This is a genomic window from Streptomyces sp. NPDC057302 (genome assembly GCF_042667685.1).
Taxonomy (GTDB): domain Bacteria; phylum Actinomycetota; class Actinomycetes; order Streptomycetales; family Streptomycetaceae; genus Streptomyces.
Genome location: NZ_JBHUZJ010000006.1, coordinates 1 through 57,164, shown reverse-complemented (window position 1 = coordinate 57,164; position 57,164 = coordinate 1). Strand labels below are relative to the sequence as shown.

At 70.1% G+C, this 57,164-nt stretch carries 50 protein-coding genes (1 of these 50 running past the window's edge); 32 read left to right on the top strand and 18 right to left on the bottom strand.

Annotation, left to right across the window (positions count from 1 at the left end):
• From dnaJ to ACFUPX_RS06800, 14 genes are all read left to right on the top strand, one after another.
• Positions 1-744 carry the 3' portion of a molecular chaperone DnaJ gene (gene dnaJ / locus ACFUPX_RS06865; protein ID WP_361828118.1) on the top strand. It extends 393 nt beyond the left edge of the window, so 744 of the gene's 1,137 nt are visible here — the last part of the coding sequence; its start codon lies beyond the left edge, outside the window; its stop codon occupies positions 742-744.
• 182 nt (positions 745-926) lie between these two features.
• The gene (locus ACFUPX_RS06860; protein ID WP_383317182.1) at positions 927-2,024 is read left to right on the top strand and encodes a nitronate monooxygenase; all 1,098 of its coding nucleotides are present in this window, start codon (positions 927-929) and stop codon (positions 2,022-2,024) included.
• Positions 2,021-2,779 (top strand): 16S rRNA (uracil(1498)-N(3))-methyltransferase, encoded by a 759-nt coding sequence (locus ACFUPX_RS06855; RefSeq protein WP_383317179.1) that lies wholly within the window; start codon positions 2,021-2,023, stop codon positions 2,777-2,779. The genes ACFUPX_RS06860 and ACFUPX_RS06855 overlap by 4 nt, the downstream gene beginning before the upstream one ends.
• Before the next feature lie 27 nt (positions 2,780-2,806).
• Positions 2,807-3,199, top strand: coding sequence for a VOC family protein (locus ACFUPX_RS06850; RefSeq protein ID WP_383317177.1), 393 nt, complete (start codon positions 2,807-2,809; stop codon positions 3,197-3,199).
• A 176-nt stretch (positions 3,200-3,375) separates the two neighbouring features.
• On the top strand, positions 3,376-3,957 hold the full coding sequence (locus ACFUPX_RS06845; RefSeq protein WP_383317175.1) for a hypothetical protein: 582 nt from the start codon (positions 3,376-3,378) through the stop codon (positions 3,955-3,957).
• 45 nt (positions 3,958-4,002) lie between these two features.
• On the top strand, positions 4,003-7,233 hold the full coding sequence (locus tag ACFUPX_RS06840) for a S41 family peptidase (RefSeq protein ID WP_383317173.1): 3,231 nt from the start codon (positions 4,003-4,005) through the stop codon (positions 7,231-7,233).
• A 486-nt stretch (positions 7,234-7,719) separates the two neighbouring features.
• Positions 7,720-8,073, top strand: coding sequence for a histidine triad nucleotide-binding protein (locus ACFUPX_RS06835; protein WP_383317170.1), 354 nt, complete (start codon positions 7,720-7,722; stop codon positions 8,071-8,073).
• A gap of 15 nt (positions 8,074-8,088) precedes the next feature.
• Entirely contained in the window at positions 8,089-8,997 is a 909-nt protein-coding gene (locus tag ACFUPX_RS06830) for a ribonuclease Z (RefSeq protein ID WP_383317167.1), read from the top strand.
• A gap of 13 nt (positions 8,998-9,010) precedes the next feature.
• Positions 9,011-10,012 carry an adenosine deaminase gene (locus tag ACFUPX_RS06825; RefSeq protein WP_383317164.1) on the top strand — a complete coding sequence of 334 codons (1,002 nt, stop codon included), beginning with the start codon at positions 9,011-9,013 and terminating at the stop codon, positions 10,010-10,012.
• Positions 10,013-10,092: 80 nt separating this feature from the next.
• Positions 10,093-11,196, top strand: a complete 1,104-nt coding sequence (locus ACFUPX_RS06820) for a carbohydrate kinase family protein (RefSeq protein WP_383317161.1) — start codon at positions 10,093-10,095, stop codon at positions 11,194-11,196.
• Between the two features lie 170 nt (positions 11,197-11,366).
• Positions 11,367-12,401, top strand: coding sequence for a PhoH family protein (locus tag ACFUPX_RS06815; protein WP_383317158.1), 1,035 nt, complete (start codon positions 11,367-11,369; stop codon positions 12,399-12,401).
• Positions 12,402-12,414: 13 nt separating this feature from the next.
• On the top strand, positions 12,415-12,912 hold the full coding sequence (ybeY, locus tag ACFUPX_RS06810; RefSeq protein ID WP_383317156.1) for an rRNA maturation RNase YbeY: 498 nt from the start codon (positions 12,415-12,417) through the stop codon (positions 12,910-12,912).
• Positions 12,913-12,916: 4 nt separating this feature from the next.
• Complete coding sequence (locus tag ACFUPX_RS06805; protein WP_383317152.1) at positions 12,917-14,218, top strand: hemolysin family protein; 1,302 nt, start codon at positions 12,917-12,919, stop codon at positions 14,216-14,218.
• Positions 14,215-14,571, top strand: a complete 357-nt coding sequence (locus ACFUPX_RS06800; RefSeq protein WP_383317148.1) for an MmcQ/YjbR family DNA-binding protein — start codon at positions 14,215-14,217, stop codon at positions 14,569-14,571. The genes ACFUPX_RS06805 and ACFUPX_RS06800 overlap by 4 nt, the downstream gene beginning before the upstream one ends.
• On the opposite strand, the gene ACFUPX_RS06795 is transcribed toward ACFUPX_RS06800, so the two are convergent.
• The gene (locus tag ACFUPX_RS06795) at positions 14,568-15,995 is read right to left on the bottom strand and encodes an MFS transporter (RefSeq protein WP_383317144.1); all 1,428 of its coding nucleotides are present in this window, start codon (positions 15,993-15,995) and stop codon (positions 14,568-14,570) included. The genes ACFUPX_RS06800 and ACFUPX_RS06795 overlap by 4 nt on opposite strands.
• Positions 15,996-16,082: 87 nt before the next feature.
• Between ACFUPX_RS06795 and ACFUPX_RS06790 the strand changes: the two genes are divergently transcribed.
• Together ACFUPX_RS06790 and ACFUPX_RS06785 are read left to right on the top strand one after the other, a co-directional pair.
• Complete coding sequence (locus ACFUPX_RS06790; RefSeq protein ID WP_383317141.1) at positions 16,083-16,991, top strand: helix-turn-helix transcriptional regulator; 909 nt, start codon at positions 16,083-16,085, stop codon at positions 16,989-16,991.
• A gap of 26 nt (positions 16,992-17,017) precedes the next feature.
• Complete coding sequence (locus ACFUPX_RS06785; protein ID WP_383317138.1) at positions 17,018-17,371, top strand: cytidine deaminase; 354 nt, start codon at positions 17,018-17,020, stop codon at positions 17,369-17,371.
• A gap of 210 nt (positions 17,372-17,581) precedes the next feature.
• On the opposite strand, the gene ACFUPX_RS06780 is transcribed toward ACFUPX_RS06785, so the two are convergent.
• Both ACFUPX_RS06780 and ACFUPX_RS06775 read right to left on the bottom strand, forming a co-directional pair.
• Complete coding sequence (locus tag ACFUPX_RS06780) at positions 17,582-17,920, bottom strand: P-II family nitrogen regulator (protein WP_383317134.1); 339 nt, start codon at positions 17,918-17,920, stop codon at positions 17,582-17,584.
• Positions 17,917-19,260, bottom strand: a complete 1,344-nt coding sequence (locus tag ACFUPX_RS06775; protein ID WP_383317130.1) for an ammonium transporter — start codon at positions 19,258-19,260, stop codon at positions 17,917-17,919. Before ACFUPX_RS06775 ends, ACFUPX_RS06780 begins: the two co-directional genes overlap by 4 nt.
• A gap of 200 nt (positions 19,261-19,460) precedes the next feature.
• On the opposite strand from ACFUPX_RS06775, the gene era reads away from it, so the two are divergent.
• On the top strand, positions 19,461-20,411 hold the full coding sequence (era, locus tag ACFUPX_RS06770) for a GTPase Era (RefSeq protein ID WP_351160389.1): 951 nt from the start codon (positions 19,461-19,463) through the stop codon (positions 20,409-20,411).
• 28 nt (positions 20,412-20,439) lie between these two features.
• On the opposite strand, the gene ACFUPX_RS06765 is transcribed toward era, so the two are convergent.
• From ACFUPX_RS06765 to ACFUPX_RS06750, 4 genes are all read right to left on the bottom strand, one after another.
• Positions 20,440-21,678, bottom strand: a complete 1,239-nt coding sequence (locus ACFUPX_RS06765; RefSeq protein WP_383317125.1) for an MFS transporter — start codon at positions 21,676-21,678, stop codon at positions 20,440-20,442.
• Entirely contained in the window at positions 21,675-23,036 is a 1,362-nt protein-coding gene (locus ACFUPX_RS06760) for a GH1 family beta-glucosidase (RefSeq protein WP_383317122.1), read from the bottom strand. Before ACFUPX_RS06760 ends, ACFUPX_RS06765 begins: the two co-directional genes overlap by 4 nt.
• A 74-nt stretch (positions 23,037-23,110) precedes the next feature.
• The gene (locus ACFUPX_RS06755) at positions 23,111-23,377 is read right to left on the bottom strand and encodes a protealysin inhibitor emfourin (protein ID WP_383317119.1); all 267 of its coding nucleotides are present in this window, start codon (positions 23,375-23,377) and stop codon (positions 23,111-23,113) included.
• 44 nt (positions 23,378-23,421) lie between these two features.
• Positions 23,422-24,495: a M4 family metallopeptidase gene (locus ACFUPX_RS06750; protein ID WP_383317116.1), complete on the bottom strand. Its 1,074-nt coding sequence runs from the start codon at positions 24,493-24,495 to the stop codon at positions 23,422-23,424.
• 297 nt (positions 24,496-24,792) lie between these two features.
• Here ACFUPX_RS06750 and leuA point away from each other — a divergent pair, with 297 nt between their 5' ends.
• From leuA to ACFUPX_RS06725, 5 genes are all read left to right on the top strand, one after another.
• Complete coding sequence (gene leuA, locus ACFUPX_RS06745) at positions 24,793-26,520, top strand: 2-isopropylmalate synthase (protein ID WP_383317113.1); 1,728 nt, start codon at positions 24,793-24,795, stop codon at positions 26,518-26,520.
• Positions 26,521-26,716: 196 nt separating this feature from the next.
• Positions 26,717-27,451, top strand: a complete 735-nt coding sequence (locus ACFUPX_RS06740; RefSeq protein WP_383317109.1) for a TerB family tellurite resistance protein — start codon at positions 26,717-26,719, stop codon at positions 27,449-27,451.
• Between the two features lie 160 nt (positions 27,452-27,611).
• Positions 27,612-29,699: an MMPL family transporter gene (locus ACFUPX_RS06735; protein WP_383317106.1), complete on the top strand. Its 2,088-nt coding sequence runs from the start codon at positions 27,612-27,614 to the stop codon at positions 29,697-29,699.
• A 74-nt stretch (positions 29,700-29,773) separates the two neighbouring features.
• A complete protein-coding gene (locus tag ACFUPX_RS06730; RefSeq protein WP_383317103.1) occupies positions 29,774-31,012 on the top strand; it encodes a sensor histidine kinase in 1,239 nt (412 codons plus the stop codon).
• Entirely contained in the window at positions 31,009-31,686 is a 678-nt protein-coding gene (locus tag ACFUPX_RS06725) for a response regulator (protein ID WP_383317101.1), read from the top strand. The genes ACFUPX_RS06730 and ACFUPX_RS06725 overlap by 4 nt, the downstream gene beginning before the upstream one ends.
• 148 nt (positions 31,687-31,834) lie before the next feature.
• On the opposite strand, the gene ACFUPX_RS06720 is transcribed toward ACFUPX_RS06725, so the two are convergent.
• From ACFUPX_RS06720 to ACFUPX_RS06700, 5 genes are read right to left on the bottom strand one after another with little or no spacing between them, the layout of a single operon-like run.
• On the bottom strand, positions 31,835-32,770 hold the full coding sequence (locus ACFUPX_RS06720; protein WP_383317098.1) for a dihydrodipicolinate synthase family protein: 936 nt from the start codon (positions 32,768-32,770) through the stop codon (positions 31,835-31,837).
• Positions 32,767-33,816 (bottom strand): oligopeptide/dipeptide ABC transporter ATP-binding protein, encoded by a 1,050-nt coding sequence (locus ACFUPX_RS06715; RefSeq protein ID WP_383317095.1) that lies wholly within the window; start codon positions 33,814-33,816, stop codon positions 32,767-32,769. Before ACFUPX_RS06715 ends, ACFUPX_RS06720 begins: the two co-directional genes overlap by 4 nt.
• Positions 33,813-35,837, bottom strand: a complete 2,025-nt coding sequence (locus ACFUPX_RS06710) for a dipeptide/oligopeptide/nickel ABC transporter permease/ATP-binding protein (RefSeq protein ID WP_383317092.1) — start codon at positions 35,835-35,837, stop codon at positions 33,813-33,815. The genes ACFUPX_RS06715 and ACFUPX_RS06710 overlap by 4 nt, the downstream gene beginning before the upstream one ends.
• Positions 35,837-36,796, bottom strand: coding sequence for an ABC transporter permease (locus tag ACFUPX_RS06705; RefSeq protein WP_383317089.1), 960 nt, complete (start codon positions 36,794-36,796; stop codon positions 35,837-35,839). Before ACFUPX_RS06705 ends, ACFUPX_RS06710 begins: the two co-directional genes overlap by 1 nt.
• A gap of 34 nt (positions 36,797-36,830) precedes the next feature.
• On the bottom strand, positions 36,831-38,489 hold the full coding sequence (locus tag ACFUPX_RS06700) for an ABC transporter substrate-binding protein (RefSeq protein ID WP_383317086.1): 1,659 nt from the start codon (positions 38,487-38,489) through the stop codon (positions 36,831-36,833).
• A 254-nt stretch (positions 38,490-38,743) separates the two neighbouring features.
• Between ACFUPX_RS06700 and ACFUPX_RS06695 the strand changes: the two genes are divergently transcribed.
• Both ACFUPX_RS06695 and ACFUPX_RS06690 read left to right on the top strand, forming a co-directional pair.
• Entirely contained in the window at positions 38,744-39,433 is a 690-nt protein-coding gene (locus ACFUPX_RS06695; RefSeq protein WP_383317083.1) for a FadR/GntR family transcriptional regulator, read from the top strand.
• Positions 39,430-41,310, top strand: a complete 1,881-nt coding sequence (locus ACFUPX_RS06690; protein ID WP_383317079.1) for a beta-galactosidase — start codon at positions 39,430-39,432, stop codon at positions 41,308-41,310. The genes ACFUPX_RS06695 and ACFUPX_RS06690 overlap by 4 nt, the downstream gene beginning before the upstream one ends.
• Before the next feature lie 29 nt (positions 41,311-41,339).
• On the opposite strand, the gene ACFUPX_RS06685 is transcribed toward ACFUPX_RS06690, so the two are convergent.
• From ACFUPX_RS06685 to ACFUPX_RS06670, 4 genes are read right to left on the bottom strand one after another with little or no spacing between them, the layout of a single operon-like run.
• Positions 41,340-41,768 (bottom strand): contact-dependent growth inhibition system immunity protein, encoded by a 429-nt coding sequence (locus tag ACFUPX_RS06685; protein ID WP_383317076.1) that lies wholly within the window; start codon positions 41,766-41,768, stop codon positions 41,340-41,342.
• A 38-nt stretch (positions 41,769-41,806) separates the two neighbouring features.
• Complete coding sequence (locus tag ACFUPX_RS06680; RefSeq protein WP_383317074.1) at positions 41,807-42,391, bottom strand: hypothetical protein; 585 nt, start codon at positions 42,389-42,391, stop codon at positions 41,807-41,809.
• 44 nt (positions 42,392-42,435) lie between these two features.
• Complete coding sequence (locus ACFUPX_RS06675) at positions 42,436-46,848, bottom strand: DUF6531 domain-containing protein (RefSeq protein WP_383317071.1); 4,413 nt, start codon at positions 46,846-46,848, stop codon at positions 42,436-42,438.
• A 4-nt stretch (positions 46,849-46,852) separates the two neighbouring features.
• Positions 46,853-47,167, bottom strand: coding sequence for a hypothetical protein (locus ACFUPX_RS06670; protein WP_383317068.1), 315 nt, complete (start codon positions 47,165-47,167; stop codon positions 46,853-46,855).
• Between the two features lie 198 nt (positions 47,168-47,365).
• On the opposite strand from ACFUPX_RS06670, the gene ACFUPX_RS06665 reads away from it, so the two are divergent.
• The 4 genes from ACFUPX_RS06665 (at position 47,366) to ACFUPX_RS06650 (ending at position 50,880) form a co-directional block, all read left to right on the top strand.
• Entirely contained in the window at positions 47,366-47,884 is a 519-nt protein-coding gene (locus tag ACFUPX_RS06665) for a GNAT family N-acetyltransferase (protein WP_383317065.1), read from the top strand.
• 1,910 nt (positions 47,885-49,794) lie between these two features.
• The gene (locus ACFUPX_RS06660; protein ID WP_383317062.1) at positions 49,795-50,010 is read left to right on the top strand and encodes a hypothetical protein; all 216 of its coding nucleotides are present in this window, start codon (positions 49,795-49,797) and stop codon (positions 50,008-50,010) included.
• 8 nt (positions 50,011-50,018) lie between these two features.
• The gene (locus ACFUPX_RS06655; protein WP_383317505.1) at positions 50,019-50,240 is read left to right on the top strand and encodes a hypothetical protein; all 222 of its coding nucleotides are present in this window, start codon (positions 50,019-50,021) and stop codon (positions 50,238-50,240) included.
• Between the two features lie 16 nt (positions 50,241-50,256).
• The gene (locus ACFUPX_RS06650; RefSeq protein ID WP_383317059.1) at positions 50,257-50,880 is read left to right on the top strand and encodes a DUF1266 domain-containing protein; all 624 of its coding nucleotides are present in this window, start codon (positions 50,257-50,259) and stop codon (positions 50,878-50,880) included.
• A 31-nt stretch (positions 50,881-50,911) separates the two neighbouring features.
• Here ACFUPX_RS06650 and sigJ read toward each other — a convergent pair whose 3' ends face one another.
• Entirely contained in the window at positions 50,912-51,850 is a 939-nt protein-coding gene (gene sigJ, locus ACFUPX_RS06645) for an RNA polymerase sigma factor SigJ (RefSeq protein WP_383317056.1), read from the bottom strand.
• A gap of 164 nt (positions 51,851-52,014) precedes the next feature.
• Between sigJ and ACFUPX_RS06640 the strand changes: the two genes are divergently transcribed.
• Entirely contained in the window at positions 52,015-53,115 is a 1,101-nt protein-coding gene (locus tag ACFUPX_RS06640; protein WP_383317054.1) for a nuclear transport factor 2 family protein, read from the top strand.
• Positions 53,116-53,142: 27 nt separating this feature from the next.
• Here the strand turns inward: ACFUPX_RS06640 and ACFUPX_RS06635 are convergent, their stop codons facing one another.
• On the bottom strand, positions 53,143-53,820 hold the full coding sequence (locus tag ACFUPX_RS06635) for an AIM24 family protein (protein WP_383317051.1): 678 nt from the start codon (positions 53,818-53,820) through the stop codon (positions 53,143-53,145).
• A gap of 115 nt (positions 53,821-53,935) precedes the next feature.
• Here ACFUPX_RS06635 and ACFUPX_RS06630 point away from each other — a divergent pair, with 115 nt between their 5' ends.
• The 3 genes from ACFUPX_RS06630 (at position 53,936) to ACFUPX_RS06620 (ending at position 57,089) form a co-directional block, all read left to right on the top strand.
• Complete coding sequence (locus ACFUPX_RS06630; RefSeq protein ID WP_383317048.1) at positions 53,936-55,408, top strand: membrane-associated oxidoreductase; 1,473 nt, start codon at positions 53,936-53,938, stop codon at positions 55,406-55,408.
• A 63-nt stretch (positions 55,409-55,471) separates the two neighbouring features.
• Positions 55,472-56,224, top strand: coding sequence for a DNA repair protein RecO (recO, locus tag ACFUPX_RS06625; RefSeq protein ID WP_383317045.1), 753 nt, complete (start codon positions 55,472-55,474; stop codon positions 56,222-56,224).
• A 43-nt stretch (positions 56,225-56,267) separates the two neighbouring features.
• Positions 56,268-57,089 carry an isoprenyl transferase gene (locus ACFUPX_RS06620; RefSeq protein WP_383317042.1) on the top strand — a complete coding sequence of 274 codons (822 nt, stop codon included), beginning with the start codon at positions 56,268-56,270 and terminating at the stop codon, positions 57,087-57,089.
• Positions 57,090-57,164 lie beyond the last annotated feature (75 nt).

Here is a 57,164-nt window from a genome sequence, read left to right as displayed (position 1 = left end):
ACCAAGGACATACAGGTCGACACGGCGGTCGTCTGTACGACCTGCAGCGGTGAAGGTGCCGCGCCGGGGACATCCGCTCAAACGTGTGACATGTGCCGCGGTCGCGGCGAGGTGTCGCAGGTCACGCGGTCCTTCCTCGGTCAGGTCATGACGTCGCGCCCGTGCCCGCAGTGCCAGGGTTTCGGCACGGTCGTGCCCACCCCCTGCCCGGAGTGCGCCGGCGACGGCCGCATCCGGTCGCGGCGGACGCTCACCGTGAAGATCCCCGCGGGTGTCGACAACGGCACGCGGATCCAGCTCGCGGGCGAAGGCGAGGTCGGCCCCGGCGGCGGCCCCGCCGGCGACCTGTACGTGGAGATCCACGAGCTGCCGCACGCCGTGTTCCAGCGGCGCGGGGACGATCTGCACTGCACGGTCACCATCCCGATGACGGCAGCGGCCCTGGGCACGAAGGTGCCCCTGGAGACGCTGGACGGCCTGGAAGAGGTCGACATCCGTCCGGGCACGCAGTCCGGCCAGTCGGTTCCGCTGCACGGCAGGGGCATCACGCACCTGCGGGGCGGCGGGCGAGGCGACCTCATCGTGCACGTCGAGGTCCTCACGCCGAGCAAGCTGGACGCGGAGCAGGAGCGGGTCCTGCGGGAGCTCGCGGTGCTGCGCGGCGAGGAGCGGCCCACGGGGCAGTTCCAGCCGGGACAGCAGGGTCTGTTCTCGCGTCTGAAGGACGCGTTCAACGGGCGGTAGCGCCTTGAGCAGTGCCTCTTTGCGCCCCCGGCAGCGGATACCCGCGCCGGGGGCGCTCTGCCGTCTTCGTCCGCCGGTCGCCGGTGGTTGCTCGCGCGGTTCCCCGCGCCCCCTCACGGGGCCCCGAGGGCCCTCGCGAGGCGCGATTCGGCCCCCCGCCCAGGGCATGGCACGATGCGTTCATGTCCACCGCACTGACCGATCTCTGCCGCCTACCGATCGTGCAGGCCCCCATGGCGGGCGGCGCCTCGTGCCCCCAGCTCGCCGCGGCCGTCTCCGAGGCAGGGGGGCTCGGATATCTCGCAGCCGGGTACAAAACCGCCGACGGGATGTACCAGGAGATCAAACAGCTGCGGGGGCTCACGAGCCGCCCGTTCGGCGTGAACCTCTTCATGCCGCAGCCCGAGTACGCGGACGCCGCCGCCGTCGACGTCTACCGCAACCAGCTCGCCGGTGAGGCCGCCTGGTACGAGACGCAGCTCGGCGACCCGGACAGCGGCCGTGACGACGGCTACGACGCCAAGCTCGCGATCCTCGTCGAGGACCCGGTGCCGCTGGTGTCGTTCACCTTCGGATGCCCCACCCGCGACGTCTTCGACGCCTTCGCCCGGGTCGGCACGATCACCGTGGCGACGGTCACCACGCCCGAAGAGGCGCAGACCGCCCAGTGGTCCGGCGCCGACGCCGTGTGCGTGCAGGGCATCGAGGCGGGCGGCCACCAGGGCACGCACCGCGACAACCCCGAGACGGACGGCGCCGGGCTCGGCCTCCTCTCGCTCATCGCGCAGGTGCGCGACACCGTGCAGATCCCGATCGTCGCGGCGGGCGGCCTGATGCGCGGCTCGCAGATCGCCGCGGTGCTCGCGGCGGGCGCCGACGCCGCGCAGCTCGGCACGGCCTTCCTGGTCTGCCCCGAGTCGGGCGCGAACGTCCTGCACAAGCAGGCCATGACCAACCCGCTGTTCACCCGCACCGAACTGACCCGCGCCTTCTCCGGCCGCCCCGCGCGGGGCCTGGTCAACCGCTTCATGCGCGAGCACGGTCCGTACGCCCCCGCCGCCTATCCCCAGATCCACCACCTCACCAGCGGCCTGCGCAAGGCCGCCGCCAAGGCCGGTGACGCGCAGGGCATGGCGCTGTGGGCGGGCCAGGGACACCGCATGTCGCGGGAGCTTCCCGCCGGGCAGCTCGTGGAGGTCCTCGCGGCCGAACTGGCCGACGCCAAGGCCGCGCTGGCGGCCGAAGGACAGCAGGGGACCCAGCCCGGGAGCCAGGCGTGACCGCACCCGTCTTCGTCGTCGAGACCTTCGAGACCTTCGAGAAGACCGCCGCGGGCGGCGCGGGACGCTACGTGCTCGACGGTCCCGAAGGGCGCCACGCCGTCTCCGTGAAGCGGCTGCACGCCGGTGAGGACGTCGTCCTGACCGACGGGGCCGGGCGCTGGGCCGACTGCGTGGTCCTGGACACCGAGGGCAAGGACCGGCTGATCCTGCGGATGGACTCCGTACGGGAAGAGACGCCCCAGGAGCCCCGGATCACCGTCGTGCAGGCGCTGCCCAAGGGCGACCGCGGCGAACTCGCCGTCGAGACCATGACGGAGACCGGCGTCGACGCGATCGTGCCCTGGTCCGCGTCGCGCTGCATCACGCAGTGGAAGGGCGAGCGCGGGCTCAAGGCACTCGGCAAGTGGCGTGCCACGGCGCGCGAGGCGGGCAAGCAGTCCCGCCGGGTGCGCTTCCCCGAGGTCGCGGAGGCCGCGTCCACCAAGCAGGTCGCCGCGCTGCTCGCCGAGGCCGACTTCGCCGCCGTCCTGCACGAGGAGGGCAGCGAGCCGCTGGCCACCGCCGAGCTTCCCGCCGCCGGGCACATCGTCCTCGTCGTCGGCCCCGAAGGCGGCGTTTCCCCGGACGAGCTCGCGGCGTTCGCGGGCAGCGGCGCCAAGCCGTACCGCCTGGGGCGTAGCGTGTTGCGTACGTCGACCGCGGGGACGGCGGCGGCCGCACTGCTCCTCGGGCGCACCGGCCGCTGGTCCTGAACCCCCGCGCCGGGTAAGGGGGATGCCGTGGAACTGGCCCAAGTGCGGCTGCTCGTATCGGACTTCAGCGCCTGCTATCACTTCTACGCCGGAATCCTCGGCCTCAAGCCGCAGTCCGGGGCGGTGGACGGACCGTACGAGAAATTCAGTCCGTCGACCGGCTCCGCGGGCATCGCGCTCCAGGACCGTTCGATGATGGCCCAACTCCTCGACGAACTGGAGGAGTCGGCGACCGGACACCGCTCACTGGTGGTACTGCGGGTCGACGACCTCGACGCGTACTGCGAGAAGATCGTCGAGCGGGGCGGGACCATCGCGCAGGGCCCGGCCCCGCTGACCGGCCGTATGCGGGTCGCCCATCTCAAGGACCCGGAGGGGAACTTGGTGGAGCTGCAGGAGTGGCTGCTGCTGCGGGGCTGAGGGTGCCGCCGCTTCGGCGGACGGGCGGACGGCTCAAGGCTCGTAGCGGTTGAGCCACTTCTGGCCGTACGGCGACAAGCCGCGCCCGGAGTGGACGCAAAGGGGACTACCGTCAGGCGGCTCGCAGTGGCACTCTGCCGCCTATGGGGGCTTTGAGGCGCTTACGTGATCGTGCGGTGGACGTACGCGGACGGCGCCGACGGGTGCTGTACGCCGTCGGGTTCGCGGGGGCGGCGGTGATCGGGGCCGCCGCGTGCGATCCGGTCGACGGGGGCATGAACGCCGCGGCCATCGCGATCACCACGGACGAGATGGCGACGAAGGAGCTGGAGAGCCAGCACCTCGACGTCCTGTGGATCAGCTGTACCGCCCGCTTCGCCGGCCGGGTCACCCCCTCCAGCGGTTCGCCGGACCGCGACGCCGTCGCCACCGTCGACTGCCAGGGGCAGGCCGAGGGCAAGGGCTCGGACGACACCAGCGACATCACCGTCAAGGGCAAGGTGTGGTCGGTCGTCGACGGGCACTGCGTACGCGGGAATCTGACCGCCAAGGTCGACGGCAAGGAGTGGTTCCGGGTGGACGTGCTCGGCGACTGTTCCGGGGGCGACGACGGGAGCGGCGGCGGCGACGACCCCGGCGGCGACCGGCCGACCCAGCCGCCGGACCAGCAGCCCGGACCGACGGTCACGGTGACCGTCACGCCCGATCCGCCGCCGCGGACACCCGACCCGACCTGCTCGTGCATCAGGGGCAAGTGATCCAAAACCCTGTCCGGGGCCGCCGCGGCTGCCTAGGCTGGCTTGGTGACACTGACTGGACACCCTGCGTATCTTCGGTTTCCGCATCTGCACGGCGAGTTGGTCGCCTTCACCGCTGAGGACGACGTCTGGGTCGCTCCTCTCGACGGCGGCCGGGCATGGCGCGTCAGCGCCGACAACATGCCCGTGAACCACCCCCGCATCTCCCCGGACGGCACGACCGTCGCCTGGACGTCCACGCGTGACGGCGCCCCCGAGGTGCATGTCGCGCCGGTCGACGGCGGCTCATCCAAGCGCCTCACGCACTGGGGCAGTTCACGCACGGCGGTGCGCGGCTGGACCCCGGACGGGCGGGTCCTCGCGATCAGCACGGCCGGGCAGGCCTCGCTGCGGCGCAGCTGGGCGCGGGCCGTTCCGCTGGACGGCGGGCCCGCGGACACGCTGCCGTTCGGCATCGTGGGCGACGTGGCGCACGGGCCCGATGACGGCCAAGTCCTGCTGCTCTCCGCCCCGATGGGCCGTGAGGCCGCCTGGTGGAAGCGGTACCGCGGCGGCACGGCGGGCAAGCTCTGGATCCGGCGCGGGGAAGACGAGGACGGCGGCGAGGAGCGCTTCGTACGCGTCCATGAAGAGCTCGACGGGAACATCGAGTACCCGCTGTGGGTGGGAGAGCGCATCGCCTTCCTCTCCGACCACGAAGGCGTCGGCGCCGTCTACTCCTCGCTGGCCGACGGTTTTGATCTGCGGCGGCACACGGGTGTCGACGGCTTCTACGCCCGGCACGCCGCCACCGACGGCGTGCGCGTCGTGTACGCGTCGGCCGGTGAACTCTGGGTCCTGGACGATCTGGCGGAGGCGGAGCCACGCCGTCTCGACGTACGCCTCGGCGGTCAGCGCACCGACCTCCAGCCGTTCCCCGTCACCGCGGCGCGCTGGTTCGGCGCCGCCGCGCCCGACCACACGGGCCGGGGCAGCGCCGTCTCCGTGCGCGGCGGCGTGCACTGGGTGACCCACCGGGAGGGGCCCGCCCGCGCGCTCGCCGCCGAGCACGGGGTGCGGGCGCGGCTGCCGCGGACGTTCCGCGTCGACGGCGAGGAGCACGTGGTCTGGGTGACGGACGCGGAGGGCGACGACGCGCTCCAGTTCGCACCGGCCACGGGGCTCGCGCCGGGGGCGACGCCGCGCAGGATCGCCGGCGGGCAGCTGGGCAGGGTGCTCGGGCTCGCCGTCGCGCCCGACGGCAGCAGGGCCGCCGTCGCCTCGCACGACGGGCGGGTGCTCCTCGTGGAGCGGGAGAGCGGCGAGGTGCGCGAGGTCGACCGGGGGGAGCACGGGGACGCCACCGGGCTCGTCTTCTCGCCGGACTCGGCCTGGCTCGCCTGGTCGCACGCGGGGCCGAGTCCGCTGCGGCAGCTGAAGCTGGCGAACACGGCCGACCTGTCCGTCTCCGAGGCGACGCCGCTGCGGTTCCGTGACTACGCGCCCGCGTTCACCCTGGACGGCAAGCACCTGGCGTTCCTGTCCGCGCGGGCCTTCGACCCCGTCTACGACGAGCACGTCTTCGACCTCGCCTTCGTCGGCGGATCGCGGCCGTACCTGATCACGCTGGCGGCCACCACGCCCTCGCCCTTCGGGCCGCAGCGGCACGGGCGGCCCTTCGAGGCGCCCGACAAGGACGAGACCCCCGACAGCGAGGGCTCGCCCGTCACCCGCATCGACCTCGACGGGCTCGCGGACCGCATCGTGCCGTTCCCCGTCGAGGCGGCCCGCTACTCGACCCTGCGGGCCGCCAAGGACGGCGTCCTGTGGCTGCGGCACCCCGTGCGGGGCGTCCTCGGCGCGTCCCGTGCCACCCCGTCGGACCCCGATCCGCGGACCGAGCTCGAACGCTACGACCTCGTGCAGCAGCGCATCGAGGAACTGGCCTCGGACGCCGACCACTTCGCCGTCAGCGGTGACGGCAAGCGGGTGCTGCTGTGGGCCGACGGAAAGCTGAAGGTCGTGCCGAGCGACCGGCGGGCCTCCGGCGACGAGACCTCCGACTCGAACATCACCGTCGACCTCACACGGGTCCGCCAGACCGTCGATCCGGCCGCCGAGTGGCGGCAGATGTACGACGAGGCCGGGCGGCTGATGCGGGACAACTTCTGGCGGCCCGACCTGGGGGGTGTCGACTGGGACGGGGTGCTCGACCGCTACCGGCCGGTCCTTGACCGGGTGGCCACGCACGACGACCTCGTGGACCTGCTGTGGGAGGTCGCGGGGGAGCTCGGGACGTCGCACGCGTACGTCATGGGGGGCGGGGCCTGGGGGAGTTCGGCGGTGCGGCAGGGGCTGCTCGGGGCGGACGTCTCGCGGGGCGCGGACGGTGCGTGGCGGATCGACCGGATCCTGCCCTCCGAGACGTCGGACCCCGCCGCCCGGTCGCCGCTTGCCGCGCCCGGGGTCGCGGTGCGGGCCGGTGACGCGCTGCTGGCCGTGGCGGGGCGTCCTGTCGATCCGGTGGCGGGTCCCGGGCCGCTGCTCGTGGGTACGGCGGGCAAGCCGGTGGAGCTGACGGTGTCGCCCGCGGGCGGGGGCGATCCGCGCCACGCGGTGGTGATCCCGGTCGACGACGAGGAGCCGTTGCGCTACCACGCGTGGGTGGCGGACCGGCGTGCGTACGTCCACGGGGCTTCCGGGGGGCGGCTGGGGTATCTGCACGTGCCGGACATGCAGGCGCCCGGGTGGGCGCAGATCCACCGGGACCTGCGGGTGGAGGTGGCTCGGGACGGGCTCGTGGTGGACGTCCGTGAGAACCGTGGCGGGCACACGTCGCAACTGGTGGTGGAGAAGCTGGCCCGCAAGATCGTGGGCTGGGACCTGCCGCGGGGTTCGCAGCCCTACAGCTACCCGGCGGACGCGCCGCGCGGGCCCGTCGTCGCCGTCGCCAACGAGTTCTCCGGATCCGACGGGGACATCGTGAACGCGGCGATCAAGGCGTTGGGGATCGGGCCCGTGGTGGGGACGCGGACGTGGGGCGGGGTGATCGGCATCGACAGCCGGTACCGCTTGGTGGACGGGACGCTGGTGACGCAGCCGAAGTACGCGTACTGGCTGGAGGGGTATGGGTGGGGCGTCGAGAACTACGGGGTGGACCCGGACGTGGAGGTGGTGACGACCCCGGAGGACTACGCGGCGGGCCGGGACCCGCAACTGGACGAGGCGATCCGCCTGGCCCTGACGTCCCTGGAGACGACGCCTCCCAAGACGGCGCCGGAGTTGCCGGGGGCCTGAGGTCGCGGTGGGGCGGTGCGGTGCCGCGCCGCGAACCGTGCTCCGGGCGGACATACCGGCACGTCCCCTCGGGTTCGGTTTCGACTGCGGGCGTGCGGTGCTGGTCCGTTGGTGGGGCGGTGCCGCGCCGGTATGTCCGTCCTCGCCATCGTCCGGTGGCCGCTCTGCTACTTCGGCTGGGGAGTGCCGCGAACCGTGCTCCGGGCGGAAATACCGGCACGTCCCCTCACGAGCGCTCCCGACTGCGGGGTACCGGGTGGGCGGGTGGGAAAGCTCGTTCGTCCGGGGGCGGATGCGGGGCAATCGGGCGGGTGGGCGGGAAAGGCCTGTTCGTGCAGGGGCGGATGCGGGGTGAACGGGCGGGTGGGTGGGAGAGGCCTGTCCGGAGGGCGCGCGCCGCCGGGGGCCGAGGAGGGGGCCAGGCGTGGGCGCAGCCCGGATAGCATGCGGGGGGCACAGTGAAACTGCGAGAGGCGGAGGCGAAACATGGCGGGAGAACCGCAGGCAGACTGCTTGTTCTGCAAGATCGTCGCGGGTGACGTACCCGCGACCGTCGTCCGGGAGACAGAGACGACCGTGGCCTTCCGGGACATCAACCCGCAGGCCCCGAGCCACGTCCTGATCATCCCCAAGGCGCACTACCCGGACGCCGCCTCCCTCGCCGCCGCCGAACCCACCATCGCCGCCGACGTCCTGCGCGAGGCCGGCGAGGTCGCCCTGGAGGAGAAGGCGGAGAGCTACCGCATCGTCTTCAACACGGGCTCCGGCGCGGGCCAGACCGTCTTCCACGCGCACGCCCACGTCCTGGGCGGACGCGGCCTCCAGTGGCCTCCCGGATAACGGGGACCACTCGCCTTGTCCGTACGTGAACTGGTGGTCCTCGGCACCGCCAGCCAGGTCCCCACCCGGCACCGCAACCACAACGGGTACGTCCTGCTCTGGGACGGGCAGGGCATCCTCTTCGACCCCGGCGAGGGCACGCAGCGCCAGATGCTGCGTGCCGGGGTCGCCGCGCACGACCTGCACCGGATCTGTGTCACGCACTTCCACGGCGACCACTCGCTCGGACTGCCGGGCGTCATCCAGCGGATCAACCTGGACCGGGTCCCGCACGACGTGACCGTCCACTTTCCGCGCTCCGGCCAGCACTTCTTCGACCGGCTGCGGTACGCCACCGCCTATCGGGAGACCGTCTCGATCGTCGAGGAACCCGTCGTCGGCGACGGGCCGCTGGCCGTCACCCCCTCCTTCGCGCTCGACGCCCTCAAGCTCTCCCACCCCGTCGAGTCCTTCGGCTACCGCATCACCGAGCCCGACGGCCGGCGGATACTCCCGGAGCTGCTCGCCGCGCGCGGCATCACCGGGCCCGACGTGGGACGCCTCCAGCGGGAGGGCGTGCTGGGGGACGTCACGCTCGACGAGGTGAGCGCGGTCCGGCGGGGGCAGCGGTTCGCCTTCGTGATGGACACCCGGCTGTGCGACGGCGTCCACGCCCTCGCCGAAGGCTGCGACATGCTCGTCATCGAGTCCACCTTCCTGGACGAAGACGAGCAACTCGCCGTCGATCATGGTCACTTGACCGTGGGACAGGCCGCCCGGGTCGCCGTGGACGCCGGCGTCCGGCATCTCGTACTGACCCACTTCAGCCAGCGCTACCCCGACCCCGGCGTATTCGAGCAGCAGGCCCGGGACGCGGGATTCGACGGTGAACTGACCGTCGCCCAAGACCTGTTGCGTGTACCTCTGCCCAAACGAACCACCTGAGTGAGCCGCCGCCATGCCCCTTCCCAAAGCCGAACTCCACCTCCACATCGAGGGGACGCTCGAACCCGAGCTGGCCTTCGCCCTCGCCGCCCGCAACGGCGTCACCCTCCCGTACGCGGACACCGAAGAGCTGCGCAAGGCCTATCTCTTCGATGACCTGCAGTCCTTCCTGGATCTGTACTACGGGCTGATGGCCGTTCTGCTCACCGAGGACGACTTCGAAGAGCTCGCCGACGCCTATCTGGCGCGCGCCGCTCAGCAGGGCGTCCGGCACGCCGAGATCTTCTTCGACCCGCAGGCGCACATGGCGCGCGGCGTCGGCATCGCCACCGTGCTGGAGGGGCTCGGGCGCGCCCTGGAGCGCAGCGAGGAGCGGCACGGGATCTCGACCCGGCTGATCATGTGCTTCCTGCGGGACCAGTCCGCCGAGTCGGCCCTGGAGACCCTGGAGGCCGCCAAGCCCCATCTGCACCGCATCATCGGCGTTGGGCTCGACTCCGCCGAGGTCGGACACCCGCCCGCCAAGTTCCGCGAGGTGTACGAGGCGGCCGCCGCGCTCGGTCTGCGCCGGGTCGCGCACGCGGGCGAGGAGGGGCCGCCCGCGTACATCACCGAGGCCCTGGACGTCCTGGGCGTCGAGCGCATCGACCACGGCCTGCGCTGCATGGAGGACCCGCAGCTGGTGGAACGCCTGGTCCGCGACCGGGTGCCGCTCACCCTGTGCCCGCTCTCCAACGTCCGGCTGCGCGCCATCGACGTACTCGAAGAGCACCCGCTCGCGCGGATGATGGACGCCGGGCTGCTGTGCACGGTCAACTCCGACGACCCCGCGTACTTCGGCGGCTACGTCGACGACACCTTCCACGCCGTACGCGAAGCGCTGGCGCTCGACCAGGAGCGGCTGCGCGAGCTGGCGCGCAACTCGTTCGAGGCGTCCTTCCTCGACGGGAGCGCGCAGGACGAGGCGCTGCGGGCGCGCTACCTCGCCGAGGTCGCGGATTACACGTTCGACTAAGCGCGCCGCGGGGTGGAGTCACGGCCCGGCCAGGGGGGCTGAAACCTGCCCCTTTGGCGTCCGTCCGTTACGGTCCCTGCATGGTCGTACCCTTCAAACCCAGCATCGACCCGCTCAAGGGAGCCCGCAGAGCAGGTGATCCGCCCTGTGACGTCTTCCTGACCGGGACGGTCTTCCTCGACATCATCTTCACCGGGCTCGACTCCGCGCCCGTGCGCGGCACCGAGTCCTGGGCGCGCGGGATGGGGTCGAGCCCCGGTGGCGTGGCGAACATGGCGACCGCGCTCGCCCGGCTCGGCCTGCGCACCTCCCTCGCGGCGGCCTTCGGGGACGACCACTACGGGGAGTACTGCTGGGACGCGCTCGAACAGGGCGAGGGCATCGACCTCACGACGTCGCGCACCGTGCCCGGCTGGCACTCCCCGGTGACCGTCTCCATGGCGTACGAGGGCGAGCGGACCATGGTCAGCCACGGGCACGAGCCGCCGCCCGACGCCCAGTCCCCGGACGGCGGCACCCCGGAATGCCCGCCACGCGCGCGTGCCGCCGTGGCCTCCCTGACGCCCGGCGCGCGGGCCCCGTGGATCGCCGAGGCCGCCCGCACCGGCACGCGGATCTTCGCCGACGTGGGCTGGGACGACACCGGGCGCTGGGATCTGGCGGGACTCGCCGACCTGGCGCACTGCGAGGCGTTCCTGCCGAACGCGGAGGAGGCCATGCGCTACACGCGCACCCAGTGCCCCCGGGCCGCCGCGCGGGCGCTGACCGAACACGTACCGCTCGCCGTGGTGACACTCGGTGCCGAAGGGGCGTACGCGGTGGACGGCAGGACCGGCGAGACCGCCGAGGTTCCGGCCATCGCGGTCGAGGCCCTCGATCCCACCGGGGCCGGTGATGTCTTCGTGGCGGGCTTCGTGACCGGCACCCTCGCCGGGTGGCCCCTCGCGGACCGGCTCGCCTTCGCCGGGCTCACCGCGGCGCTCTCGGTGCAGGAGTTCGGGGGATCCCTGTCGGCGCCCGGCTGGGCGGAGATCGCCGCGTGGTGGCGGACCGTGCGGGAGGTCGACGACCAGGACCCGGTGGCACTGCGCCGCTACGGCTTCCTGGAGGGCCTGCTTCCGGAGGCCACCCGCCCGTGGCCGCTGCGACGCGCGGTGCCGACGATCGGGTTCAGGTCGGCGTAGACCGGCATAGACCGGCGTGGACCGGCGCCCGCGTTCACACGGTCGTACGTGGCCGGAGTGGAAAAGCCCTACGGCGGTGACAGTGGTGCGTCGTACTCTTGGCAGTGCAAGGCTGTCGAGCGGCCACCAAGCCCCGCATGAGGAGGATGAGCAGGCCTAAGTGCCGGCCCATGACTCAGACACCCACAGCTCGTACCCCCGCCCAGGGTCAGGCCCGAGCACACTTCACCGTCCCGGCGAACCACCCGATGGTGACGGTGCTCGGCTCCGGAGACGCCCTGTTGCGCGTGATCGAGAAGGCTTTCCCGGCGGCCGACATCCATGTCCGGGGCAATGAGATCAGCGCTGTCGGTGACGCCCATGAAGTCACCCTCATCCAGCGCCTTTTCGACCAGATGATGCTGGTGCTCCGCACCGGTCAGCCGATGACGGAGGACGCCGTGGAACGCTCGATCGCCATGCTCAGGGCGGACGAGGCGGGAGAGGGCGACGGCCCGGAGACCCCGGCCGAGGTCCTCACCCAGAACATCCTCTCGTCCCGAGGCCGCACGATCCGCCCCAAGACGCTCAACCAGAAGCGCTATGTCGACGCCATCGACAAGAACACGATCGTCTTCGGCATCGGCCCCGCCGGCACCGGCAAGACGTACCTCGCCATGGCCAAGGCCGTGCAGGCGCTGCAGGCCAAGCAGGTCAACCGCATCATCCTGACCCGCCCCGCCGTCGAGGCCGGCGAGCGCCTCGGCTTCCTGCCCGGCACGCTCTACGAGAAGATCGACCCGTACCTGCGCCCGCTGTACGACGCGCTGCACGACATGCTCGACCCGGACTCGATCCCGCGCCTGATGGCCGCGGGCACCATCGAGGTCGCGCCGCTCGCGTACATGCGGGGCCGCACGCTGAACGACGCGTTCATCATCCTGGACGAGGCGCAGAACACCAGCGTCGAGCAGATGAAGATGTTCCTCACCCGCCTCGGCTTCGAATCGAAGATCGTGATCACGGGCGACGTCACGCAGGTCGACCTGCCGAACGGCACCAAGTCCGGTCTGCGCCAGGTCCAGGACATCCTGGAGGGCATCGACGACGTGCACTTCTCGCGGCTCACGTCCCACGATGTCGTACGGCACAAGCTGGTCGGCCGTATCGTCGACGCGTACGAGAAGTACGACGACAGTCAGCAGAACAAGAAAAACGGGAAGTAGCGGAAGCCGCACCATGTCGATCGACGTCAACAACGAATCCGGAACCGAGGTCGACGAGCAGGCGATCCTCGACATCGCCCGCTACGCCCTCGCGAGGATGCGCATCCACCCGCTCTCCGAGCTCTCGGTGATCGTCGTGGACACCGACGCCATGGAGCAGCTGCACATGCAGTGGATGGACCTGCCGGGCCCCACTGATGTCATGTCGTTCCCGATGGACGAGCTGCGCCCGCCCGCCAAGGACGAGGAGGAGGCCCCGCAGGGCCTCCTCGGCGACATCGTGCTCTGCCCGGAGGTCGCGCTCAAGCAGGGCAAGGAAGCGGAGACGGAGCACTCCATGAACGAGGAGCTCCAGCTCCTCACCGTCCACGGAGTGCTCCACCTGCTCGGGTACGACCATGAGGAACCGGACGAGAAGGCCGAGATGTTCGGCCTCCAGGCGGCCATCGTCGACGGCTGGCGCGCCGAGAACGGCCTGACCGGGCCGTCTCCGGCGCCCACCGTCTCGTAACGCGATGAGCTTCCAGCTGATCGCGGGCGCCGTCGCCCTGGTCGTCGTCGCCTGGCTCGCGGCCTGCGCCGAGGCGGGCATCGCCCGCACCTCCAGCTTCCGGGCGGAGGAGGCGGTCCGCTCCGGGCGGCGCGGCAGCGCGAAGCTCGCGCAGGTCGCCGCCGACCCCACCCGCTATCTGAACGTGGCGCTGCTCGTGCGCGTCGCGTGCGAGATGGCCGCGGCGTCCCTGGTGACGTTCGCGTGCCTGAACGAATTCGACGAGACCTGGCAGGCGCTCGCCGTCGCCATCGCCGTGATGGTCCTCGTGTCGTACGTGGCCGTGGGCGTCTCGCCGCGCACCATCGGGCGCCAGCACCCGCTCAACACGGCGACCGCCGCCGCGTACGTCCTGCTGCCGCTGGCCCGCGTCATGGGCCCGATCCCGCCGCTCCTGATCCTCATCGGCAACGCGCTCACGCCCGGCAAGGGCTTCAGGCGCGGCCCGTTCGCCTCCGAGGCCGAGCTGCGGGCGATGGTCGACCTCGCCGAGAAGGAATCGCTCATCGAGGACGACGAGCGCCGCATGGTGCACTCCGTCTTCGAGCTCGGCGACACCCTCGTACGCGAAGTCATGGTGCCCCGCACGGACTTGGTCGCCATCGAGCGCTTCAAGACCATCCGCCAGGCGCTCACCCTCGCGCTGCGCTCCGGCTTCTCCCGCATCCCCGTCACGGGCGAGAGCGAGGACGACGTCGTCGGCATGGTGTATCTCAAGGACCTCGCCCGCAAGACGCACATCAACCGCGACAGCGAGTCCGACCTGGTGTCGACGGCGATGCGCCCCGCGACGTTCGTGCCCGACACGAAGAACGCGGGGGACCTGCTGCGCGAGATGCAGCAGGAGCGCAACCACGTCGCCGTCGTCATCGACGAGTACGGCGGCACGGCCGGCATCGTCACCATCGAGGACATCCTCGAAGAGATCGTCGGCGAGATCACCGACGAGTACGACCGTGAACTGCCGCCCGTCGAGCAGCTCGACGACGGCTGCTACCGCGTCACCGCGCGCCTGGACATCGGAGACCTCGGCGAGCTCTTCGGGCTCGACGAGTTCGACGACGAGGACGTCGAGACGGTCGGCGGACTGCTCGCCAAGGCGCTCGGCCGGGTGCCGATCGCCGGTGCGTCGGCGCTCGTGCCACTGCCGGACGGCCGCGAGCTGCGACTGACCGCGGAATCCGCGGCCGGGCGGCGGAACAAGATCGTGACGGTGCTCGTGGAGCCGGTCGCGCCGCAGGGCGCACAGAAGGAGAAGTCCGCGTGAACCCGCAGGAGCTGCGCGCGTTCTGCCTGTCGTTCAACGACGTGGTGGAGGAGTTCCCGTTCGGGCCCGAAGCCTCGGTCTTCAAGGTCGCGGGCAAGATGTTCGCGCTGAGCTCCCTGGACGCGAAGCCGCTCACGGTGAACCTGAAGTGCGACCCCGACATGGCGGTCCAGCTGCGTGGCGCGCACCCCGAGATCGTGCCGGGGTGGCACATGAACAAGCGGCACTGGAACACGGTCACGGTCGACGCGAAGCTCCCGGACCAGCAGGTCCGGGAGCTCGTGGAGGACTCGTACGACCTGGTGGTCGCCGGTCTTCCGAAGGCGGTTCGACTGCGGCTCGACCGGCCCTAGGCGCTGCGCCGGGTGCGCAGGCCCACGGCCACCAGGGCCGCCGCCACGAGCACCACCGCCGAGTCGGTCAGAAGCACCGTCCGCGTCCCCGCCAGAAGATCCGTGCCGGTGGTCGCGAGGGCCCCCAGGAGTGGGATGCCGATCGTGATGCCCACCTGCTGGGTGGACGTCACCAGGCCGGTGGCCAGGCCCTGCTCCTCGTCGGGGACACCCGACGTGACGGTCACGCCGTACGAGATGATCGCGCCCAGGTGGAACATGCTCGCCACCGATACGCCCGCCGTGGCGAGCCAGACCGACCGGGCGCCGTCGTCGATGCCGAGCAGCGCCGCGATGAACAGGCCCTGGCCCAGGAGCGAGACGACGAGGGTGCGGTGCGCCCCGAAGCGGCTGATGACCTTGGGCGCGTAGATCCCGGCGACCACGGAGAGCGCGCCCTGTACGCCGAAGACGAGGCCGGTCCGGAAGGCGGAGAGGTCCAGGATCTCCTGGAGGTAGAGCGTGAGGACGAAGATGACCGCCGACATCATCGAGAAGGTGACCAGGCCGCCCAGGTTGCCCCACGCCACCGTCCGCCGCCGCAGCATCGGCAGCGAGACGAGGGGGGAGGCGGCGCGCGACTCGATGCGGCCGAAGGCCGCGAGCAGCAGCACCCCCGCGACGAGCGTGACGATGACGTCCGTGCCGCCGAAGCCGCGTTCGGCGGCCGTGGAGAGCGCGTAGATCAGGGCGAGCAGACCGCCGGTGACGGTGATCGCGCCGGGAACGTCCAGGCGGGGGCGGTCCGGGGTGCGTGACTCGGGCAGCAGGCGCGGCGCGAGCGGCAGCACGAGCAGCGCGAAGAGGGTCAGCAGTCCCATCGTGGAGCGCCAGCCGAGCGTGTCGGTGAGTACGCCGCCCAGGACCATGCCGATCGTGAAGCCGAGCGAGAGCAGCGTCCCGGAGATGCCCAGGGCCCGGTCGCGCTGCGGGCCCTCGGGGAAGGTCGTGGTCAGCAGGGACATGCCGGTCGGCACGATGGCCGCCGCGCCCACACCTTGCAGCGCGCGCCCGGCGAGGAACGACGCCGGGTCCCAGGCGAAGGTCGCGAGCAGCGAGGCGAGGCCGAAGAGGGCGAGCCCGCCGAGGAACAGCCTGCGCCGCCCGAACAGGTCGCCTGCACGGCCGAAGAGCAGCAGGAAACCGCCGGAGGGAAGGGCGAACGCGGTCACCGCCCACTGCAGCGTGGACTGGCTCATGCCCAGGTCGGCGCCGAGGACGGGCAGCGCCACGTTCAGCACGGAGAAGTCGAGCGCGACCATGAACTGGGCGGCGCAGAGCACGAAGAGGACGAGCTTGTCGCGGGGGGAGAGCTTGGGGGCCTGCGGTGCGGGGAGTGTGGGGCGTGGGGTGGACGGGGGCGCGGTGGTGGAGTCGATCGCCATGGCAATGAGCTTCGGGCTTCCGGAATACGCGTGGGGAGCGGGAACTTATGCTGGTGGTCGTAACACCAGGCAGAGGGGGAGCTGCGCATGGCAGGGACGAGTGGGGCGGCGGCCGCGCGACCGCTGGACGAATCGAAGGCACGGCGGCTCGGTGAACTGCGCGAGTTCCTGATGAACCGCCGGGCCCGGGTCAGCCCCGCGGAGGCGGGACTTCCGGACGGCGGGGCGCGGCGGCGGACGCCGGGGCTGCGCCGCGAGGAGGTGGCCGTGCTCGCCGGGGTGGGCGCCTCCTGGTACCAGTGGCTTGAGCAGGGCCGCGACATCTCGGTGTCGCCGCAGGTCCTGGACTCCGTGGGCCGCGTCCTGAAGCTGTCGAGCGCCGAGCGGCGGCATCTGTACGTCCTCGCCGGGCTCAACCCGCCCGCGCCCGAGGTCGAGCAGGCCGACCAGGGCATGTGCGAGGGGTTGCAGCGGCTCATCGACACCTGGATGCCGTACCCGGCGCACATCATGGACCGCTACTACAACTGCGTCCTCTACAACAGCGCGGCCGGGATGGTCTTCGGGATGCGTCCCGAGATCACCCAGAACTGCATCGTGGACTTCTTCACCGACCCCATCTACCGCTCCCGGAGCGTGAGTTGGGAGAAGAACGCGGAGAACGTCGTCGCGCAGTTCCGGGCGTCGTGCTCGGAGACCCCGGACGACGAGGGGCTCCAGGAGGTCCTCGCCGAGCTGCGGGAATCGGCGGGCGAGGAGTTCACCGAGCTGTGGGAGCGACAGGACGTACGGCCCGCGGGAGTGGTCCACAAGGAGCTCATGCATCCACTGGTGGGGGCGCTGCACGTGGAGTCGACGGCGCTGCGGGTGCCGGCGCGGCCCGACCTGACGATCGTGCTGCACACGCCGCTGGCGGAGGCGGAGACCGCGGCGAAACTGGAGTGGCTCGCCTCGCCCGAGGGGCGGCGGGGGTCCATGTACCCGGTGGCGGTTTAGCTGCCTCTGCTCCGTATGCTCGGCGTATGACCGAGAGTGCTGCGCTTGACGCTGAGGACCGGAAGATCGTTACGCTGGCTCGTTCGGCGCGGGCGCGCAATGGGGTGGCTGAGGGGGCCGCCGTGCGGGACGAGACCGGGCGGACGTATGTCGCCGGGACCGTTTCCCTCGACTCCCTGAAGCTTTCCGCGCTGCGGACCGCGGTGGCGATGGCTGTCGCTTCGGGGGCGGAGTCCCTGGAGGCGGCGGCGGTCGTCTCCTCCGGGGAGGCGCTGTCCTCCGAGGACCTTTCCGCTGTGGCGGACCTTGGGGGAGCCGGGACGCCGGTGTTCCTGGCGGGGCCTGATGGTGAGGTCCGGGTGCGGGCTCAAGCGAACTGATTCCTTCCCCAACCCCGCCCCTTCCCACAAACCCGCTCTGGCGCGGGGGCCTTGGTGGCGGTTGATCACCGGCTTCGCCGAGTTCGTCCTCAATCGCCGGACGGGCTGGAATCCAGCCCATCCGGCGATCGAGGACAAAGGCCCCCGCGCCGAGCGGCCCGCGGCGGAGCCGCAAATGTCACAGCCGGGAAGGGGCAGGGCTGGGGGAAATTACACCGCGTCCGGGCCCCGCTCACCCGTCCGCACCCGCACCACCGTCTCCACCGGCACGGCCCACACCTTCCCGTCACCGATCTTCCCCGTGGCCGCCGCGCGCACGATCCCGTCGATCACCGCGTCGGCGTCCGCGTCGTCCACCACGACCTCGATCCGCACCTTCGGCACCAGGTCCACCTGGTACTCCGCCCCCCGGTACACCTCCGTGTGCCCCCGCTGGCGCCCGTACCCGCTCGCCTCGGTGACGGTGAGGCCCTGTACGCCCAGTTCCTGCAGCGCCGTCTTCACCTCGTCCAGGCGGAACGGCTTGATGACCGCGGTCACGAGCTTCATGTGAGAGTGCTCCCCTTCGGGTGGTGCGACACGGTGCTGCCCTTCAAGGGGCCGCCGACCAGGACGCCGTGATCGTAGGCCGTCTCCGCGTGGTGCGTCTGGTCGAGGCCCGTCAGTTCGTCCTCGGCGGACGCACGGAAGCCCATGAGCTTGTCGATCGCCTTGCCGATGCCGAACGTCACGGCGAACGTGTACGCCGCCACGACGAGCACCGCCACCGTCTGCTTGCCCAGCTGGGCGAGCCCGCCCCCGTAGAAGAGGCCCTCCGCGCCCTCCGTCATCGTGGCCGTCGCGAACAGGCCGATCAGGAGCGTGCCGACCACGCCGCCGACCAGGTGGACGCCCACGACGTCCAGCGAGTCGTCGTAGTCGAAGCGGAACTTCCACGCCACGGCGTACGAGCAGACCACGCCCGCCGCGAGACCGACCACCGCGGCGCCGAGCACCCCCACGACCCCGCACGCGGGGGTGATGGCGACCAGGCCCGCCACCGCGCCCGACGCGGCGCCGAACGTCGTCGGGTGGCCGTCGCGCCGCTGCTCCACGAAGAGCCAGCCCAGCAGGCCCGTGCACCCGGCGAGCAGGGTGTTCAGGAGGGAGGCCGCCGCGAGGCCGTTCGCGCCGAGGGCCGAGCCGCCGTTGAAGCCGAGCCAGCCGAACCAGAGCAGCCCCGCGCCCATCAGGACCATCGGCAGGTTGTGCGGGCGCATCGCGTCCTTCTTGAAGCCGATGCGCGGGCCGAGGACCAGGACGAGCGCCAGGCCGGACGCGCCGGAGGCGATCTCGACGACCAGGCCGCCCGCGAAGTCCAGGGCGCCGAGCGACGAGGAGATCCAGCCGTCCGGGCCCCAGACCCAGTGCGCCACGGGAACGTATACGAGCAGCGCCCACAGGGGCACGAAGACCAGCCACGCCGCGAACTTCGTGCGGTCCGCGATCGCGCCGCTGATCAGCGCCGTGGTGAGGATCGCGAAGGTCAGCTGGAAGGTGGTGAAGAGGAGGGTGGGGACCGTCCCCGTCAGCGTGCTCGGGCCGATGCCCGCCATGCCGAGGTGGTCGACGCCGCCGATCAGGCCCGCGAACGTGTCGTCGCCGAACGCGAGCGAGTAGCCGGCGAGCAGCCACACCACGGTGACCAGGGCGATCGACACGAAACTCATGAGGAGCATGTTGAGGACGCTCTTCGTGCGGACCATGCCGCCGTAGAAGAGCGCCAGGCCCGGCGTCATGAGGAGGACCAGGGCGGTGGCCGCGAGCAGCCAGGCGGTGTCGCCGGTGTCGGGGCCCTCGGCCGCGGCAAGGGTGGTCGTGAGTGAATACGACGCGTACGCGCTCTGCACGGGGAATCTCTCCTCCGGGTGGGGGCAGAGGGGAAGCGTCACCGCCCAGCATTTCTAAACGGGCACCCCGGCGTTTCCGCCGTGTTTCGTGTTGCCGGTGAGTTTCCGGGAGCTCACCGATGCCGTGCCGGTGCCTCATCGGTGCCCGATCGGTGCCTCGGCGTGCTGCGGCCCTCCGTCGATCAGGGAGAATGGGCGCCATGAGCGTTCGTACCGAGTCATCCGAGCCGTCCGCGGCACCCCACCGCGCCGGCTTCGCCTGCTTCGTGGGCCGCCCCAACGCGGGCAAGTCCACCCTCACGAATGCTCTGGTCGGCCAGAAGGTGGCGATCACCGCTAACCAGCCGCAGACCACGCGGCACACGGTCCGCGGCATCGTGCACCGGCCGGACGCCCAGCTGATCCTGGTGGACACCCCCGGGCTCCACAAGCCGCGCACACTGCTCGGCGAGCGGCTCAACGACGTCGTCCGTACGACGTGGGCCGAGGTCGACGTCATCGGGTTCTGCCTGCCTGCGAACGAGAAGCTCGGCCCCGGCGACCGGTTCATCGCCAAGGAACTGGCCACGATCAAGAAGACGCCGAAGATCGCGGTCGTCACCAAGACCGACCTCGTCGACAGCAAGACGCTCGCCGAGCAGCTCATCGCCATCGACCAGCTCGGCAAGGAGCTCGGCTTCGAGTGGGCGCAGATCGTGCCGGTGTCGGCGGTCGGCGACAAGCAGGTCAAGCTGCTCGCCGATCTGATCGTCCCGATGCTTCCCGAGAGCCCGCCGCTCTACCCCGAGGGTGACCTCACGGACGAGCCCGAGCAGGTCATGGTCGCCGAGCTGATCCGCGAGGCCGCGCTCGAAGGCGTACGGGACGAGCTGCCGCACTCCATCGCCGTGGTGGTGGAGGAGATGCTGCCGCGCGAGGACCGGCCCGCGGACAAGCCGATGCTCGACATCCACGCGAACGTCTACATCGAGCGCCCCAGCCAGAAGGGCATCATCATCGGCCCGAAGGGCAAGCGCCTCAAGGAGGTCGGGATCAAGTCCCGCCAGCAGATCGAGGCTCTCCTTGGGACCCCGGTCTTCCTGGACCTGCACGTGAAGGTCGCCAAGGACTGGCAGCGCGACCCCAAGCAGCTGCGCAAGCTCGGCTTCTGAGGGGCGCCGAGCCCCCGCGGGCCCCCGGCTACTCCACGCCCCTGATCCGCGTCACGAGCACCGCCCCCGCAAGCCCGATCGCGGCCGCCACCAGGTACAGCACCCGGTAGCCGCCCAGGTGCGTCACGATCGGGGCGGCGAGGGCCGGGGCGGCGACCTGGGGCAGGGAGTTGGCGATGTTGATGACGCCCATGTCCTTGCCCCGGTCCATGGCCTTGGGGAGTACGTCCGTCATCAGGGCGAAGTCCACCGACGTGAAGACGCCGAAGCCCACCCCCAGCACCGCCGCCGCGACGATCGCGCCCGGCCACGTCTGCCAGCCGGACAGCACGGCCGTCGCCACCGCCATCAGGACGCCCGACCAGAGCACGAACGGCTTGCGGCGGCCCACGCGGTCCGACCAGACGCCGCCCACGACCACCGTCGCGAGCAGCGTCACGCCGTTCACCGCCGTGAGGATCAGTACGCCCTGGTCCGGGTCGGGGTGGTCGAGGCGGTCCCGCAGGTAGTAGAGGAGATAGAGCAGGACCAGGGCGTTGCTGAGGTTGATCAGAAAGCGGGTCAGCCAGGCCCAGCCCAGGTCCGGGTGGCGGCGCGGGCTCAGCCAGAACGAGGTGGCGAACGAGCGCCACGCGAACGGCGGCCTGTCCCGCGGCGCGAGGCGCAGGTCCCGGTGGCGCAGGACGTACGGCATGACCCCCACCAGCGTGAACACCGCGCACGCCGCGTATCCCGCGCCCACGCCCCCGGCGGCCGTCGCCAGGCCCGTCCCCACCACCACGCCCAGGATCTGCGCCGCCCCGAGCCAGCCGCCCACCGCGCCCCGCTGGAGCCTCGGCACCCGGTCGGGCACCGCCGCCGTGACCGCGGCGAACGCGGCGTTCAGGGTGAGCTGGACCAGGCACCAGCCCGCCGCCATCCACCACACGGACCCCGCGGCCGAAAGCAGCAGGAGCGAGGCCGCGCCGCCCGCCGCGCCCGCCACGATCCACGGCGTGCGCCGCCCGAAGCGCGACACCGTCCGGTCCGAGAGGGCGCCGAAGAGCGGGTTCGACGCGAGGGACACCACGGCCCCCGCGCCCGCCACCCACGCGAGGACCGTCTCCTTCGACGTACCGGCCGGGGCGAGGTCCTCCGCCTGGAGGGCGAGCAGGATCTGCAGCGGGCCGTACCAGCCCACCCAGATCGCGCCGTTGGCGAGCGAGAGCGCGGACGTCCAGCTCCGCCCGACCCGCTCGGTCGGCTCCCGCAGGGCGGTGGCGGTCATGCCCGCTGCGCCCGCAGCGTCTCGCGCAGCCACGCGTACGACGCCTTCGGGGTGCGCTCAAGGGTGGTGTAGTCGACGTGGACGAGGCCGAAGCGCTGCCGGTAGCCCTCCGCCCACTCGAAGTTGTCCATCAGGGACCAGACGAAGTACCCGCGCACGTCGACGCCCTGCTCCAACGCCCGGTGCAGCGCGCGGAGATGGCCGTCGAGGTAGTCGATCCGCCGCTGGTCGTCGAGCCCCTCGTACGAGCAGCCGTTCTCGGTGATCACCAGCGGCGGCAGCCGGTCGCCGTACCGCTCGCGGAAGCCAAGCAGCAGTTCGGTGAGCGATTCCGGGACCACCGGCCAGCCGAAGTCCGTCACGGGACGCCCCTCGATCTCCCTGGGTGAGAAAGGGAGTTCGGGCGGCAGCGTCAGGCCGGAGAACTCCGTCGGCGCCGCCGCCGGGAGCGGGGCGCCCACCTTCGTCGGCTGGTAGAAGTTGATCCCGTACCAGTCGATCGGCTCCGCGATGACCTTCAGGTCCGCCTCGATGTCACCGCCCGGCATCAACTCGGCGATGCCTTCGGGGTAGTGGCCCAGGATCAGCGGGTCGGCGAAGAGGCGGTTCAGGAGTACGTCGTAGAAGTCCGCCGCCTCCGTGTCCTGTGCCGATGCCGACGCGGGCCAGGTCGGGCCGTGCGAATTGGCGATCCCGATGTCCGTGACACCGGCGGCCCGCAGCGCCCGTACCGCGAGGCCGTGCGCGAGGAGCTGGTGGTGCGCCACCGGCAGCGCGTCGAACATGAGCTGCTCGCCGGGAGCGTGCTGGCCCAGGGCGTGGCCGAGGAGGGTGTGCTCGGCGGGTTCGTTGAGGGTGATCCACTTCTTGGCGCGGTCACCGATGCGGGCGGCCACCACGGCCGCGTACTCGGCGAAGCGCTCGGCCGTGTCCCGCCGCAGCCAGCCGCCGTCGGAGGCGAGCGCGAGCGGGGTGTCCCAGTGGAAGAGCGTGGGGACGGGGCTCACCCCGGCCGCGCACAGCTCGTCGACGAGGCGGTCGTAGAAGTCCAGGCCCGCGGCGCTCACCTGACCCGCGCCGTCCGGCAGGACGCGCGGCCACGACACCGAGAAGCGGTAGCCGCCCACCCCCAACTCCCGGATGAGCGCGACGTCTTCGCGGTAGCGGTGGTAGTGGTCGCAGGCCACGGCGGCCGTCGAGGCGTCCTTCACCCGGCCCGGCACCGCGGTGAACGCGTCCCAGACCGAGGGGCCGCGCTCGTCGACGGCGCCCTCGATCTGATGAGCCGATGTGGACACCCCCCACAGGAAGCCGCGGGGGAACTGAGGTAGTGGTTCGCGCGCATCGCTCGCTGCCATGGGCGCGATCTTCCGTACGGCCGCGCACGGAAGTCAATGGGCGTACCTCAGAAAAGGTGAACACTTATCACGTTCTACGCCCCCTCCTTGAGGACGCGGGTGATCAGCCTGCGCTGCGGATCGGTCAGGCGTGGATCCGAGCAGTACACCGTGTGCCCGTCGACGGTGAGCTGGTAGTTGAAGCCGTCCGGCACCCCTATCGGCGGGGTGCTCCGGCCCTCGGCCACGGCCTCCTGGGCCAGGGCCTGCCACTCGTGGGCATCGGGCAGTGCCGAGGTGTCGATCTCGGCGTGCCGCTCGATGCCCGCGAATCCTCCCGTGCGCTTCACCTGGATACGCATGGATCCTGTCTACTCCACTGGGTGGCCTGCCGGTAGCGCATCCGTCAGTCGGTGGCCGGCACCTTGACCGTGGACCACGCGTCGATGACGGCCTTGTGCTCGTCGCCGTCGCCGTACTTGGCGCGCGCCGCGGCCACCGTCAGCTTCGCGAAGTCCACGAAGGACGCGTCCTGCGCGAGCTCGCCGCCGGTCAGGACGGCGTACCAGATCTGCCCCGCCCGCTCCCAGGCGTTGCCGCCGAGCGCCTCGGCGACCAGGTAGAAGGCGCGGTTGGGGATGCCGGAGTTGATGTGCACGCCGCCGTTGTCGCGGCCCGTGCGGACGTAGTGGTCCATGTCGGCGGGCTGCGGGTCCTTGCCGAGCACGTCGTCGTCGTACGCCGTGCCGGGCTCCTTCATGGAGCGCAGCGCCTTGCCCGTCACGCGCGGGGCGAGCAGTCCGGCGCCGATCAGCCAGTCGGCCTCGGAGGCGCTCTGGCCGAGCGTGTACTGCTTGATCAGCGAGCCGAAGACGTCGGCGCACGATTCGTTCAGGGCGCCGGGCTGGCCGAAGTACGTGAGGTTCGCCGTGTACTGCACGACGCCGTGCGTCAGCTCGTGGCCGATCACGTCCACCGGGATGGTGAAGTCGAGGAAGATCTCGCCGTCACCGTCGCCGAACACCATCTGCTCGCCGTTCCAGAAGGCGTTCCCGTAGTTCTCGCCGTAGTGGACCGTCGCGTTCAGCGGCAGACCGCTGCCGTCGATGGAGTTGCGCTGGTACGTCTTGAGGTACAGGTCGAAGGTCGCGCCGAGGCCCGCGTACGCGCGGTTGACGGTCGCGTCCTTGCCGGGCTTCTCGCCCTCGCCGCGGACCTTGCGGCCCGGCAGCTCGGTCTTGTGCCTGGCGTCGTAGATCGTCCGGTGCGGTTTGCTCTCCGCGGCTTCCTTGGGCAGGGAGACGGACGGGGCGCCGATGACCGTGGTCAGACGGCGGTGGGTGCGCTCGATGGAGTCCCGTTCCAGGGTGCGACGGGCGGGTCCTGCGAGGGCGGCGTCGTCACTCTGGGCCAGAGTGTCGAGCACGTGGGGCGGGATGATGGTGCAGAAGACAGGCTCGAAGCCTGGATTGGCGGTCATGGCGGCAATGTGGCACTGGGTCATGCCACTGTCACTACCTGCGACCATGATTAGTGAAATAGAGGTATTGATCACCTCTTGGCCGTAACCTGTCGGCGATCCCGCATACTGATACGGATCCGCGCGTACAGCGCGGCTGGGCTAGGCTGCGGAGCATCATGCGTTACGGGCTGCTTCTCCTTAGCTGCCGCGGCGAGGGCCTGTAGTCGAGGCCGACTCCCTCCCCGCGGAGTTCGGTGTTGCTCGCGAAGCGACCGTCGGCCGTCCTTAAGGACACTCCCGAGGAGCCCCCGCATCATGGCGATCAAGCCTAATCTGCAGCGTGCCACGTCCATGCCGGTCCACAAGTACGGCCAGTACGACCAGGTCGACATCCCCGACCGCACGTGGCCGGACAACCGGATCACCGTCGCTCCCCGCTGGCTCTCCACGGACCTGCGTGACGGCAACCAAGCGCTGATCGACCCGATGTCCCCCGCGCGCAAGCGCGAGATGTTCGACCTGCTGGTCCGCATGGGCTACAAGGAGATCGAGGTCGGCTTCCCCTCGTCGGGCCAGACGGACTTCGACTTCGTACGGTCGATCATCGAGGACGGCGCGATCCCGGACGACGTCACGATCTCCGTCCTGACGCAGGCCCGCGAAGAGCTGATCTCCCGCACCGTCGAGTCGCTGGTCGGCGCCAAACGCGCCACCGTCCACCTGTACAACGCGACCGCGCCCGTCTGGCGCGAGGTCGTCTTCCGCGGCTCGAAGGACGCGGTCAAGCAGATCGCCGTCGACGGCACCCGCCTGGTCATGGAGTACGCGGAGAAGCTGCTGGGCCCCGAGACGGTCTTCGGCTACCAGTACAGCCCCGAGATCTTCACGGACACCGAGCTGGACTTCGCCCTGGAGGTCTGCGAGGCCGTCTGCGACGTGTGGCAGCCCGCGGAGGGCCGCGAGATCATCCTCAACCTGCCCGCCACGGTGGAGCGTTCGACGCCCTCCACCCACGCGGACCGCTTCGAGTGGATGTCGCGCAACCTGAGCCGCCGCGAGCACGTCTGCCTGTCCGTCCACCCGCACAACGACCGGGGCACCGCCGTCGCCGCCGCCGAGCTGGCCATCATGGCCGGCGCCGACCGCATCGAGGGCTGCCTGTTCGGCCAGGGCGAGCGCACCGGCAACGTCGACCTGGTCACGCTGGGCATGAACCTGTTCTCACAGGGCGTCGACCCGCAGATCGACTTCTCCGACATCGACGAGATCCGCCGCACCGCCGAGTACTGCAACCAGATGGAGGTCCACCCGCGCCACCCGTACGCGGGCGACCTCGTCTACACCGCCTTCTCCGGCTCCCACCAGGACGCCATCAAGAAGGGCTTCGAGGCTATGGGCATCCGGGCCGAGCAGCAGGGCAAGACGGTCGACGACATCGAGTGGGCCGTCCCGTACCTGCCCATCGACCCCAAGGACGTCGGCCGTTCGTACGAGGCCGTGATCCGCGTCAACTCGCAGTCCGGCAAGGGCGGCATCGCCTACGTCCTGCAGAACGACCACAAGCTGGACCTGCCGCGCCGCATGCAGGTCGAGTTCTCCAAGATCATCCAGACGAAGACCGACACCGACGGCGGCGAGGTCACGCCGGACGCGATCTGGGGCATCTTCCAGGACGAGTACCTGCCCAACCCCGAGAACCCGTGGGGCCGCATCCAGGTCAAGAACGGCCAGACCACCACCGACAAGGACGGCACGGACACGCTGACCGTCGAGGCGACCGTCGACGGCGCCGACACGGTCCTGACCGGCACCGGCAACGGCCCGATCTCGGCCTTCTTCCACGCACTGCAGGGCATCGGCATCGACGTACGCCTCCTGGACTACCAGGAGCACACGATGAGCGAGGGAGCCTCCGCGCAGGCCGCTTCGTACATCGAGTGCGCGATCGGCGACCAGGTCCTGTGGGGCATCGGCATCGACGCGAATACGACACGTGCCTCGCTGAAGGCCGCGGTTTCCGCGGTGAACCGCGCGGCTCGCTGACCAGCGCCGCACGCCTCCACGCAGTGATCGGCAAGCGCCGGACGGGCTCGAATGGGCCCGTTCGGCGCTTTTGCGTGCGACCGTGTCCAGGACGTCTACCGGCCATCTCTCGTGCAGGGTGCTGACGCCACATCAACAATGTGGCTAACATCACGCCCAACGCGGCAATGATGCCGGGGCGTTACGGAGGTGCGTGGTGCTGCCAGATCGGGGACGAAACGGCCGGGAATCCCGCATCTTCGCCACGCCCGTTTCGCGGGGGCGTGTCCTGCGCAGGCGAGTGATCGGCGTGCATACGGCCTGGACCACCGTCGGCGACGGCGAGTTCTTCTGCCCCGGCTGCGGCGGTGACCGCAACTACCAGCGCCGCACCGGCCGTCGCCGCTTCGTCCTCCTCGGCCTCCCGGTCCTGCCGCGCGGCTCCGCGGGCCCCATCGTCGAGTGCGCCGCCTGCGGCGACCACTTCGCCACGGACGTCCTGGACCACCCCACGACCACCCGCCTGTCGGCCATGGTGCGTGACGCCGTGCACACCGTCGTCCTGGCGATCCTCGCCGCGGGCGGCACCTCGTCGCGCACGACGCTCGACGCGGCCGTCGGCGCGCTGCGCGGCGCGGGGTACGACGACGCCTGCGAGGAACAGCTCCTCGCCCTCGTCGAGGCGCTCGCCGCGGACACCGGCCGCGCCACCGCGGCGGACTGCGCACCCGGTCTGGCCATAGAACTCCACGAGGCGCTCGGCCCGTTGGCCCCGCACCTCGCCCCCGCCGGGCGCGAGGCCCTGCTGATCCAGGGCGCGCGGATCGCCCTCGCCGACGGCCCGTACACCCCCGCCGAACGCGAGGTGCTCGCCACGGCGGGCGGCGCGCTGACCATCGGCGCGGACGAGGTGACACGGCTGATGGTGGCGGCGCGGACGACGCACTTCTGACGCCTCAGGGAGGCGGCTGCCGTACTCCCGCGGGAGTAACGCGGCTTCGTCGCCTCCCCACGCCGTACGCTCCAACTCGCCCTCGCGCCCGACGGATTGTCCAGTCCACTCCGGAAGGGTTGGCACCCAACCTGCCAATCCTGCCGGAAGGAGGCCCGTCATGCGGGCCGAACAGACCACCGCACGACGGCGACGAGCCGTGCCCTGGGCGCTCCTCGGGCTGTGGGTCGCCGTCATGGCGCTCGCCGGGCCTTTCGCGTCGAAGCTCGCCGACGTCCAGCAGGACCGCATCGTCGACTACCTCCCCGCGAGCGCCGACTCCACCGAAGTGGCGAAGATCCAGGACCAGTTGCCCGGGGGCGAGGCCACCGAACTGGTGCTCGTCTACCACCGTGACGGCGGCCTGACCGCCGCCGACCGCAAGGAGGCGGGCAGCCAGGTCGCCGAGGTCGCCAAAGCGCACGAACTGACCGGCACCCCCCGCGCCGTACCGTCCGACGACGGCACCACGCTGATGTACCCCGTGGCGAGCACCGAACCGGGTCAGGACGAGGAGGCCAGGGACGCGCTCGTCGAAGACGTACGCGACATCGCGCACGGCGAGGCCGGACTCAGCGTCGACGTGGGCGGTTCGGGGGCGCTCGACACCGACACGGGCAAGGTCTACGAGTCCCTCGGCGGACCCCTGCTCTACACCACCGCCGGAGTCGTCGCGCTGCTCCTGATCCTCATCTACCGCAGCCCGCTCCTGTGGCTCGTGCCGCTCGCCGTGGCGGGCGTCGCGGACTACCTGGCGATGGGCGTCGCATACGGCCTGCACGAAGGCTTCGGGATGTCCGTCACCGGCCAGAGCAGTTCCATGATGACGATCCTCGTCCTTGGCGCGGGCACGGACTACGCGCTGCTCATCGTCTCCCGCTACCGCGAGGAACTCCGCAGGATCGAGCGACCCTACGACGCCATGGTCGCCGCGCTTCGGGGCTGCGGTCCTGCGGTGATCGCCTCGTCGGGAACGGTCGCCGTGGGGCTGCTCTGCCTGCTCGCCGCCGACCTCAACAGCAGCCGGGGCATGGGCCCGCTCGGCGCGGTCGGTGTGCTGTGCGCGCTCGTCGCCATGCTGACCCTGCTCCCCGCGGTGCTCGTCCTGCTCGGGCGGCGGGTGTTCTGGCCGCTGATCCCGGCCTTCGGCAGCCGTCCCAAGGAGAGGCGCAGCATCTTCACCATGATGGGGAGTTCGGCCGGACGCAGGCCGCTCACCGTGCTCGCGGGCGGCGCCGTGCTGCTCGGCGCACTCGCCCTGGGGGCGCTGAACCTGCCCGGCGCGATGAAGCAGGAGGACTCCTTCACCAAGACTCCCGAGTCGGTCACCGCGATGCAGACCCTGGCAGGCGCCTACCCCGAACACGGCAGCCAGCCCATCAGCGTCATGACCCCGGCGGACAGCGCCACGGCGACCCTCGCCGACATCACGGGCATGAAGGGCGTGGACAGCGCGGAGAAGGGACGTACGGCCAAGGGCTGGACGGAGATCTCCGTGATCGCGACCGCCGCGCCCGAGTCGGCGGGGGAGACGGCGACGATCAAGGAGCTACGGGCCGATCTCGACGGCTCGTACGTGGGCGGATCCAGCGCCCAGCAGCTGGACCTGAAGGAGACGAACGACCGCGACACCCTGGTCATCGTCCCGCTGGTCCTCCTGGCGGTGCTGCTGATCCTGGTGGCCCTGCTGCGGTCCCTCGTCGCGCCGTTGCTGCTGCTCGTCGCCGTGATCGCGGTGTGGGGGGCCTCGCTGGGTATCGCGGGCCTCGTCTTCGAGCCGCTGTTCGGCTTCGAGGGCACGGACCCGGGACTCGGGCTGATCTCCTTCGTCTTCCTGGTCGCCTTGGGCGTCGACTACGGCATCTTCCTGATGCACCGCATGCGCGAGGAGTCCCTCGCGGGGGCGGAACCGGGGGACGCCGCGCTGACCGCGCTGCGGACGACGGGCGGCGTCATCGCGTCGGCGGGAATCGTGCTCGCGGCGACGTTCGCGGTGCTCACCAACATGCCGCTGGTCCAGCTGGTCGAGATGGGCTTCGTGATCTCGGTCGGGGTTCTGCTCGACACGTTCCTGGTACGGACGTACCTGGTCACGAGTGCGAGCGTGGCGCTGGGCCGGAAGGTGTGGTGGCCGGGCAAGCTGTCGCGTCCCGCGCAGGCCGCCGGTCCTGCACTGGAACCCGAGCCCGAACGGGCCACCGCACCCTGACCGTTGACCACATCGGACGCCCCTCGCACTGCCGGAGGGGCGTCCTCGTACGGGAGGATGGAGCTGTGGTGGACATGACGCGGGTGCAGAGGGATCAGGAGATTCACGAGAGTTCGCCGGCGCCGCGTGGTGTGCTGGCCCTCACGGGGGCCGTGCCCGGCAGCCGGCGTGCCCTGCGCCACGACGCGCTGCTCGCCGCGGGGCTCGCGGTGCTGGCCGCCGTGCTCGCCGCGTTCGTCGAGGACGGGCGGCGGCCCGATCTCCTGGGATGGGGCCTGCTGCTCTGCGGCCACGTGCCGCTGGTGTGGCGGCGGAGCCGCCCGCTGCCCGTGCTCCTCGCCGTACTCGCCTTCATCGGCCCGTACCACGGCATCGACTACACGCATCTGGCCGCCGTCCCGGTCGGCATGGTCGCGCTCTACACCGTCGCGGTGTCGGGGCGCCCGCGCCGCGCCCTGATCACCGGCAGCATCATCGTCGGCGTGATGGTGGGCGGCAACGTGAGAGTGTCCCCGCACCAAGTGGCGGAAGTGCTGCGGATGTCCGGCTGGATCGTCGCCGTACTGCTGCTCGGTGTGTACGTGCGCATCCACCGCCAGTACGTCGTCTCTGCGCTGGAGCGTGCCGAGCGGGCGGAGCGTACGCGCGAGGAAGAGGCGCGGCGGCGGGTCGCCGAGGAGAGACTGCGGGTCGCCCGCGACCTGCACGACCTGCTCGCGCACAGCATCACCCTGGTCGGTGTCCAGACGTCCGTCGCGGCGCACGTCCTTGCCGCCGATCCCGAACGCCTGGACCGGGCGGCGGTGGCGAAGGCGCTGGATGACATCGCCGATACCTGCCGCTCCGCGCGGAGTGAACTCCGAGCCACGCTGGAGGTGTTGAGGGACGTCGGGCCGGACGAGACGAGGGGCCCGCTGCCGGGGCTCGACGGGTTGGCCGATCTGGCGGCGGCCGCGCGCACCTCGGGCGCGGAGGTCGATCTGGCGCTGCGCGAGGCTCAGGCGCCGCCGGCCGTGGGCGCCGCGGCCTATCGGATCGTGCAGGAGGCGCTGACGAACGCGGTGCGGCACGGCGGACCCGGGCTCACGATCCGGGTGGGGATTCGGAGCGAAGGGGCGGCGCTGCGGGTGACCGTCACGGATGATGGGGCTGCCGCCGCCCCTGACCCGTCCCACACCCCCGGATTCGGCCTCGTCGGAATGCGGGAGCGGGCCCGGAGCGTGGGCGGCACGTTGGAGGCGGGGCCTCGGGAAAGCGGGGGGTTCGCTGTGTCGGCCGTGCTGCCCCTGGTGTCCGTGGGAGGACTTCGATGAAGATCCGCGTACTGCTCGCCGACGACCAGACCCTGGTGCGGGCGGCCTTCGCGATGCTGGTCGAGTCCGCCCCGGACATGGAGGTGGTGGGGCAGGCGGGGACGGGACGGGCCGCGGTCGAGCTTGCCCGGTCGGATCGGGCCGATCTCATCGTCATGGACATCCGGATGCCCGATCTGAACGGGATCGAGGCGACGCGGCTGCTCGCCGACGACGAGGACCTGGCGGGGGTGAAGGTGTTGATGCTGACGACGTACGACACGGACGAGCACGTCTTCGAGGCATTGCGGGCGGGGGCGTCCGGGTTCCTGGTGAAGGACACCAAGCCTGGCGAACTGCTCGAGGCCATCCGTACGGTGGCGGCCGGGGATTCGCTGCTCTCCCCTGGACCTACGTCGAGGCTGATCGAGAGAGTTCTGCGGGCGCCGGAGCCGCCGGTCGCGGGACCGGGAGGTCCCGAGGGCCTTTCGGATCGGGAGTGCCAGGTGCTCGCCCTGGTGGCGCGGGGCCTCAACAACACGGAGATCGCGGAGACGCTGGGTCTGAGCCCCCTGACGGCGAAGACCCATGTCAGCCGGATCATGGGCAAGCTGGGAGTGCGGGACCGGGCGCAGCTGGTGATCGTGGCGTATGAGTCGGGGCTGGTGCGGCCGGGGGTGGCGGGGGAGCCGTAGGGGGCCCGAGTGGGGCTGGACGGGCTGCATCTCAGCCCGTCCGGCGTTTGAGGACGAACTCGGCGAAGCCGGTGATCCACGGCAACCAAGGCCCCTGCGCCGAGTGGGTTTGCGGGAAGGGGCGGGGTGGGGGAGAGAAAAGGCCCGCCTACAACAACCCCGCCCCCGCCAAGAACTTCCCCACCCGCTCAACTTCCCCCGCCGACAGGGGGACCTGCGGCTCCGCAGTAACCGGACAAGAAATCACCCCCCGCAAATACAGCGCCGCCTTGAACGCACCCAGCGCCGACGAACCACCCCCCATCCGCCCGGAATCCCCCACCCGCACCATCCCGAACAGCCCGCACAACCTCTCCTGCTCCCCCCGAGCCCGCACCCAGTCCCCCTCCCGGCAGTACCGGTACAGCCGCGCATACCCCCCGGGGTCCACATTCCCGAGCCCCGGCACCACCCCGTCCGCCCCCATCGCCAACGCCGCGTCCACCGTCGTCTCCGACCCCGTCAGCACGCTGAAGCCGGACACATCGGCCCGTCCCCGCGCCCCCAGCACCACCTCCCGGAAGTTCCCCTCCTCCCCGCTGGAGTCCTTCAGCCCGGCGAGCACCCCCTCCGCGGCCAGCTCAAGGACCAACTCCGCGTCCAGCTTGGAGTGGACCGCCACGGGAAGGTCGTACGCGAAGACCGGCACCGCAGATCCCGCCGCCACCAGGCGGAAGTGACGTGCCGCCTCGGCCGGGTGCGTGCGCGTGTAGAAGGGAGCCGTCACCACCACACCGTCCGCCCCTGCCGCCGTCACCGACCTGACGTGGTCCAGGACCCTCGGCGTCGCCATGTCGATCGCCCCAGCCAGGACCGGCAGTTGACCCCCGACATGCCCCGCCACCGTCTCGATCACGAGCCTGCGCTGAGCATCCGTCAGGAACGCCGCCTCCGACGACGAGCCCAGGACGAAGAGACCGTCGACGCCACCGGCCACCAGGTGGTCGACCAGCCTGATCAGGGAGGGGACGTCCACCTCGTGGTCCGGCGTCAGAGGGGTGCAGACGGGCGGTACGACACCGGTCAGCGGGGTGGGCATGGTCATGGAGTCTCCCTGGGGCTCGCGTCCGTGGCGGCGGACTGGATCACTAGCTCGTGCGTGGACTGGCCGTCCCGTACGGGATGGTGGCAGCGGTAGCGGTGTCCCGACCCCTCCGTCGCAGCGAAGTCCGGCATGGCGGCGGCGCAGGCCTCGTCCGCCTTCCAGCACCGCGTACGGAACGGGCATCCGCTCGGCGGTCGCGTGGCCGACGGCACCGGGCCGACGAGCGGGATCGGGTCGATGGGGTCGAGAAGGCCGGGCGTCGCGGAGAAGAGAGCCCGGGTGTACGGGTGGCGCGCTCGGTCCAGGATCTCCCGCGCCGGCGACTCCTCCACGATCCTGCCCAAGTACATGGTGATGACCCGGTCGCTCATCCTGCGCACCGTCTGGATGTCGTGCGACACGAAGACCAGGGCCAGACCGAGCCGCTCCTTCAGGTCCAGGAGGAGGTTGAGGATCTGGGCGCGCACGGAGACGTCGAGCGCGCTCGTCGGCTCGTCCGCCACCACCAGCTCGGGTTCCAGCGCCAGTGCGCGCGCGATCGCCACGCGCTGGCGCTGCCCGCCGGAGAGCTGACCGGGCAGCCCGTCCGCAAGGACCTTGGGCAGGCCGACCAGTGACATCAACTCCCGCACCCGTACGTCACGTTGCGCGGCCGTCCCCACCCTGTGGACATCCAGCGGATCGCGGAGGATCTGGCGCACCGTCAGCCTGCGGTTCAGGGCGGTCGACGGGTCCTGGAAGATCATCCCGGTGTTCCGGCCGATCGCGGCCCGCCGCTCGGCGGGCTTCATCGTCCACAGGTCCTGCCCCCGGAAGGACACCGTGCCCGCCGTGGGCGGCTGCACCCCCACGAGCACCTTGGCGAGCGTCGACTTGCCGCACCCCGACTCACCCACCACGCCCACCGTCTCGCCGGGCGCGATGGCCAGATCGGCGCCGGTCAGGGCGTACACACGATCCCGCGAGAACAGTCCGCCCGAGCGCGCCCGGTGCACGACGTGCGCGTCGGCGAGGGTGATCAGGTCTTCGGGCCTTCGGGTGGTCACTTGAGGGCCCCGCTTCCGCTGGACTCCGGCACTCTCGGCGGCTGCTGCGCCGGGTGGTGGCAGGCGATGGAGTGCCGGGTCCCGCCCACGAGTCGAGGCGCCGTGCTGCGGCACACCTCGCTCGCCAGCGGGCACCGGTCCGCGAACCGGCAGCCCGCGGGGAAATCGGCGGGCGAAGGGACCACGCCCTTGATCTGGGTCAGGCGTTCCGCCGCCGATTCGAGCGAGAGCACCGAGCCCAGCAGGCCGCGCGTGTAGTGGTGCGACGGCGTCTCGACGAGGTCCGCCGTCACGCCCGTCTCGACGATCTGGCCCCCGTACATGACCACCACCCGGTCGGTGACGTCCGCGACGAGCGCCAGGTCGTGCGAGACGAGGATCAGCGCGAAGCCGAGCTCCTCGCGCAGGCGCAGGAGGAGTTGAATCACCTGGGCCTGGACGGTGACGTCCAGGGCCGTCGTCGGCTCGTCCGCGACGATCAACTTCGGGTCGCGGGAGAGCGCCATGGCGATCAGTACGCGCTGCCGCTGGCCCCCCGACAGTTCGTGCGGGTAGCTGCGCAGGGTGCGGTCCGGGTCCAGGCCGACCAGTTCGAGGAGCTCGACCGCCGTGCGGCGCCCCCCTCTTCGTACGACCTGCTTGAGCTGGGAGCGGACCGTCATCGCGGGGTTCAGCGACGACAGCGCGTCCTGGTAGATCATCGCCATGTCGTGGCCGAGCAGCCGCCTGCGGACCCGCATCGGCATGCCGATCAACTGCTCGCCGTCGAACGTCACTTGACCGCCGACGCGGGCACCCTTCGGCTCCAGGCCCATGACGGTCAGCGCGGTGAGCGACTTGCCGCAGCCCGACTCGCCCACCAGGCCCAGTACTTCACCCGGACGTACGTGGAAACTGATGCCGTCGACGATGTCCACGCCGCCGTGCCGGGCATCGAAGCCGATCGCGAGGTCGGAGACCGTCAGGACCGGTGTCCCCTCGGGGAGCGGTCGTGCGCGTGCGCGCAGCCGCTGGGCCGCTTCCGTAAGTCCCGGCAGCTCCAGGACCCTGCCGCTGCCCGGCTCGGGAGCTTCGAGGCGGTCCTCCTGGTCCTCCCGATCCCCCTCCCCGTCCTCCTCGCGGGCCGCGCCCGGCAGCACGTCGCGCGTCGCGGGCGCCGCCCACGCGTCCGATACGCCCTCGGAGAGGATGTTCAGGGCCAGGACCGTGATCAGCATCAGGAGGCCGGGGAAGACCGTCGCCCACCAGCCGCCGATCAGCACCATGTTCTTGCCGTCCGCGATGACGCTGCCCCAGGACGGGTCCGGAGGCCGTACGCCCGCTCCGATGAAGGACAGCGAGGCCTCGAAGACGATGGCCTCGGCGACCTGCACCGTGCAGAACACCAGGATGGGCGCCGCGCAGTTGATGGCCACGTGCCTGACGAGGATGTGCGGGGTGCGGGCGCCGACGATGCGTTCGGCGACGACGTAGTCCTCGCCGTACTGATCCATCACGTTCGCGCGCACGACCCGGGCGATCGGCGGGGTGAACAGGAACGCGATGGCGCAGATCAGGACGGTGATGCCGCCGCCGAAGACCGCCACGAGCACGGCCGCGAGCGCGATCCCCGGAAACGCCATCACGATGTCCAGGCACCGCATCAGCGTCTCGTCGACCGCCTTGCGCGAGGTCGCCGCGATCGCGCCGAGCACCGCGCCGACGAGCAGGGCGAGCAGCGTCGCCCCGAGCCCGATCGCCAGGGACCAGCGGGCCCCGTACATCAGCCTGCTGAGAATGTCCCGGCCCAGGCTGTCCTGCCCCATCCAGTGGTCGGCCGACGGGTGTCCCGTGCCGTCGACCTGCGGCTGCTGGTCGAGCGGGTCGTGCGGCGCGATCAGCGGCGCGAAGAGCGCCACGAGGACGACCACCCCGACGACGCCCACCGCGACACGGGAGAGGACGGGAAGGCGGCGAAGTGACCGCAGGCGGATCCCGGGCCGCGAGAGCCGCTCCGTCAGAGCCTTGCGCGACATGATCATCAGGCACTGCCCCTCAGGCGCGGATTGACCAGCAGATGGAGGATGTCGAGGACCAGGTTGACGACCACGAAGCCGACGGCGGTCGTGATGACGACCCCCTGCACGACGGCCGGGTCGCCGTTCTTCACGGCGTCGATCATCAGCTTCCCCATGCCGGGCAGCGAGAAGATCGTCTCGATGACGACCGCGCCGCCGAGCAGATAGCCGACGCGCAGGCCGAGCACGGTCAGCGGGTTGATGAGGGCGTTGCGCAGGACGTTGCGGCCGACGACCACGACCGGCGGCAGACCGCTGCCGATCGCCGTCCGTACGTAGTCCTTGTCGAGCTCCTCGACCACGGCCGTACGGATGATGCGGGTGAGCCCGGCGGCCACCGGCAGGGAGAGCGCGAGGGCCGGCAGCGTCATCGACTTGAGCCAGCCGGTGAAGGAGTCGGCGGGGTTGACGTATCCACCGGTCGGGAACCAGCCCGCCTCCACCGCCAGATACTGGATCATCAGCAGCGCGAGCCAGAAGCCGGGCGCCGCCACACCGGTCAGCGAGAGGACCCGGATGAGCTGGTCGGGCAGCCGGTCGCGGTAGATCGCGGCGGTCACGCCGAGCAGAGCTGAGATGACCACCGCGATGCCGAGCCCCATGAAGGTGAGCTGCATGGTGAGCGGAAGCGCGGTGGTGACCTGGTCCACCACCGGTGAGCGGGTGAGCACGCTGATGCCCATGTCGCCCTGGACCAGATCACCGACGAAGGCGAAGTAGCGCACCGGCAGCGGATCGAGCAGCCCGTTGTCCTCGCGGAACTGGTGCAGCTGCTCCTCGGTCGGATTGGCGCCCTGGTAGAACGCCGACGCCGGATCGATGTCGGAGAACCGCATCACGAGGAAGACGAACAGGACGATGCCGAGCAGCAGGGGGATGAGCAGGGCGAGGCGGCGGGCCAGGATTCTGACGATCGCGGTCACGTCGGTGTGACTCCCAACGACGGTGCTGGGCGGGCTACTTGGCCCACTTGGCCTGGAGGAGATTGATGCCGGGGTAGGGCTGGGCCTTGATGCCGGTGAGCTTCTTGGGGTCCCATGCGGTCATCAGCTCGTTGTGGACGACCGGATAGATCACCGCCTGCTCGGCGACGGTGTCGATGTAGTCCTGGACCATGGCCTTCTTCTTGGTCGCGTCGGGCTCGCGCGTCGCCTGGTCCATGTCCTTGAAGAGCTTCTTGGCGGTGGAGTTGCCCGCCCAACGGGCGTACCCCATCCACAGGTTCTCGGGCCCGTAGTTGTAGTGCATGATCAGGTCGGCCTCGATGCCGAACTGGTTCGGGTTCGAGGCGGCGGCGACGACCTGGTAGTCCTTCTTCTGGTCCATCTTGGTGAAGACGGCTGTGGTCTCCTGCGGGTCCAGGGTCGTCTTGACGCCGATCGCGTCCCAGGAGGCCTTGATGGTCGGCAGGCAGTCGACGATCCAACTCACGTTCACCGCCATGAGGTTGATCGACAGATCCTTGACCCCGGCTTCCTTCAGAAGCTTCTTCGCCTTCTTGGGGTCGTACGCGTAGACCGTCTTCGCCGGGCGGTAGGTGGGGTTGGACTCGTTGAGGAACGAGGTCGACGCCTTGCCGTGGCCCTTGAGCGCGACCTGGATCATCTTCTCGGTGTCGATGGCGTAGTGCAGGGCCTGGCGCACGCGTACGTCGTCGAAGGGCTTGTGCGCGGTGTTGAACATCAGGAACAGGTTGTTCATCCCCGCCCCGCCCTCGACGCTGAGCCCGCCCTTCTTGAGCTGCTCGATGTTGGCGTACGGGATGTTGTCCGAGATCTCCGAGTCCGCGCTGCCGCCGGAGATCTTCGCGACGCGGGGCGCCGCGTCCACGATGGTCAGCCAGTTCATCTTCTTGAAGGCGGCCTTGCGCGGGCCGTTGTAGTCGGCGAAGGCCTCGAAGGTGGTGTTGGACTTCGGCGCGTGCGACGCCTGCTTGTACGGTCCCGAGCCCACCGCCTTGCCCTTGGTCGCCTCGTCCCAGGCGCCGGGCCGGGAGAAGACGTGCTTCGGCATGATCTTGGCGAGGGAGAGCCGGGCGAGGCCGTCCGGGAACGGGAACTTCAGGGTCAGCTCGACGGAGGTCGCGTCGACCTTCTTGACCCCCTTCAGCCAGCTCTCGAAGAAGCCCTTGGCCAGGGTCTGGGTCTTCGGGTCCAGGATGCGGTCGAAGACGAACACCACGTCGTCGGCGGTGACGGGCTTCCCGTCGTGCCACTTGGCGCCGGGCCGCAGCGTGAACTTCCAGGTGGTCGCCTTGTCGTCGGTCGGGATCTCCGTGGCCAGCGCGGCATACGGCTCGCGGGTGATGGGGTCGGTGTTGAGCAGCCCCTCGTAGATGTGCTCGTTGCCGGCCATCGCGAAGGCGGACGCGGTCTGCGTCGGATCCCAACTGCCGTCGTTCCCATAGCCGATGACGGCGGTGAGGGTGGAATCACCTCCGGTCCCGCCGCCCTCGCCGGTGTCGTTCGTGGACTCGGGCCCAGACGAGCAGGCGGAGAGCGTGGTGGTGATGGCGGCGGCCGCGCCCAGCGCACCGGTGTACTTGAGGAAGGAGCGGCGGTCCGGTGCGGGTCCGGGGTGTCCGGTGGAGCCGATGCTGGTCTTCTGGTCGCTCACTGTGTCTCCCTTGCTCCTTGAGAGATCCCACGTCCTACGTCATGGTGGCGTGGCGACCATAAGAGCGCTGCGGGGGCCGGTCAAGAGATCGCGCACGGATCCGAACGCGGTTGGCCCTGAAGGATGTTGGTCCGGAGGTGGGACGTGGGATGTCATCCGTGCCTACGATGTGCCGCATGCCTCAGGAGCCAGTTCAGGAGCCTTTTCGGGGGCCAGTTCAGGAGCCAGTTCGGGAGCCAGTTCGGGGACGGCGTGTGGGCAGCCAAGTCCAGCGCTCGGTCATGCAGTTGATCCTCGACAGAAGACTTCGGCCGGGCGCCCCGCTGCCCACCGAGGCCGAGCTGATGGAAGAGCTGGGGGTCAGCAGGAACTCGGTGCGCGAGGCGCTCAAGGCACTCCAGGCCCTGGACATCGTGGAGATAAGGCACGGCTACGGAACGTATGTGGGCCAGGCGTCGCTGACACCGCTGGCCGACGGCCTCACGTTCCGCGCGTTGGCGCAACTGGCGGACGACACCCACGCCCTGGCGGAGATCCTTCAGGTGCGGGAGGTCCTCGAGGAGGGCCTGGTGCGACGGGTGGCGGTACTGCTCACGGACGAGGAGCTGACCCAACTGGAGGCACTGGTACGGAAGATGGAGGAGGCGTCGGATGCGGGCACGGCCTTCCCCGAACTGGACCGCGAATTCCACGAAACGCTCTACCGCTCGCTGGGCAACGAGCTGGTGCCGCAGCTGCTCGGCGCGTTCTGGAACGTCTTCCACCGGGTGGCGGGCGTGCGGGGCTGGGCGCGCGATCCGGCGCCGGACGTGACGGTGGGCAGGCACCGGGACATCGTGACGGCGCTGCGGGCGCGGGACGTGGAGGGGGCCCAGCGGGCGATGGCGGACCACTTCCGGGGGATCGAGGCGCGGTCGGGCGAGCGGTCGAGGGGTGTGGGATGAGGCTGAGCCGGTTCTACGACCGGTTGTCGTCGCCGGCGTACGGGGGCGACTACAACCCCGAGCAGTGGGGCCCGGACGTCCACGCCGAGGACATGGAGCTGATGCGCGAGGCGGGCGTGAACCTCGTGACGCTCGGGATCTTCTCGTGGGCGAAGACGGAGCCGGCTCCCGGGGCGTACGACTTCACCTGGCTGGACGGCCACATGGACCGCCTGGCGGAGGCGGGCGTGGCGGTCAGCCTCGCCACGATGACGGCGTCCCCGCCGCCGTGGCTGACGCGCCTGCACCCGGAAACCCTCCCGGTGACGGAGGACGGCGTCCGCCTGCACCCCGGCTCGCGCCAGCACTGGTGCCCGTCGAGCCCGGTCTACCGCCGCCATTCGATCCGCCTGACGGAACGCCTGGCCACGCGCTACGGCACGCACCCCGCCCTCGCGCTGTGGCACATCGGCAACGAATACGGCTGCCACATCTCACGCCACTGCCACTGCGAGGTGTCTACGGCGGCGTTCCGCACATGGCTGCGGGAGCGGTACGGCACAGTGGCGGCGCTCAACGAGGCGTGGTCGACGGACTTCTGGTCGCAGCGCTACGGCACGTTCGAGGAGATCCACACCCCGCGCAAGGCCCCGTCGTTCCGCAACCCGACCCAGCAGCTGGACTACTGGCGCTTCTCGTCGGACGCACTCCTCGCGTGCTACTTGGCGGAGAAGGAGGTCCTGACCCGCATCACACCGGACGTACCGGTGACAACGAACTTCGTCCCGGTGGCGAAGACACTGGACCTCTTCAGCTGGGCCCCGCACCTGGACGTGGTGTCGTACGACTCGTACCCGGACCCGCACGACCCGGAGTCCCTGCACCGAACGGCCTTCTCGTACGACGTCATGCGAGGCCTGAAGGACGGCAAGCCCTGGCTGCTCCTCGAACAGGCCCCAGGCGCGGTGAACTGGCGGGCACACAACGGCAGAAAGCCGCCGGGCCGGATGCGCCTGGACAGCTGGCAGGCGGTGGCGCACGGCGCGGATTCGGTGCTGTTCTTCCAGTGGCGGCAGTCGCGCGGGGGAGCGGAGAAGTTCCACTCGGCGATGGTGCCGCACGGGGGCCGGGAGACGCGGATGTTCCGGGAGGTGGCCGCGCTGGGCGCGGAGCTGTCCCGGCACCCGGACCTCCTGGGCTCCCACCCCCTACGGGCACAGGCGGCCCTGCTCCTGGACTGGCCGAGCTGGTGGGCCCTGGAACTGGACGCCCACCCGAGCGCGGACGTAACGCTCCTGGACGCGGCCCTGGCGCACCACAAGCCGCTGTACGAGGCGTCGGTGGCGTGCGACGTAGTCCCGGTGGACGGCGACTTCACCAAGTACCACTTGCTGCTGATCCCCAACCTTTACTCGGTATCAAAGGAGACCGCGGAACGAATCAGCGCGTATGTACGGGGTGGCGGCACGGTGGTCATGTCCTACTTCTCAGGAATCACGGACGAACACGACAGAGTCCACCTGGGCGGCTACCCGGCCCCGTTCCGCGCCCTCCTCGGCCTCCGGGTGGAGGAGTTCGCCCCCGCCGCCGACGGCACCTGGTCGGAGGAGATCCGCCTGGAGGGCGCGGAGGCGGTACACACATCCCCCGACGGCTTCCCGACGGTGACCCGCCACGAGTACGGCGAGGGAGTGGCCTGGTACCTGAGCACGCGCCCCGCCCCGAAGGAGATGCGGGAACTGCTGGACCGGGTGAGAGGGGAATGCGGGGTGGAACCGGCGCTCCCGGACCTCCCGGAGGGGGTGCAGGTGCGGACGCGGGTTACGGGGGCGGGGGAGAGGGTGCATGTGCGGCTGGATCCGCGGGACTGTTCGGTGGAGGTGATTCGGGGGCGCTGAACGCATGCTCGCCGAGGCCGGTGCAGGATTCACCCGCCTTCGGGAAGCGACGCGAGGAGCCGGTCGATGTCCTGTTTGACGTAGCGTGAAAGGCCGTCCAGTACTGCCAGCGCTTGTCTGAGTTCGCGGGCGAGTTCGGGGTCGGCGGCCCATACCTCCGGGCTCCTGGTGACGACGGCGTACAACAGATCGTCGTCGAACCAGCCGCCCGCCGCCTGTTGTGGCGCGGTGTCCCGCAGGATCTCCACGGCCAGCGGCAACAGCCAGGCGAGACCCTCGTCCTGGCCGATCAGCCGGGCCAACTCGTGCGGCTCCAGGGTTCCGATGGGGCGCCGCCGCAGCTCGTACACGTTCTGGACCATGGGGGTCGTGTCCGCGGGGGCCTCCGGCCAGCGGCGGCCTTCCAGTTGCTCGAGCGAGCTAGGGCAGTCAAGGGACGGCCCTTCCCCTTCGTTCACCACAGGAATCCTCGCTGCACAATGTCCGAGAACCCGGGCTACGGTGTTCCTGTGTTTTCCAGCCAGCGCGCGACAGCGTCTCGCGTGGACTTTGGAAGATGCGACCAATGGGCCATATCGGCACCGAAATCTCTGAGCGTTTGAATGTGGTGTGGGTTCTTCAAGAGGATGCAGTCCGTGTATTCCTGCCCCGTTGACACTCGAGCGATGACATTGCCGTCGACAGACAACATCACGAACTCAGGGTGGCCCCACCCGGCCCCCGTGACGCCGGCCGCGGCGCCGGCCCCGGCGAGATCCCACTCCGCATCCAGCGTCACACGCGCCCACCACAAGCTATGCGGCGACTCACCCGCGCTGTCGGTGACGGACAGCAGGAACTCCGGGGCAGCTGCTGAGAACAGGCCCTCGCCGGTGGAGAGTCTGTACCACTCGGCGTTCGCCTTCTTCTGAAGGTCCGGCAGGTCGTTCTCCAGACCAATGCCAATCTCCCGCCCCTCAGTGGCTGTCGAGTTAGCGAAGGACGCGAGGTTCGGCGGAATGAGGGGAGCGGCTGAATCAATCATGCCCAAGTATTTCAGGCCGGCCTCGGCCAGCGACTTCGTCAATTCGCCTTCTTGCATGGGGATCCTCTGTGAAGCTCGATCGGAATCTGTAGGCGTCGCGGCTACGATCTCTTTGCCCAAGGGTATGGAATGACCTGATCGTAGTTGTGCGAACCGTCCTTGCGCCTGCCGAAGTAGGCGATGTTCCCGTCACCGTCGACGACGACTCGCAGCTGACTCGAGGGGTTGCCGTTGTCATAGATGGGCGATCCTGCCCACCGCTGGCCGGCACGGGAGTTGCCTCCCTGGTAGAAGTCCGGCTGCCGATTGTGGACCGGTCCGGTCACGCGCTGCGGATAGTTCGGATTCCGTACGATTTGGCCTATCAGATCGTGGGCGTCTTGGGGGGTATTGAACCAATTCTCGCGATCCTTGTTCCCCGAACCACGCTGCTTGATCGCTTCCGGAGAGTAGTTCTCATCCGGGTACCACTGACTGGGGGGCGGGTCCCCACACTCTGGTGCGAGGCCGAGCGGATCGGACCAGGTACATGGGTTGTGCGGATAAGTTAGGGGATTGTCCGCAGGGCTGAGTCCCAGAGGGTCCGGTGAATGGAAGCGGCCAGTTCCGGGGTCGTAGTGCCGGAAATAGTTGTAATGCAGGCCGGTTTCCGGGTCGAAGTACTGGCCCGGAAACCGGAGAGGCGTGTAAGTAGTGCTGTCAGCGGCCCATGCAGTAGTGCCCCAGAGCGTGGAGCGTGTACGCCAGGCGATGTTACCGGCCTCGTCGATCAGCTCCGTCGGGGTGCCGACGAGGTCGGTGACGATCGCGTAGAAGCGCTCGTTTATCTGCTCCTGAGACACGCCGCCTGCGGATATACGCTCGGTCTGGGCCAGAGGCCGAGTCCCGTCGTGATCCCATGTCAAGGTGACGGGGGCCGGGAGTTCCTCGCCGTGGGTGGTCTGCTCGCAGAGCGTGGTGCCGTCCCACGTGAATTCGACGCGCTCGGCGACCGTAGTCCCGTCTCCCGCGATCCGTTCCTTGGCGATGCGTCGCCCCAGGGGGTCATACGCGTAGCGCCATTCAACGCCGTCCGGGGTGGTGACCGAAGTGAGACGGTTTTCGGCGTCCCACGTGTACCGCCATGTGTCGGGCTTGCGGGAAAGGCGGGCCTTTTGCCGCAAGACGATGCGGCCTGCGGCATCGTGCTCGTACCGGATGCCGCCGGCCCGCAGGATTCTCGTCCCGATGTAGGCGCGCTGCCCCTGTACCTCCTGGCCGGGATGAGCCGTCGGCCAGGAGGCATCCGTCTGGTTTCCCGCCGCGTCGTAGGCGTACGTTTCGGTCCACCCTTGAGCCCGAACCGCCTTGACGCGGCCGACAGCATCAAGCTCGAAGTTCCTTGTACCTGCGCGTCCATCCTCGATAGCCGTCAGATAGCCGTCCATTCGGTAGCGGTATGCGCGCTCCTGGACATGGCTCCCCTGCGCGCCCAAGACGGTCTGGCTTCCCAGGCGGCCTCGTTCGTCAAAGGTGTGAGCGAAGGTGAGGTGATCGCCTACACGGCGGGTCGTCTCGCGCCCTGCGGCGTCGTGCTCGAAGCGCAGGCTTCGACCGGCTGTCGTCAGCTGAGTCCGGTTCCCGACCGCGTCGTACGACCACGTACTCACCGCGCCCGACGGCGTCGTGCGACGCGTGCGGCGGCCGAGACCGTCGTAGGAGTAGCTCAGCTCACGATCGGCGACGGCCTCCGAGCGGAGCTGGCCGCTCTCGTCCCAGTGCAGCTCAAGGACAGAGTCGGGTGCGGCCGCTCGCAGCATGCGGCCCGACGCGTCGTACGTGAAGTCAGTGATCCGTCCTGCGGAATCCTTCCTGGTCGCTTGTCCGAACTCGTTGCGCCAGTAGCGGATCACCTGACCGAGTGGGTTCATTCGTTCCGTCAACTGGCCTGCCGCATCATGCGCGTATCGCTGCACGCGGTCGTCAAAGTCCGACTCCGCGACCAGGCGGCCAGCCGTGTCGTACTCGTAGTCCCACGTCAGGCCCTGCGGGTTGGCGACCTTCGTGAGCCTGAGCTCACTGTCATAGGCGAACTCATGGCGCACTCCATCGGCATCGGTACGGGCCGACATGACATCGAAGTGTGTGAACTCGAATCGTGAGACGCCCCCATTGGCATCCGTACGGTGCGTGCAGTTCCCTTCCCCGTCATAGAGCCAGAGCTCCTCCGAGCCGTCGGCCTCGACGCGGCGGGCCGGTTTGCCCTCGACCGTCCACTCCAGGCGGGTCCGCTCGCCAAGGGGGTTTGTCAGAGCGACGTGCCGACCGAAGGCGTCACGCTCATAGGTGCTCACCGAGCCCAAGGCATCCGTCACTTCGACAACCAAGCCTGCCTCGTCGTTGCGCAGCAGAGTGCAGTGGCCGAGGGCATCCGTGATCTGCGTGACGCCGCCCGTACTGTCATAGCTGTAGCGCACGGTGCGGTTGGCGGGGTCGGTGACGGCCGCAAGGTTGCCGGACTCGTCGTATTCCCGGACCCAGCGTGAACCGTCGGCTTCGGTCATCAGGGTCGGCAACCCCAGCTCGCCGTACTCGGCGGAGGTTTCCGCGCCGTCCGGCCGCGTCACGCACGTCACGTGGCCGGCCTCGTCATATGCGTACCGTGTGAGATGGCCCAGCGCGTCTGTGAACGCCAGAAGTTGGTGCTCGGTGTCCCACTCCTGGGTGGTGACGTGGCCCAGCGGGTCGGTCTCGCGGATCAGGCGGCCGTGGGCATTGTGTTCGTATACGCGGGTGTGGCCCAGGGAGTCCGTCACCCGGGTCGTGTGGGTGGTGTCCTCGTACGTGAGGGTGGAGGCGAGGGCGTTGCCCGTGCCGCCCGTTTCCGTTACGCGGCCCTGGGCGTCGTAGCGGTACCAGTACGTGGTGCCGTTGCGGTCGGTCCAGGAGGTGATGCGGCCCGCGTCGTCGTACGTGTAACGCATGGGCAGGACAGAGGAGTTGGTCTCCCCGGTCAGGTGGCCGGCCTCGTCGTAGGCAAAGGTGATCAGGGTGGTGCCGGGCCGGTCGGGGGCGGTGGAGTCGAGCAGCCTCAGGCCGGTCACGCGGTCGAGGGTTTCGTGGCGGTCCAGGGCTATGTGGTAGCCACCGGAGTGCGTCACCGCCGCGGGGATGTCGGCCTCGTCGTACTCGATGGTGATGCGGTTGCCGTTGCGGTCCTGGATGTACTGGAGCGGCAGGTCCACCGCCTCGCCGTCGGCCGCCGGGACCGGGCTGTGGAACACCTGGGTCAGGCCGCTGTCCGGGTCCGTGATCCGGATCGCTCCGTCTATCTCCTCGTCCCAGGTCAGGGTGAGGTGTGAGCCCGGAGTCTCGGGGGTGACCGCGCCGTCCGTCTCCGGGTCGGGCATGGGGAAGCAGAGGCGGGCGCCGTCCGCCGCCGCGTAGATGAAGCCCTCGTCGTCGGCCTGGATGCGCTGGTCGAGCGTCGAGGACCAGGACGGGCCGAACCAGCCGCCGAAGCGGTAGGAGGAGAGGTGCGTGCGTTCCAGGACGAGGGGGAGTACGCCCGGCAGGTGGATGTCCGTGCGGGGCAGGGCCATGTCTCCGGTGGCCACGTCGATCGGGTCCCGGACGAACTTCTTGAGCGCGTTGCGGACCGACGCGGGGAGCTTGTCGAACCCGGGGCGCATCGAAAGCCGTTTGAACGAGGCGCAGTTGAGCTTCATCGCGCCGCGCAGCTTGGCCAGGTCCTTGGGCTTGAGCTTGCCCAATCCCTTGCCGAGCAGCTTGCCCAGGCTGCCCAGGCCCACGCCGAATGCTGCTCCCATCGCCAGGGTCTCGGCCAGTTTCGCCGGGTCCTTGAAGGTGGCGGGGTCCTTGAGGAGGGTGTCCAGGGCGGCGTACTTGGCGCCGGAGCCGGCCATCTTGCCGACCCGGGCGATCGTCTTGATCTCCTTGAGCGTCTTCAGTGCGCGGGAGAGGCCGCGGATGACTTCGAGGACCGCGCGGATCGTGCGGGCCATCGCGGTGCCCGCGTGCTCGATCCGGCCGATCACCGCCATCGCCTTCGCGAACCGTGCGCCCGCGGCCAGGCTACCGACCACGGCGGAAGCGCCGCCGGTGAGGACGGAGAGCGCGAGGCTGGCCATCTCGACCTCGATGATCTCCAGGATGATCACGTTGAGTTCGGTGAGGAGTTCGTGCGCCTCGTCGGCGAACTTGTCCAGCGCGTCCGCGCCGTCACGCAGCGAGTCGGCCATCGTGGTGGCCTGCGTGCGGGTCTTCTTCGCCCGTTTGCTGAACGCGGTGGCGGTCTTGCCCTCCCACGTCACGTCCTTCAGGGCGTGTTCGGCCTCCTTGACGGAGGCGTCCACCGCCTTGGCCAGGCCGCGCCACTTCTTGGCGATCTCCCGGATGCCGTCCGGGTCGACCGCCGGATCGGAGATCCCCAGGAACTCCATCATGCTGGCCATGTTGTCGCCGGCCATGTGGTTGAACTTGTTGATGTAGTGGAGGGGGTTGAGGTCGACCACCGGCTCAGCCCTGCTTCTTGGCGCGCAGTGCGGCTTCGAGCAGCAGGTCCAGGGCGTCGAAGGCCTCGGACAGGTCCGTCATCAGCTTCGCCTCGTCATGCCACTCGTCGACGAGGTCCTTGGCCAGCTCGGAGAGCGTCTCCATGCCCTCGCGCACGTCGTCGGTGGCGCTCGTCAACGCCCCGAGTGCGCCCAGTGCCGACAGGTCGTGCGACTCCGTCTTGAAGTCGTTCAGCGGCTTCGCGATGTGATGCGGGGCTTTCCGCAGGAGCGGTGCCGCGTTCGCTATCGACTCGGAATCCTTGCCCAGATCACCCATGGCTGTTGCCCGCCCCCGCGTTCCCACCGTGTGCACATGCCAACGCGCACACTAGTGGGTCCGGGTATAGGGACCGTCCTGGGTTGATCATGGGGAAGTAAAGCCGGTGCTGCGGTGCTCGCCCGTCGCGTCGTGGGGCAGAGATCTCGCCAGGATTTCCCCGTGCGGCAGCATGGGCAGCGGAGTTAGCGTTCCACCATGCCCGAACTCCAGCGTCTGCGCCGCGATCACGCTCCTGCCCTGCTTGCCTTCGAGTTGGAGAACCGGGACTACTTCGCGAAGTCCGTGCCGGATCGTGGTGACGCGTACTTCGCCGAGTTCGACATACGCCATGAGGCTTTGCTGGCCGAACAGGACGCGGGTACCTGTCACTTCCACGTCCTGGTCGATGGTGAAGCTGATGCCGATACTGATGCCGATACTGATGGCGCTGTGGTGGGGCGGGTCAATCTTGTTGATGTCGCGGGTGGTGAGGCGGAGCTCGGCTACCGCGTCGCCGAGCGTGCGGGGGGTCGCGGCCTCGCCACCGCTGCCGTACGCCGGCTCTGCGAGCTGGCCCATGCCGAGTACGGGCTGACCGCGCTTCGGGCCGCGACGGACGCGGGCAATGCGGGGTCCCGTGCGGTGCTGGAGCGTACGGGGTTCGTGGTGGTGGGGGAGGTGGCGTTGCCGCTGGAGGGGTGGACGGAGGTCCGCTACTTTCGGGAGCTCCGCTGAGCCTGGGGGGCGAGCCTGGGGTGTGTTGGTCGGTGTAGGGGCGGGGGCTTTGCTGGGCCGGGGGCTTTGCTTTGTACCGGGGCCGCCCGGTTGTCCTGAGGTTGGCGGTTCCGGGCCGGGTGTAAAGGGCGCTCCTGCGTCGCGTCGGCTGCGCCGATTGCGCTGCGCTCCACCCTTGACACCCGTCCCTCCACCGCGCGAGGGAAGACGACCGGACGGCCCAAGGGGCGAGACTCTCGACCACTCCCGTCATTCTCCATCGGCATTCCTGCCGAGTGCGGACTGGTTCTTCCGGCGTGACCGTCAGGGGGAGAAGGGCGGGCGCCCGGTCCGCGAATGGCCCGGGGAGGGGTGCCGGTTTCGTCAAGCGGCTGCCGACCGGTTCGTCGGGGGTGGCCGGGGTGGGGTGCGCGGCTGCCCCGGGGTCGGTGGCGGTCTCGTCAGGCGGTTATCGCTCGGATTTGGTTCTTCCGGGGCGGAGGGCACGGGGATCTCGCCGTTCCGGCCCCACGCGGCTCGTAGTTGGCGACGAGCGCCCGGCCTCCTGACCGGGGGGCTGCTGGGGGTCCGGCACCTAATTCCGAGAAGGCGCGTTACGAAACGCGCGCGCCCCCCGTCTGCCAGAACACAACTTTCCCGAAGTAGGTGCCCCACGCGCGGACGACGCCGAACGACGCCGAACGCCGGGTGGGGGATGGCGGGTGGCAGATGCAGAAGAATCCCGCCGATCCTTGCCTCTGGGCGCGATGGCGTGGGACTTTCGTGCGAAACGCGCTCCGCACGCCGCTGTGCCGCGCCCGAGGACCGCATGCGGGGGCGCTCTTCGCGGCCCAGCCCACTGATGACCGTGAGCCCCGCTCCCGCCGATACCGAGGGCCTGCACGCCACCACACCCGTGACAGCCACCCCCGACGACCCGGTTGGCAGCCGCTTGACGAGATCGGGGCCATTCCCTGGGCGGCCGCGCACCCCGACCCGTGACAGCTACCCCGACGATCCGATTGGCAGCCGCTTGACGAGATCGGGGCCATTCCCTGGGCGGCCGCGCACCCCGACCCGTGACAGCCACCCCGACGATCCGATTGGCAGCCGCTTGACGGGACCAGGCCCATCCCCGGAGCGGCTGCGCACCCCAACCCCTGCCGGCGCACCCGGAAGATCCGGTCGGTAGTCGCTTTACGAGGCCAGCGCCCATTTCCGGAGCGGTCGCGTGCCCCTCCCCCTGCCGGCCACCCCCGACGAACTAGTCCGCACTCGGCAAGACGGCCCCACGACTCGACGGGAGTGGTCGAGAGTCCCGCCCCTTGGGCCGTCCGGTCGTCTTCCCTCGCGCGGTGGAGGGACGGGTGTCAAGGGTGGAGCGCAGCGCAATCGGCGCAGCCGACGCGACGCAGGAGCGCCCTTTACACCCGGCCCGGAACCGCCAACCTCAGGACCACCGGGCGGCCCCGGTGCCCTGTTCGCCGCTGGGTCGTCGAAGCCTTCGTCCCTGGGGGTTCTTGATGCCGGGGCTTCGACGGCTGTCTTGGTGCAGTTGCCGCCTTCGGCCCTGCTGCACGTGCTCTTGTGCCAGCGGGCGTTGCTCAGGTCGTCGTACTCGTGCGCAGACGTGCGGGGCCAGGGGATCGAGCTCCGTCGCCGCCGCGAGGCAATCCGCTTGCCGTGTTTCGGCGCATTCGCTTGAGAATTGCGGCGGATTGCGGCGGATCGTCGATTCGTTGCTCGACAGCCAACTGTGGTTTCTGAATTGTCTGTTCGAATTGATGCCAAGGGGGGACGGATCGTTGGCCATGGGCAACCACCCCTCGCCGCAACGCCGTTGTAGGGCACAGACTCCTGGCGAGTGTAGGTCGGGGCCGTCTCCGCCGAGGTGCGAAGCGTGAAATCCGGTGGGAAAGGGGAGCCACGTCATGGCTGAAAGCAAGGTGCACTCGGCGTCATGCGTCGAAGAAGCGGAGGAGACCGTGAAGGAATTGCGTGCCGTGCTCGTGCGGGCCGGAATTATTCTTCCGTCATTGCGGATCGACCCCACATCCTGGTCCCGCGAGGACCCCTGTCCGCACATTGAATTGGGGGGATCTTCCGGCGTCGTGGGGGCCTGTGGTGAAGGCGTTGGGGCGGTATGAGCATGAACATGAACCTGCATCCGCCCATTGGGGTGTACGCCGTTGACACCCGTACCGGGCAGGTCGGCAGGGTCATGGGGCACGAAGGGCCCTACATCCAGCTCCGTCCCTTCGGCGGCGGACGGGAGTGGGACTGCGCGCCGGACGCGCTCAGAACCGCCACCGACTCGGAGCGGCTGCGCGCCGCTACCGCCTATGCGAATGCCCGGAGCCGGGGCGAAGTCCCGTGACGTATGGTGCGGCGCCATGGCCATATGGAAGTGGAGCAAGCCGAAGGTCGGGTCCAAGTACCCGGCACCGCTCACCATGCACCAGCTCTGGATGGTGTCGCTGGGCGCGCCGGTGAGCCGGGACAAGGACGCGTCCCGCACGACCCTGTATCCGTTCACCCGCATCGACGACGGCAAGGCCCAGAAGTGGCTGGCCGATCAGTGGGAGATCACCGCGCCCGAGCAGCTGCTCGGGCGCCTGGGCGGGCTGGCGAACACCGGCTACCGTGCCATGGCCCGGCGGCGCCTCGGCGTCGAGCCGCTGGCCTGGGACATCGCGCTCTACGTGGACATCGCGCGGCGCGGCTTCGCCTGCGGGATGCTCAGCGAGGCCGACACCTGGAACCGGCTCAAGAACATCGTGCCGAGGGTCGCGGGGACGTACGCCTCCTGGCAGGAGTACGCCGACCACTACCTCATCGGCAGGCAGGTCTGGCAGGACAGCCTCAGCGGCACCGAGGACGCGAGCTTCCCCGCGCCCCAGGCCGCGGCCGACGCCCACCTCCAGGCGCTCCTGGACCCGGCGAACCGGACGAGCCCCTGGAACCTCGCCCCCTGGGAAGCGATCGGCCACCCCGACCGGGCCAGGACCGCCCGCTAGCGCGTCACGCCGCGGTGTTCCGTAGCGCTCCTCAGCCCATCCGCCAGCGGCGGAGCTTCTCGGGGTTTCGCACCGCCCAGATATTCCTGATCCGGTCACCCACGATCTCGAACGCGAAGACGGTCGCGAGCTCGCCGTCCTGCCACGCCACCAAGCCGGGCAGACCGTTGACCGTGCACTCCAGGAACGTCGTGCGGTCACCCGACATGCTCGCGATCCTGGCGTAGGCACGTGCGATCCGCTCACCGCCCAGGAGCGGGTGCAGGTGGGTGACGGCGATACCGCCGCCGTCGGCGGTCGCGGTGGCGTCGGGGTCGAGCAGGCCGATCAGGGCATCGATGTCCTTGGCCTCCCACGCCGCCTTGAACCGCCTGACGATGGCGGCCTGCCCGGCACCCGGGCCCGCCGGGGTCTGTGCGGTGCGGATGCGACGGCGGGCGGACGTGGCCAGTTGGCGGCACGCCGCCGGAGTGCGGCCGACGATCTCCGCGACCTCGCCGAAGGGGTAGCGGAAGACGTCGTGCAGGACGAACGCGACGCGCTCGGCCGGGGTCATCGAATCGAGGACGACCAGGAAGGCCATCGTCACCGACTCGTCGAGGGTGACCCGGTCGACGGGGTCGATGACGCCGACCCCGGAGAGCCCGTGGACCGACTCCGTGGGCTCGGGCAGCGGTTCCGGGATCCACGCGCCCACGTACGTCTCCCGCTTGGCCCGCGCCGAGCCGAGCAGGTTCAGGCAGATACGGCCGGCGACCTTCATCAACCAGGCGCCGGGCGACTCGATGGCCTGCTGCTCCCGTGCGGACATGGCGTACCAGCGCGTGTAGGTCTCCTGCACGACGTCCTCGGCGTCGGCAAGGGACCCGAGGAGCCGATAGGCGAGGTTGGTCAGTCGGCGCCGCTCGCACATGATCGCGCTGAGGCCCGGATCGCTCTGTTCGTCGCCGGGCTCGGCTCTGGTGGTCATGGTCCGACCGTCTCCCTCGCTCGCTTCCGTGCCTCTACCCGTTACGACAGGACAGCGCACCGGAATGTGAGGCCGACGCACCCGCCTCACATTTCGAAGGGCTGCGCTGTCGTACCGGTGAAGACGACAGCAAGGTCGACAGCAAGAGGGAGAGGGAACTGACGATGAACGACTTCCAGGCCATCGCGGACCGCGTCGAGATCGAGGCACTGCGCGGCGAGTTCACCGACGCCGCGATGATGCGCGACAGGCCACGCCTGGCGTCGCTGTTCACACCGGACGGCGCCCTGCGCATGCCCGACATCCCCGTCGAGCAGGTCGGCCGTGAGGAGATCCGCGCCGGGGGCGAGCTGCTGCAGAGCCAGTGGGACTTCTTCGTACAGACCACACACCCCGGCACGATCCTGCTCGACGGCGACACCGCGACCGGCCGCGCCTACCTCCAGGAACTTGCGCGCACCCTCGACGGACGCCAGGGCCTGAACTACGCCGTCTACCACGACCGCTACCAACGCACCGCGGAGGGCTGGAAGTTCGCCGAGCGGGTGTACGAGGTCAGGTACCTCGACACCTCCCCGCTGGCGGGCACGGCGCCCCACGCGGCGCGGGGTTCCGTGACAAGCCCGGCAGCCGCCACGGCCACCCCGGCTCCGGCCGCGTCCTTCGCCGACCCGGCATCGGCCGGGCAAATGGAACGGGCAGCCGCCGCGCTGCGTGCGGGCGGATTCGCCGCCGAGATCCTCGACGACGCCGCGGCCGCGCGGGTCCGTGTGAAGGAACTGGTCCCCGAGGGCGCGGGCGTGCTCACCGGAGCCAGCGAGACCCTCCGGCTGTCCGGCATCGAGGAGGACATCAACGGCGGCGGCCAGTACGACGCCATCCGGCCACGCGTCCTAGCCATCGACCGTGCCGCCGGCGCCGACGAGATCCGCAGGCTGGTCGCCTGCCCCGAATTCGTCGTCAACAGTGTCGCCGCGGTCACCGAGACCGGTTCGCTCGTTCTCGCCTCGGGCAGCGGCAGTCAGCTCCCCGCCAACGCGGGCGGTGCCGCCCACGCGGTCTGGATCATCGGCGCTCAGAAGGTGGTGCCCGACCTGAACACAGCGCTGCGCCGCGTCGAGGAGTACGCCCTCCCGCTGGAGAACGCCCGCGCCCAGGCGGTGTACGGGATGCCCAGCGCCGTCAACCGCCTGCTCATCCTCAACGCGGAACCCCGCCCAGGGCGCGGCACCGTACTGCTTCTCCGAGAGGCCATCGGATACTGACAGGGCCCAGGGCCCGCACCCGGGGGCCTAGTGCTGCTGCGGCTTCTGCGGGGTCACCTCGCTCGGCCGCACGATGACGTACCCCTCGCCCCGCAGCATCAGCTGCACCGCCTCGCCGGAACCGCCCCTGATCATCGAGCCGATGGACTGCGAGCGGTGGAGCGTGGTGTCCAGGTTCGCCGTCCAGCCGACCACCGCGTCCGTGTCGACGTACACCGGCTGCTGGGGCGACACCGGGATCACCAGCGGGTTGCCGTCGCAGACCAGGCCGAGCTGCCCGGCCCCCGTGAAGACGCTGTTGAAGAGCCCGCCGCCCGTGATGCCCGCGCCCTTCACCGTCTTGATCTCGTACGACAGCGTCGAGTCGAAGCACAGGACGTTGCGGCCGTTGACGGTCAGGACGTCACCCGGCTCTATGTCGACGATGAAGCAGTTCTGCGCCTCGTTCGCGAACCAGGCCTCCCCCTGACCGCGCACCGCCATCAGCGGAAGACCCTCACCGGTCATCGCCCGCTTGAGCATGCCGCCCACGCCCTGGCCCTTGCGCTCGAACTGCAGGTCGCCGCGGTAGGCGATCATCGCGCCCTGGCGCGCGTGCATCTCGCCGTTCACCGCGTACTTGATGGACTTGGCGTTCTGCAGGGTCATCCCGGGGACGACGGACTGCTGCGCCATGTGCTCGGTGGAGAACAGATCACTCTTCATGCGGGCATTTTGACAGGTGTGAGCGATTCGTCCAGAGGTGCGGCGCAACAGGGCGCAACAGGCGGACGAATGAGGGTTGTTGACACCTTCCTCGGCTCGCGTCATTGTCGCGCCGATGGAGATCAACGAGCTGACCCCCGCCGAGCGGCGCGTGTGGGAGGCGTTTCCGCGCGGGCGGACCGTCGACTTCCGGGAGCGGCCCAGGGAGGTCGCGGACCATGGCGCGGACTGGGGCGCCGAGCGGACCGTACGGGCCGAGGTGCTCCAGGCGCTGCTCCTCGACGGTCCACGCGTGGAGGGGGTGACCCCGGTGCTCCGGGTCTGCGGAGCCCGTATCAGCGGGACGCTCGACCTCCAGTACGCCGATGTCGCGGGGGCGATCCACCTGTGGGCCTGCTTCTTCGACGAGGAGCCGGACCTCTACGGGGCGCGGCTGCGGCAGCTGAACCTGGGCTGGTCCGTACTGCCCGGCCTGCACGGCAACACCCTGCGGATCGACGGCTCGCTGCGGATGACCGGGTGCCGGATCCGGGGGCCCGTCCGGCTCGGCGGCGCGAGGATCTCCGGGGCGGTCTTCCTTGACGGGGCGGAGGTGGGAACGGCCGGTGCGGAGCTCACCGAGCCCGTCCTCGCGCTCAACCGCGTCACCATCGACGATGAGCTCCATGCCGACGGGGGCTTCACCGCGCACGGTGTCGTCAGCCTCGCTGCCGCCGTCATCGCCGGTTACATCACCCTCGACGACGCGGTCCTCAGCAACCCGGGCGGTACGGCTCTGCACGCGTCCAACCTCAGCGGCGGAACCGACCTGAACGCCGTGCGCCTCACCGCGTACGGACGGGTCAACCTGCGGGGCGTCCGCATACCGGGGCAGCTCAACTTCACGGGCGCGCGCCTCTCCAACCCGGGCGGCATGGCCCTGCGCGCCAGCAGCCTCGTGGTGGGCGAATTGTGGCTCCGGGATGCCGTGCGCATCGAAGGGTCGGTCAGCCTGCGCCGCTCCCAGCTCGACCTGCTGTACATAGCCCCGGAGGCCTGGCCCGACGAGGTGCACCTCGACGGACTCACGTACGCCTTGCTCCACCCCCACGAGTCGGCCGAGCGCAGGCTGCGGGTCCTGGAGCGGGACTTCGACGGCTACGTTCCCTACTCGTACGAGCAGATCGCCACGGCCTACCGAGGCATCGGCGACGACGCGGCGGCCCGCACCGTCCTGCTCGCCAAACTGCGCCGCCACCGCACGACGCGGCCCGGGTGGGCCAGGGCCTGGGGCCACCTCCAGGACGTCACCGTCGGCTACGGCTACCGGCCCGCCCGCGCCGCCCTGTGGCTGTTCTCCCTGCTCCTCGTGGGTTCCGTGACGTACGCACTGCACCACCCCCGCGCACTGAAGCCCGACGAGGCGCCCGACTTCGACCCGTTCTTCTACACGCTCGACCTGCTGCTCCCCATCATCGGCTTCGGCCAGGAGCAGGCGTACGCCGCGGAAGGGGCGTACCAGTCGCTCTCGTACGCCCTGATCGTCATGGGGTGGACCCTGGCCACGACCATCGCGGCGGGCGTCACGCGGGCGATCAGCCGGCAGTAGGAGCGTCGAGGGCGATCGGGCACCCCGGCCACGGCTGTCGGACCCGTGCGCGAGAATGGGGCCATGAGTCTGTTCCGTGATGACGGCGTCGTGCTGCGCACCCAGAAGCTGGGTGAGGCGGACCGCATCATCACGCTGCTCACCCGCAGCCACGGGCGGGTCCGTGCCGTCGCGCGTGGTGTGCGGCGCACCAAGTCCAAGTTCGGGGCGCGGCTCGAACCCTTCTCCCACGTCGACGTGCAGTTCTTCGCACGCGGCAGCGAACTCATCGGGCGCGGACTGCCGTTGTGCACGCAGAGTGAGACCATCGCTCCGTACGGTGGCGGGATCGTCACGGATTACGCGCGCTACACCGCAGGTACGGCCATGCTGGAGACCGCCGAGCGGTTCACGGACCATGAGGGTGAGCCCGCCGTGCAGCAGTATCTGCTGCTCGTGGGCGGGCTGCGGACCCTCGCCAATGCCGAGCACGAGCCGCATCTCATCCTCGACGCGTTCCTTCTGCGCTCCCTCGCGGTGAACGGATACGCGCCCAGTTTCAGCTCCTGCGCGAAGTGCGGAATGCCCGGTCCGAACCGGTTCTTCTCCGTGGCCGCCGGCGGCTCCGTCTGCGTCGACTGCCGGGTGCCCGGCAGCGTCGTACCCTCGTTGGAAGCCCTCGGCCTGCTCGGTGCGCTGCTCACCGGGGACTGGGAGACGGCGGACGCGTGCGAGGCGCGGCATGTCAGGGAGGGCAGCGGGCTCGTTTCCGCCTATCTGCACTGGCACTTGGAGCGCGGGCTCCGCTCGTTGCGGTACGTAGAGAAGACCACGTAAGCACGTCACGTACAGAGAACAGCTAGGTAGGAGAGAGCCCCCCATGGCACGACGCGGAATCCTCGGACGGTCCCGCCGTGAGTACAAGGTCCCCGAGCCGCACCCCTCGGGCGCCACGCCGCCGAAGATCCCCGGCGAGCTGGTGCCCAAGCATGTGGCGATCGTCATGGACGGCAACGGACGCTGGGCCAAGGATCGGGGACTGCCGCGCACCGAGGGCCACAAGGTCGGCGAGGGCGTCGTCCTCGACGTGCTCAAGGGCTGCCTGGAGATGGGCGTCAAGAACCTTTCCCTGTACGCCTTCTCCACCGAGAACTGGAAGCGTTCGCCCGACGAGGTGCGCTTCCTCATGAACTTCAACCGCGACGTCATCCGGCGCCGACGGGACGAGATGAATGAGCTCGGGATTCGCATCCGGTGGGTCGGGCGCATGCCCAAGATGTGGAAGTCCGTCGTCCAGGAACTCCAGATCGCCCAGGAGCAGACCGTCGACAACGACGCGATGACCCTGTACTTCTGCGTCAACTACGGCGGCCGTGCGGAGATCGCCGACGCCGCGCAGGCCATCGCCCGCGATGTCGCGGCGGGCAAGCTCGACCCGTCGAAGGTGAACGAGAAGACCTTCGCCAAGTACATGTACTACCCGGACATGCCGGACGTGGACCTGTTCCTGCGGCCCAGCGGCGAGCAGCGCACCTCCAACTACCTGATCTGGCAGTCCAGTTACGCCGAGATGATCTTCCAGGACGTGCTGTGGCCCGACTTCGACCGGCGCGACCTGTGGCGGGCCTGCCTGGAGTACGCCGGGCGCGACCGCCGGTTCGGCGGAGCGATCCCGAACGAGGAAGAGATCGCCAACAGTTGATCCACGTACGGTGATACACGTACAGGGGGGCGGCCCCCACGGCATAGGGTGGGCCCCCCCCGGCGGTGGGGGGAC

What these genes read in the sequence shown, in the direction of transcription:
- ACFUPX_RS06780 (WP_383317134.1), bottom strand. Translation starts at nt 17,920, where the DNA reads ATGAAGCTCGTGACCGCGGTCATCAAGCCGTTCCGCCTGGACGAGGTG.
- recO (WP_383317045.1), top strand. Translation starts at nt 55,472, where the DNA reads ATGAGTCTGTTCCGTGATGACGGCGTCGTGCTGCGCACCCAGAAGCTG.
- ACFUPX_RS06860 (WP_383317182.1), top strand. Translation starts at nt 927, where the DNA reads ATGTCCACCGCACTGACCGATCTCTGCCGCCTACCGATCGTGCAGGCC.
- ACFUPX_RS06620 (WP_383317042.1), top strand. Translation starts at nt 56,268, where the DNA reads ATGGCACGACGCGGAATCCTCGGACGGTCCCGCCGTGAGTACAAGGTC.
- ACFUPX_RS06680 (WP_383317074.1), bottom strand. Translation starts at nt 42,391, where the DNA reads ATGCAAGAAGGCGAATTGACGAAGTCGCTGGCCGAGGCCGGCCTGAAA.
- ACFUPX_RS06790 (WP_383317141.1), top strand. Translation starts at nt 16,083, where the DNA reads ATGGCAGGGACGAGTGGGGCGGCGGCCGCGCGACCGCTGGACGAATCG.
- leuA (WP_383317113.1), top strand. Translation starts at nt 24,793, where the DNA reads ATGGCGATCAAGCCTAATCTGCAGCGTGCCACGTCCATGCCGGTCCAC.
- ACFUPX_RS06630 (WP_383317048.1), top strand. Translation starts at nt 53,936, where the DNA reads ATGGAGATCAACGAGCTGACCCCCGCCGAGCGGCGCGTGTGGGAGGCG.
- ACFUPX_RS06670 (WP_383317068.1), bottom strand. Translation starts at nt 47,167, where the DNA reads ATGGGTGATCTGGGCAAGGATTCCGAGTCGATAGCGAACGCGGCACCG.
- ACFUPX_RS06750 (WP_383317116.1), bottom strand. Translation starts at nt 24,495, where the DNA reads ATGACCGCCAATCCAGGCTTCGAGCCTGTCTTCTGCACCATCATCCCG.
- ACFUPX_RS06665 (WP_383317065.1), top strand. Translation starts at nt 47,366, where the DNA reads ATGCCCGAACTCCAGCGTCTGCGCCGCGATCACGCTCCTGCCCTGCTT.
- ACFUPX_RS06725 (WP_383317101.1), top strand. Translation starts at nt 31,009, where the DNA reads ATGAAGATCCGCGTACTGCTCGCCGACGACCAGACCCTGGTGCGGGCG.
- ACFUPX_RS06760 (WP_383317122.1), bottom strand. Translation starts at nt 23,036, where the DNA reads ATGGCAGCGAGCGATGCGCGCGAACCACTACCTCAGTTCCCCCGCGGC.
- ACFUPX_RS06835 (WP_383317170.1), top strand. Translation starts at nt 7,720, where the DNA reads ATGGCGGGAGAACCGCAGGCAGACTGCTTGTTCTGCAAGATCGTCGCG.
- ACFUPX_RS06825 (WP_383317164.1), top strand. Translation starts at nt 9,011, where the DNA reads ATGCCCCTTCCCAAAGCCGAACTCCACCTCCACATCGAGGGGACGCTC.
- ybeY (WP_383317156.1), top strand. Translation starts at nt 12,415, where the DNA reads ATGTCGATCGACGTCAACAACGAATCCGGAACCGAGGTCGACGAGCAG.
- ACFUPX_RS06710 (WP_383317092.1), bottom strand. Translation starts at nt 35,837, where the DNA reads ATGATCATGTCGCGCAAGGCTCTGACGGAGCGGCTCTCGCGGCCCGGG.
- ACFUPX_RS06820 (WP_383317161.1), top strand. Translation starts at nt 10,093, where the DNA reads ATGGTCGTACCCTTCAAACCCAGCATCGACCCGCTCAAGGGAGCCCGC.
- ACFUPX_RS06755 (WP_383317119.1), bottom strand. Translation starts at nt 23,377, where the DNA reads ATGCGTATCCAGGTGAAGCGCACGGGAGGATTCGCGGGCATCGAGCGG.
- ACFUPX_RS06650 (WP_383317059.1), top strand. Translation starts at nt 50,257, where the DNA reads ATGGCCATATGGAAGTGGAGCAAGCCGAAGGTCGGGTCCAAGTACCCG.
- ACFUPX_RS06730 (WP_383317103.1), top strand. Translation starts at nt 29,774, where the DNA reads ATGACGCGGGTGCAGAGGGATCAGGAGATTCACGAGAGTTCGCCGGCG.
- ACFUPX_RS06805 (WP_383317152.1), top strand. Translation starts at nt 12,917, where the DNA reads ATGAGCTTCCAGCTGATCGCGGGCGCCGTCGCCCTGGTCGTCGTCGCC.
- ACFUPX_RS06635 (WP_383317051.1), bottom strand. Translation starts at nt 53,820, where the DNA reads ATGAAGAGTGATCTGTTCTCCACCGAGCACATGGCGCAGCAGTCCGTC.
- ACFUPX_RS06765 (WP_383317125.1), bottom strand. Translation starts at nt 21,678, where the DNA reads ATGACCGCCACCGCCCTGCGGGAGCCGACCGAGCGGGTCGGGCGGAGC.
- ACFUPX_RS06655 (WP_383317505.1), top strand. Translation starts at nt 50,019, where the DNA reads ATGAACCTGCATCCGCCCATTGGGGTGTACGCCGTTGACACCCGTACC.
- ACFUPX_RS06720 (WP_383317098.1), bottom strand. Translation starts at nt 32,770, where the DNA reads ATGACCATGCCCACCCCGCTGACCGGTGTCGTACCGCCCGTCTGCACC.
- sigJ (WP_383317056.1), bottom strand. Translation starts at nt 51,850, where the DNA reads ATGACCACCAGAGCCGAGCCCGGCGACGAACAGAGCGATCCGGGCCTC.
- ACFUPX_RS06735 (WP_383317106.1), top strand. Translation starts at nt 27,612, where the DNA reads ATGCGGGCCGAACAGACCACCGCACGACGGCGACGAGCCGTGCCCTGG.
- ACFUPX_RS06795 (WP_383317144.1), bottom strand. Translation starts at nt 15,995, where the DNA reads ATGGCGATCGACTCCACCACCGCGCCCCCGTCCACCCCACGCCCCACA.
- ACFUPX_RS06785 (WP_383317138.1), top strand. Translation starts at nt 17,018, where the DNA reads ATGACCGAGAGTGCTGCGCTTGACGCTGAGGACCGGAAGATCGTTACG.
- ACFUPX_RS06815 (WP_383317158.1), top strand. Translation starts at nt 11,367, where the DNA reads ATGACTCAGACACCCACAGCTCGTACCCCCGCCCAGGGTCAGGCCCGA.
- ACFUPX_RS06640 (WP_383317054.1), top strand. Translation starts at nt 52,015, where the DNA reads ATGAACGACTTCCAGGCCATCGCGGACCGCGTCGAGATCGAGGCACTG.
- era (WP_351160389.1), top strand. Translation starts at nt 19,461, where the DNA reads ATGAGCGTTCGTACCGAGTCATCCGAGCCGTCCGCGGCACCCCACCGC.
- ACFUPX_RS06690 (WP_383317079.1), top strand. Translation starts at nt 39,430, where the DNA reads ATGAGGCTGAGCCGGTTCTACGACCGGTTGTCGTCGCCGGCGTACGGG.
- ACFUPX_RS06660 (WP_383317062.1), top strand. Translation starts at nt 49,795, where the DNA reads ATGGCTGAAAGCAAGGTGCACTCGGCGTCATGCGTCGAAGAAGCGGAG.